The following is a 54952-nucleotide window of genomic DNA, read 5'->3' on the forward strand; positions in this document are numbered from 1 at the left end:
ACGTCGTCTATTGGCCGACGCCCGACGCGACGGCGACCCAGGGCTCGCGCGAGGCGATCCTTTCCGCCTATCGCGACGTGCGCGACCGGCTGACGACCCGGATCAAGGATTTGCTGGGGCAGGGGCCGGTGGCGGGCGCGTGAGCGATCACCGCGCTTTCATCTTCGCGCAGAAGCGGCGCGCGAAGGCGAGCAGCTTGCGGTCGCTTCCTCGCCGGCCGATGAAGGAGAGTCCGACCGGCGCGTCGCTGCTCGGCAGCGGCAGCGCGATCTGCGGCAGGCCGAAATAGCTCGCGATGAGAAAGAGCCGCATCATCTGATAGCGCTTGGCGTCTAGCTGCTCGTCGCTGTCCGCGAGCAGCGGCGCGCGAAATGGCGTCGTCGGCGAAACGATGAAACCATCGTCGCCGAGCATTGCGTCGACCTTCTTGCGCGCCTCGGCGCCGAAGGCTTCCGCCGCGCGCTTTTGTTCCAGCGTCACTTTGGAGGCGATGGCTAAGCGCTCCTCGACGCCCTTGCCGAAGGTCGGATGGTGTGCGGCAATCCAGCCGCCATGGGAGGTCCAAGCCTCATGCGCCTGCAGGTTGCGGAAATGCGCAAGCGCCGTCTTGAAGAATTCATCGTCCAGACGCCCCTCTCGCCAGGGCGCCGATTTCAACTGATCGATCGCCGGCGCCGCGGATGCGGCGAATTCCGTTTCGACGCCGTGGAAGGCGTCGCTCAGCAGAACCGCCTCCCTGAATTCGCCGTCGTCACTGTCCGCCGGGAGCAATACGTCGCCAACGTCGACCATTCGGTCGAGGTCGCGCGCGAACCAGCCGATGACGTCGAGCGAGGGCGCAAGCGGGATGACGCCGTCGATCGGTATTGCGCCATGCGACGAGCGGAAGCCGAAGATCCCGCAGAAAGCGGCAGGGGCGCGGCAGGAGCCGGCGGTGTCGGTGCCGAGCGCGAAACTAACGAGACCCGCCGCGACAGCGACCGCCGAGCCCGAAGACGAGCCGCCGGGATGCCGGTTTTGCGCGGCGGGATTGATCGGCGTTCCGAAATGCGGATTCGCCCCGAGAAGGCTGTAAGCCATCTCATCCATATGCGTCTTGCCGACGAGTCGCGCGCCCGCCGCGAGCAGCCTGTCCACGACCGGAGCGTTCGCATGCGCGGCGGCGTGCGTCGCCGCCCATTGCGGATGGCCGTTGGTCGAAACCTGGCCGGCGACGTCGATATTCTCTTTGACGGCGAAGGTAGCGCCCGTGAGCGGGCCCGAACCCTCCGACGCAATATTGAGGACGACCGACAGCGCGCCGAGATCGTCTTTCATCGTGGCTTCCCCCTAAGCCCCTCGCGCCAGGCTCAAAGAGCCTGACGCCCCGCGAGAATTCGCTCGTAAAGCGACGAATCCAAGGCAACATATATAGGGCTGTCGGGCGGCGCGAAAAAGACAGGGTCCTCGATCGCTCGGGGGTCGAAACCCTGCGCCGAGAGTTCACGCTTGCGGTGCTTGAATGTGTCGGTAATTTCAAGCTTCCGTGACAGGCGGATGAACAGCGGGCGCGCGTAAGGCGGAAGACTTGCGTCGAGATGCGCCCGTAGCGCTGCGCTGTCGAAGGAATCGTCGACGACGATCGCCGCCATGCCGGCGCGGCCGTCGCGACCGGGGACCTCGACGCCATAGATATTGACGTCGAGCACGCCGGGGCAGGCGGAGATGACCTGCGCCACTTCCGCCGTCGCGACGTTTTCGCCCTTCCAGCGAAATGTGTCGCCGACGCGATCGACGAAATAAATGAAACCGCGCCCGTCCTTGCGCATCAGATCGCCGCTGCGCATCCAGGCGTCGCCGTCTTGAAACACATTGCGCAATATCTTTTTCTCCGATGCGGCCGGGTCGAGATAGCCCTCGAAATCCTTCGAGATCCGCGCGATCGCCTCGCCGGCTTCATCGGGCGCGCAAAGCTGACAGAATCCGTCTTCGCCACGAAGCGGCGCGTCGGCGTCCATGTCGTATCGGATGATGCGCACGGCGTTGTGCGCGGCGAGAAAACCCGGGATACGGCCGATGGCGCCGGGCTCGCCCTCGACATTGTAGAGCGAGAAATTGCTTTCCGTCGCAGCATAAAACTCGATGATGCGCGGAATGGCGAAACGTTCGGCGAATGCCCGCCAGACCTCCGGCCGCAGACCATTGCCGACCACGAGCCGCAGCCGATGTTTTTTCTCCGCCTCGCAGGCGGGAGCGTGAGCAAGATAGCGGCAGAGCTCGCCGATATACTGGAATAATGTGCAATTGTGCGTGACGACGTCGCTCCAGAACGCGCTTGCCGAAAAGCGCTCACGCAACACGACCGACCCGCCGCCGAGAAGCGTCGCCCAGACCGCGACCACGCCGCCAACGGAATGATAGAGCGGCAGGCAATCATACATTCTGTCTTCAGGCGTTACGTCGAGCAGACCGCAAAACCACAGCGCCCAGTTCATGACGCGGCGATGCGAGACGATGGCGGCCTTTGGCAATCCCGTCGTGCCGGAGGTGTAAATATAAAGAGCGTGATCCGAAAGCGTCGGCTGTTCGCCTTCATCGAGGTTCGGAGGCGCGTCCGACTGCGCCGCCAGTTCATGGTTCAGTCTTTCATCCGCCACGACAAGTCGCGCGGAGGAGGCGCAATCGCGTAACGCCTCCTGGCAAGCGCCGGCATATCTCGACGAAGCGATGACGAGACGCGGTGACGCGATGTCGAGACAATGCGCCAGCGCGCCGCCCGTCAGATTCACATTGACGAGCGCCACGACGACGCCGATGCGCGTGAGCCCGAGCCAGATCGCGATATAATCAGCGCGACCCTCCATCATCAGGGCGACGACGTCGCCTTTCGAGAGTCCCTGCTTGCGCACCCAATGCGCGTAACGCGAAGATCTCCGCGCCAATTCCCGAAAGGTGAAATTCTCCCGTTCCGAAAAAAGGGCAGGGGCGTCACAGCGCGCCTCGGCAACCTCATCGAATGCAACTGCAAGTGTGCGGCGCTTGTCCTGTTCGATCGTCGCGGTGAGTTTAAGCGCGCGCAGCCAGTCCTTGTTAACGGATTGGGCGCCTTTGGCGGGCGGACGCGACGCCATGTCAAATGCTTTCATCGACAGGAACCCGATGGTTAACGCACGGCCGGCCCGCGTCCGTAATCCACTGAAGTAATTAGCCTTCCCCGACCGTAAAAGGAAGCCGCGCTTATTGTTAGGGTTACGCTGCGCTTTTGCTCGCCGCCACGGATGAAAGCCGCTTAAATGTTTAAATGAATTTTCCTCATCCGCGTCGATCAGGGTTCGAAACGCCGAAGAGGAGACGAACCGGCGCATGCCGCAGGGGTTCAAAAAGATGCGAAATGAAACGATCGCCGTTCACGGCGGCTACGACGGCGACCCGACCACCCGGGCCGTCGCGGTGCCGATCTATCAGACTGTCGCCTATGAATTCGACAGCGCAGATCACGCAGCGGCGCTTTTTGATCTCGAGGAGGAAGGCTTTCGCTACAGCCGCATCGCGAACCCGACGACCGCGGTTCTGGAGCGGCGGGTCGCAGAACTCGAAGGCGGCGTCGGCGCGCTCGCGACCGCGACGGGGCAGGCCGCTTTATATTACGCATTCGCCAACGTGGCCGACAGCGGCGGAAACATCGTCTCCGCCCCAACGCTTTATGGGACGACGCATACGCTCCTGCAGCACGTGATGGCGCGCCAGGGCGTGAGCGTGCGCTTCGCCGCAAGCGACTCGCCCGACGATATGGCGCGCGCTATCGACGCAGACACCAAGGCGCTATTTTGTGAAAGCGTCGGCAACCCTGCCGGCAATATATGCGACATGTCCGCGTTGGCCGATGTCGCACATGCGCATGGCGCGCCGCTTATCGTCGACAACACGGTGGCGACGCCGATCCTCATGCGTCCGATCGAACATGGCGCCGACATCATCGTTCATTCCATGACCAAATTCATGGGCGGACATGGCGCGACGCTCGGGGGGATCATCGTCGACAGCGGGCGCTTTCCTTGGAGCAAATATCCGCAACGTTTCTCGACCTTTTGTGAGCCGGACAAGTCATATCATGGCCTCGTCTATGTCGACCGCTTCGGACAAGGAGCCTATATCGCCCGCGCGCGCAGCGTCTATCAGCGCACGACCGGCGCGGTCCTCTCGCCGCTCAATGCATTCCTCTTGTTACAGGGGCTGGAAACCGTGGCGCTGCGCGTCGAGCGACATGTCGACAACGCGCGCAAGGTCGCGGAATTTCTCCGGGACGATCCGCGAGTCGCATGGGCGAATTACGCAGGCTTTCCAGATAGCGCCTATTTCGAACTCGCTCAAAAATATCTGAGGGGTCGCGTTCCTTCTCTTCTCACATTTGGTGTGAAGGGCGGACTGGAATCCGGGAAGCGTTTTTACGACCAGCTTCGACTCATAAAGCGTCTCGTCAATATCGGCGATGCAAAATCGCTCGCTTGCCATCCGGCGTCGACGACGCATCGACAAATGTCGCGTCAGGAACAGGCAAGCGCTGGCGTGACGCCGGAGATGTTGCGCCTCAGCATCGGCATCGAGCATATCGACGACATCATCGAGGACATCGACCGGGCGCTTGCGGCGGCGGCGAATTGCGGCGCCTCTTCGCACGAACTTATGGAGAACGCGGTATGACGTCGACTTGCCCCGAAAGCGACGACGTCATCGAAGTCGCTCTCGTCAACAACATGCCCGATCAGGCGCTGCCGGCGACGCAGAGGCAGTTTTCGAGTCTCGTACAATTGGGAGCCCGGGGTCGTCGCGTCCAATGGCGTTGCTATGCGTTGCCGGGAGTCGAAAGAAGTGAGACGGCAAGGCGATATCTCGAGCGCAGCCATGAAGACATCGGGGCGCTTTATCGGCGGGGCGCCCATGCATTGATCGTAACGGGCGCCGAGCCGCGAGCCGCGCGTCTTGACGAGGAGCCCTATTGGCCAGATTTGCAGTGTCTGGTCGACTGGGCGCGCGAGAATACCTTATCAACGATCTGGTCATGCCTCGCCGCTCATGCGGCAGTGTTGCATCTCGACGGAATAGAGCGCCGTCGCGCAAGCAAGAAGATCAGTGGGGTCTATACATTCAAAACAACCGCGCAGGATTGGATACATGATCCAGGCGCACCGGAAATCACGGTCGCTCACTCACGTTACAATGACGTCGTGCGTGAGGAGCTGGAGGATCGCGGATATCATATCGCGTCGCATTCAGAGGAGGTCGGCGTTGACGTCTTCTGGCGGCGCGAGCCGAGCTTGTTTTTGTTTCTTCAGGGACATCCGGAATATGACGCCGATACGCTGCTGAAGGAATATCGTCGCGATGTCCTGCGGTTCCTTTCCGGTCGGCGAGACGATTATCCTTGTGAGCCGGAAAATTTCTTCGCGCCAGAAACCTCCGAGAAACTCTCCGCATTGCGCGCGGCGGTTATGAACGGCCTCGAAGATGACGCGGAGAAGAGGCTTACGCAAATACTGTCGATGGAAAAATGTCGCGCGGCATGGTCGGATGATGCGACGCGACTCTACCGCAGATGGCTGAAAGCTGTTGCGCGGCAGATGGAAACAAGGCGCGAGATCGCATGAAGGCAGATCTGCACGGCTGAGACGCATCTGCGTCTCAGCCGAATTTTATTTCAGCCGCCTAGATCATGCACAAGCAATTCTATGCTTTCGATCGTCCTGAAATTGGCTGGCACGAGTTTTGAGCCTGGTATCGTCAGATCGAATTCGGCCTCTATCGACAGCATGAGATTGACCATGTCCATCGACGTCAGACCGAGAGACTGCAGATCCTGATCGCGTCGGATGACCCCAAAATCCTTAATGAATCCGCCCACGATCGCACTGATGCGATCGGTTTTTGTCTGGCTTGGGACGTCCAGCATTTTCTCATCCAATGTTGTTCGGCGCGAGCGCCTTCGGTGATTGTCAATTGGTAGAGATTGAGCTCGAAAACGTAAAGATCGGTTACGCAAATACATTACAATTGCCGAGGTTAACCTTTATGCGTTCAATTTGAGAAACAACGTGGATTATTCCGGATTGTGCGCCTAATCTGGAATGGTCACGTTGAAGGTTGTTTTAGGCGTGCGCGCACTGCGCGCTTATCGGATGAGGCGCATCATGTCCACGACAGGACTGTCTCTGGCGGTTGATGGGAAGCATGGATCGTCTGAACCGGCAGAGGAATTGAGGTCGCGGATCAACGCCGCTGTCGCAGTGGCGGAAAAATTTGCTGACATCGTCGACCGCGAAGCGCGCTTCCCGAAGGAAGCTTTCGATGAATTGCGCGCCCTGCGCCTGCTTGGAATTCTCCTGCCGCAAGCATGCGGAGGCGAAGAGCGCAGCGTCTCCGACGCAGCGCAGGTTTGTTATGCATTGGGCCGCGTCTGCTCATCGACGGCGATGATTTACGCCATGCATTCTGCAAACGTCGCTTGTGTGGTCAACCATGCCGATAGACATGAGCGCTTCGAATACTATCTGCGTCGCATCGGCGCTGAGCAAATGTTACTCGCTTCGTCGACCACGGAAGGGCAGAATGGCGCAAATGTGCGCTCCAGCGCTTCCGCGATCATTCGTGACGGCACCCGTGTTTCGTTGAATCGCGACGCCTCTGTCGTGTCATATGGTCTGGCCGCAGACGCGATCGTAACGACTGCGCGACGTTCCCAGGAATCGCTGCCGACCGATCAGGTTCTGGCTCTGTTTTTCAAGGACGATTATTCCCTGTCGCGGACGGTTCACTGGGATGTGATGGGGATGCGGGGCACATGCAGCGAGGGTTTTCAACTGGAGGCGGCCGGGGAAAGCGAGCAAGTTCTGAGCGAACCGTATGAGAGGATTCACCGTCGCACGATGATGCCGGTTACGCATCTTCTCTGGGCCGCATGTTGGTCTGGAATCGCGGCTGGAGCAGTTGCGCGCGCGCAGGGGTTCGTCCGAAAAGTCGCGCGCGCCGCCAAGGGAAATCTGCCGCCAGGCGCGCCGCTCGCAACGCAGGCGTCTTTATCATTGATGAATCTCATCGGCGTGGTTGAATCGGCGATCGCAGATTATTCGGCGCGAGCGAAAGATGACGCCGCGCTCGATGACATGGCGTTTCAAACATCTTTGAATCTTCTCAAGGTGAGTGCGTCGGAGTTGTCGATCTCGACCGTGATGCATGCGTTCAACGTCTGCGGGATCGCGGGGTTTCGTAATGACAGCGAATTCAGCATTGCGCGACCACTTCGGGACATTCTGTCTTCCTCGGTCATGATCAATAATCATCGGATTCTAGCGAATGTCGGCGCATCCTGCCTGGTCGGCGGAGTGCCGGAGACAATCTCGCGCGCAAGGTGAGCCAGATAACTGACTGAACGATCCGGACAAGAGGGGAACGAGGATGGATATCGACACGCACACGACCCGTTCGCCAGTAGATGACGAAGCATTACTCGATCGTTTGTTTCGTCCGATGGGAGTTGACGGCGTCTACGCCCGGACTCATCTGTATGAAAATGTAGTGGACGCATTGCAGAGGCTGATCTCACGCCATCGCCCGGATGACGCAGAAGTGTTCCGCTTTCCTCCGGTCATGAGTTTGCGTCAGGTTGAGAAGGCAGGCTATCTGAATAGCTTCCCGCAGCTTCTTGGCTGTGTTTGCTGCTTGCACGGAACGGAGGCGGATATTTCCGCTGCTGTCAATAAGGCCAAGCATGGCGCCGACTGGACATGCGAGACGACGACCGCGGATCTAGTGTTGAGCCCAGCCGCTTGTTATCCCGTCTATCCAATCGCGGCGCAGAACGGTCCGGTTTCGGCTCGCGGACTAATATTCGATGTTTCGGCGGATTGTTTCCGTCATGAGCCTTCGCGCGACGTCGATCGGTTACAGTCGTTCCGCATGCGCGAGTTCGTGCGGATCGGAGCGCCAGCCCAGATTGCCACATTTCGGGAACAATGGATGAGGAAGGCGGAGGCCATCGCAAGGGATTTGCGACTGCCCTATGCCTTCGATCGGGCCAGCGATCCTTTCTTTGGTCGCGTTGGTCAATTGATGGCGGCGAACCAGATTGAGCAGGCGCTGAAATTTGAACTGCTCATACCTGTGCGCGCCGGCGGCGCACCGACCGCCTGCATGAGCTTCAACTATCATCGAGAGCACTTTGGTAAGACATGGGGCATCCTCGACGATAGTGGCGTGCATGCGCACTCCGGCTGTGTCGCTTTCGGCATAGATCGGCTGGCGTTGGCGCTGTTTGCGACTCACGGTCTTCATCTGGAAGAGTGGCCGCGGCGAGTCGTCGATATCCTGCAGCTCGGTTGATGGTGATCGAATTGAAATGGCCCACTCAAACTTAGGCAAAATAGGTATGAGCACGACAAACAAGATCGTTTTCGACAGCGGTAGCGTCGAAATGCAACCATGCCCGATCAATCCGGCCTGGATAATCGAAGGCGCGCCGGTTGCTCGCAACTTCATTTTGTCACGAAGCGATGACGGCGGGGCGTGCACATTGATCTGGGATTGCACGGAAGGCGTATTCGATTGGTATTACGACATCGACGAGACCGTCTATGTGCTTGAGGGGTCGGTGATAGTGCGCGATGACGATCGTAATGAGCGACGCCTCGGTCCCGGTGATCATGCGTTTTTCCCCGCCGGCTCTCACGCTGTTTGGCGGGCCGAGTCTTACGTCAGGAAAGTAGCGTTTTGCCGTAATCCCGTTCCCAAACCGATCATGCTTGCGACGCGGATCGCGAAGAAGCTTGCCAAGCTGGCCGGCGGTGGAGGACGTGCGTTCGACGCGGCGACGATGTTCGGCGGCGCGCAATAGGATTGCCGGAGGTTGAGATGGCGTTGCCGGTCGAGTTACGTTCGGTGTCGCAGACATGGACATATTATCAGGGAGAATGGCGTGACGGGAACACGCCGATTCTCGGCCCGCGCACACATGGGGCCTGGCTTGGCTCGATGGTTTTTGACGGTGCGCGGGCGTTCGAGGGCGTAACGCCGGATCTCGACCTTCATCTTGCTCGCGTCAATCATTCCGCAGCCGTAATGTTGCTCGAACCTTCCGTTACAGGCGATAGATGGCGAGAGCTTGTTGCGGATGGCTTACGACGTTTCGCACGTGACGCGCAGCTTTACATCCGGCCCATGTATTGGGCGGAGGAGGGCATTGGTGGTGGCGTGCGGTTCGAGCCGTCGTCGACAAATTGGTGCCTCACGATCTATGAAGCGCCGATGCCTGCGCCGAGAGGGGGGGCGGTGACGCTGTCGCCTTTCCGGCGTCCAGGCGCGGAGGTTGCGCCGACAGGCGCCAAAGCGAGTTGTCATTATGCTAACGGGTCGCGTGCGTTGTTCGAAGCCGCGAAGCGGGGATTCGACAATTGCCTGATGTGCGACATGCTCGGCAATGTTGCCGAATTCGCAAACTCCAACGCATTTCTGGTGAAGGATGGCGTGGTCTTTACACCGGCGCCGAATGGTACGTTTTTGAATGGCGTAACGCGGCAACGGGTGATCGGGCTATTGAGGGCCGACGGTGTCGAGGTTGTGGAGACAACGCTCGCCTATGCTGACTTCCTCGGCGCGGATGAAATTTTCTCAACGGGCAATTTTCAAAAGGTGGCGCCGATATCGCGAATTGATGACCGTGAACTGAAAGCCGGCCCGATCTATAAGCGGGCGCGGTCATTGTATTGGGACTTCGCTCATTCGCGAACGCCGATGCGCGCGGCGTCCTGAGTCATGCCCTGTTCAAATTGTTGGCACGCAATTTCGATAGATTCAGCGTCGGCGTGATGCGATCGGGATCTATTTTGAGATGAATTATTGAAGGCATTCCCGATCGACGGGCCGCCTGGAATGCCGCAGCGAAATCGGCGGTGCGATCCACGGTTTTGCCGAAACCGCCAAAGGCTCGGGCATAGGCGGCGAAATCGGGGTTGCGCAGATCGGTGCCGATGACGCGGGCGGGATACTGACGTTCCTGATGCATCTTGATCGTGCCGTAACTGGCGTTGTCGCAAATGATGACGATGATTGGCAGATTATATTGGATCGCCGTTGCAAATTCCTGTCCATTCATGAGGAAGTCGCCATCGCCATTGAGGGACACGACCAGTCGCTCGGGATGCAGCCGCTGAATTGCCACGGCGGCGGGGACCCCATAGCCCATCGTAGCCGAGGTCGGGGCGACATGTGAGCCGAAACGCCGAAAGCGATAATAGCGATGTATCCAGGAAGCATAATTTCTAGCGCCGTTGCAGATGAATGCATCCGGCGGAAGATTCTCGCTCAGCCAGATCATTATCTCGGACAGGTCGACGTCCGCTGAGGGAATGAAACTCGAGGAGAAGGCGAGGTAATCCTCATGCGCCTCGCGCGTGACTTCACGCCAGGGGCGTGAGGCGGGCGGCGTCAGTTTGGATAATGCGGCGACGAAAGGTTTCGGCGACGCGTGGATGGCGAGCGTCGGGGCGTATACGCGTCCGAGTTCTTCAGCTTCGGGATAGACATGAACGAAACGGGTCTGAGGCGTCGGTATGTCGAACAGTTTATAACCTTGCGACGGAATTTCGCCGAGCCGTCCGCCTATCAAAACAACGAGGTCGCTATGCTGAATGCGCGAGACGAGTTTCGGATTGGCGTTTAGGCCGAGATCGCCGGCATAGCATTCATGCAAGGGATCGAACAGGGGCAGACGACGGTAGCTTGTCGCGACAGGAACATTGAATGCGGCGGCAAAGTCGATCATGCGGCGCGACGCCTCTTCATCCCAGCGCGTTCCGCCGATGATGAACATGGGGCGTTGTGCCACGGCGATCATATCCGCGAGAGATTCGAGTTGTTCTGACGCCGGCGCTGTCTCGATCGTTTCAGCCCGTGGACAGGCAGCAGACGCGATGCGTTCCTCCAGCATGTCTTTCGGGAGCGCGAGCGCGACGGGGCCGGGTCTTCCTGCGATCGCAACGCGAAAAGCCCGCGAGACATATTCGACAATGCGAGATCCGCTATCGATTTCGGCAACCCATTTTGTCTGGCCACCGAACATTGCGCGATAATCAACTTCCTGAAAGGCGCCGCGATCACGATTTACACGCTCCACCTGCCCGATGAAGAGGATCATCGGCGTCGAGTCATGGTGTGCGATGTGAACGCCGGCATAAGCATTCGCGGCGCCGGGGCCGCGCGTGACGAAACAGACGCCTGGCCGTCCCGTCGCCTTTCCGTATGCGTCGGCCATCATCGCGGCACCCGCCTCATTTCGGCAGACGGTCAATTCGACATTGCGTTCGTAACAAGCGTCTAGGACCGAGAGATAACTCTCGCCCGGCACGCAGAAGATGTGGTCAACGCCATTGACGATCAACTGATCGACGAGTGCTTGTGCGGCTGTGATTTCGATGGAGGATTTCACGCGATCTGGCTCACGGTCCAAACAAAACGCTTTCGGAAAAGGCGAGGTCGCCCAGACGTGGGCGTTCGGGGCCTTTGAAGTATTTTGGACCCCGGTTGTGCATATATTTGCCGACGACACCCGGCAATGGTTCGCTTGCGTCGATCAGGACGGTCGGGTGTCCATGTCGCATGAGTTCTCTGCCAAGCGGGCCGGCAAATCGCTGGAAGTCGGAAATGTCGCGACAGTAAATTAATTGCAAGGTAGGCAAGACATTTTTTAGGACTCGCCGGGGCAGAAACACAAAAGGATGCGCGTCGCGCCTTTCTCGCACGACGAGCGCGAGGCAGCCATGTTTCACGTGGCTCGAGAGGAGATCGCGCTCCTGTATGGAAAGGCTGTCGCCGTAATCGCGGCGGTTTTCGAATCTTCGCGCGCGCGCGTTCGGACGCCAAGGGCTCAGCGCGGGGATTGTGAGCATTTGCCCGTTACAGTAACGGCGAAAACCCTGGGCTTCGATGATGGGCCAGGTATGAACCGCGGGCGATGTGTTGATGTAGGTGACTTCCCTGTGCCGAACGGCGGCGGCGATGAGCAGGGAGGCGTAGCCGCGGTGCGCCTCTTCGACATACCAGCTCGATATATTGCACCTTATCGGTCCGGACCCGATTTTGGTGAAAATCATAAGAATGACGCCGACCGGGGAACCGTCGTGCTCCAAAAGATATCCGAAACGCGGGTAGCCATCAGGAGCGTCGCGGCGGGCGAGCGTGTCGAGGGCGCGCGCCCAATAGGCGATCGAGCGGTCGGGGAAGCCTCTCGACAAAAGCTCGGCCAAGCCCGGTGTGTCCGCCTCGGCGATCAGTCTGCAGCGGATGCGCATGGGCGGGGCCTGGCTCATCGGGGGTTGTCTTTGGCCATGGAAATTCACCATTCGCTACTGAAGAACTTGCGGCTGCAGGTGAGTTATAGCTACGGTTTAGTTATTCGAACATGAAGGGAATAACGCCGATGAGCGTACGGTTAACAGTGTTTTCCATCATGAAAGAGGTCGCCGCCGAGCAGGACAAGAAGCTGGCGCCCCTTGACGACGATCTCGTTCTGGCGAATTCGGGTCTGGATTCGCTCTGCTTCGCGATCATAGTCGCACGGTTGGAAGATGAACTTGGACTCGACCCCTTCACAGCGTCGGAGGAGGTGTATTTCCCTGTCACGCTCGGGGACTTCGTAGCGCTTTACGAACATGTCGACGCGTGACGTGGCTTCCCTGCGCGACATGGCGCGGGCCTCTGTTAGCGATGCGGAGGCCTGCATTCGCGCGCAGGGCGCCGTGGCGGCGTGGAGGACGGCGATCGACGGTTCGATTCTGAAAGGCGGCCATAATGAACTTGTCGGGAAATCCGTGCTCGTCGGCGTTAGATCGCAATTTTTCAGCGCTCTCGCGATGCTCGAGCTGGATGGCCTCGCGTCGCGCATGGTGATCGTCCCGCCGGATTTCACCGTCGAAAGCCTCGCCTCCGCCATCGAACAGGCGGGCGTCGAGGCGATCGTCTGTGACGACGGGGCGAGCGACTTTGGCGCGAATCTGCCGCGCATTATCGTTGGGCCGTTGGCGCCTTGCGACGAGCCGCGGATGGAGGCGATCGACACGGAATGGGTGATGCCGACATCCGGGACGACCGGTGCGCCGAAGCTTGTCGCGCATCGTCTTGCTGGACTACTGGGCGCGACGGCGCGGCCTTCATCCGAGACGGCGCCGGTATGGGGCACCTTCTATGATATCCGACGTTATGGCGGGATGCAGATTTTCCTGCGCGCCGCGACGTGCGGAGCGACTCTTGTTCTGAATGAAGCTGACGAGTCGCTTTCCGATCATGTGGCGCGCATGGCCGGCGTCGGCGTCACGCATATGTCCGGCACGCCATCGCATTGGAGACGGTTGCTGATGAGTCCCGATGCGTTGCGCATTTCACCGCGCTATGTGCGTCTTTCCGGCGAGATCGCCGATCGGGCGATACTCGACAGTTTGAAGGCGACTTATCGAGAGGCGCAGATTGTTCACGCCTATGCTTCAACGGAGGCCGGAGTAGGGTTCGAGGTGAAGGATGGACGGGAGGGATTTCCCGCTTCCTATCTCGATGGCGTAGGCGATGTCGAAATGCGCGTCGTCGACGGCTCTCTGCGCGTTCGGTCGCGACGAACGGCCAGGCGTTATGTCGGGCGCGATGATTTGTGCATCGCGGATTCCGATGGATTCATCGATACCGACGATCTCGTCGAGCTGCGGGGCGATCGATTTTATTTCAAAGGACGCCGCGCCGGCACCATCAATGTCGGCGGACTGAAGGTGCATCCGGAAGAAGTCGAGCAGGTAATCAACATGCACGAGGCCGTCTACATGTCGCTCGTCAAGGCTCGACGCAGTCCTATCACCGGCGATCTCATTGTCGCGCAAGTTATTTTGAAGGATGGCGAGCCGTCGCCCGAGCGTAAACGTGCGTTGCGCGAGGAAATTGCAGAGAGGTGTCGGGCGCAATTAGGAAGGCGCAAGACTCCGGCGACGATAGATTTCGTTCCGTCGCTCGCCATGTCTGCGGGCGGCAAGCTTCTGCGCGGGCGGTCATGATGCGCAATGTCATTGTCACTGGCGGGAGCCGCGGTCTCGGGCTGGCGATTTCGAGGAGGCTCGTCGACGATGGTTATCGCGTAATCGCAGTCGCGCGGCGGGAAAGCGATGAGCTACGCGCCGAAATCGTGCGGCGCGACGGCGCGCTTGCGTTTGCGGCGCTCGATCTTCAGGAAATAGGCGCGATCCCTGATTTTGTTCTGCGTTTGAAAACGGAATTTGGCGCGCCCTATGGGCTCGTCAACAACGCAGGCATCAGCTCGGAAGGTCTGCTTGCGACGATGCATAATTCGCAGATCGAACTGCTCACGCGCGTCAATGTCACCGCGCCGATCGTGCTTTCAAAATATGTCGTGCGCAACATGATGTCGGCGGGCGAAGGGCGCGTAATCAACATATCGTCGATCATCGCCTCGACGGGATATAGCGGACTTTCCGTGTATGGCGCGACGAAGGCGGCGCTCGAGGGTTTCACGAGATCGCTGGCGCGGGAGGTGGGACGCATGGGCATAACGGTCAACGCCATAGCGCCGGGCTTCATTGCGACTGAAATGACCGCGTCGCTCGACGGCGACGATCGCGCAAAAATTGCTGGCCGTGCGGCGTTGCGGCGACTGGCCGTCCCGGACGACGTTGCGAATGCGGTTTCGTTCCTGCTGGATGAAAAAGCCCGCAACGTGACGGGGACAGTGCTTACGGTCGACGCCGGCGCGACGGCGTAACGCTGGTCTTTCCGAGACCGACTCGCTCGATCGGGACGTTGATGACCAGACCGAGAGCGGTGACGAAAAAGCATAGGGCGACGAGTTTAGATACCACCTTTGCAATAATGAACGTAGCGCCTGTGGCGGCGATGACGATCATCGCGGCGCGCAGCGCGCGGCCGAGGTCGACTGGCGGCTGCGTGGACGGCGACAAGAAATCGCGCTTCGCCAATTGTTGTGCGACGCTGGCGAGGATCTGCCCTGTAGAGGGGTCGATGACGAGCCGGTAGAGGTCGATGGGCGGCTCTGAATAGGGAAAACCCGGTTCGGCAAGGTCGATCGGCCGTCGAAAGACGGCGGCCTCCCATTGCCGTGCGTTGATGCGCGTCAGAAAGATATCCAGAGGCGTTGTCTCGCCTTCATCGCCGTATGCGAGAAGGGGCGCGAAAAGCGAGAAACGTGATTCGGCCGCATTGCGGGAAGGCATGAGATTCGGCTTTATTGCTTCGGTGTCTGCTATCAGATGCATGATCGATATTTCGTGATCATTCGCCGCATTGCGCAACATTGCGGCGACCTCCAGCGCGATCGCGGTGGGCGGCAGACGGCCGCCGACGAGTTGCGCGACATTCGCAAGAGCAGATTCGCGCGCATATGTCGCGCCGAGCGGATGGGCTGGCGTTGGCTCGTCGTTTTGTTGAGCGTAGGCTGGCAATGGCAGACTTATGCTGTCGAAGAAATTAGCGGGCGTTCCCGCTTCGAAGGCGGGAAGCGAGCCGGCTGCGACTGACGTCGGATGCGGCGTGACGGGAATCGGGGCGCCCGGCCGCGCTGTGAGGGCGTCGACAGGCGAATGCGACAAGGGAGCAATTTTCTCGATGCTCATGAGCGAAGCCTCTCGGCCGAAGGCTAGTTCATGAAGCTTGCGCGAGGGCGTCGGCTTTCGTGTGGAGGTCGTCATATGAGAAGGTGAAAAGCACTATTGTCAGACTTGGCGAATTTTAATGAATGCGGTTCGGGTTCGGATTATTTCGGGCCGCAGTCAGTTCCGCGCGAGCGAGGTAAAAAAACGCCAAATTCACGGTCTCCAGCGATCTTTACGTTTTCTCGCGGATCATCAGGCGAAGGGATATTATTTGAGCGACTAACGCTGCGAAATGAGTCCACCAGTCGACAAAGACGCCGCAGGGTTCGTTTGGCTTGTCACAGCCGAATATCGCCTGCAGCGGACCGTTCGCCAATGCGCCAAAAGGCAGTCCGAGTGGGAAGGACACGACGCGCATCGCTTGTCGGGTGAAGCTTCCTATTGCGCGAAGACGATCCGTCAGCCCGTTGTCGTCATAGGCGTTGACATATATCGCGAGGACCGAGAGCGAAACAAGAATGGTCGCGGTCGCGTAGGCAACCCACATCTTGCGTGCGAGGGGGCTGCGCAAAGCCTTCGGAACGTGCATTGTTCCCTCCTCCTGAATATATTTGAGCGCGTCATCCGGGTCCCGCTCTCCAAATTACGACGCGGACCCGGCTACGGCCACCGGAAAAGCAGAACGTCGTGGCCTCGAGCGCGTAGCTCAATCAATCTGCAAGCCGTCATCGATCGACAAAATCCCGTCGATTATCGCGCCTTCTGCGTTATGGATTCGAGAATGCGGCGCAATAGGGTGAGGCGGTTCGAGAGCGACAAAGTGAGGATATCTTGACCGATCAGGCTCTACAGTGAGACAAAGTCAACGGCCGTGCATGTTGCAACCGCGGCGATCTTGTGACGCGCCGCACGGCGCGCTTGCTAAATTCGGGTGGAGGGATATCGTTGGAAGATAATGCGAATGTCCCAACAAACGCTCAAGGGGAACGCTCTTATTCAGACGGCCATCCGCTCGACGAAGTCCACTATATCGAGGCCAAAATTATCCTGAACGGGCTTCGTTTCACGTCCGTCCAGAGTTTCAGGGATTTTGCCAAGATTGTCCGCAAGGCGGCGAAACAGGCGCGCGTCGATTTCGAAACGGAGCCGACCGAGGGCCTTCGGCCGCAAATCCGGGAAGTGCTGTTTCTCGACACCAAGGATTTCAGGCTTTACAATAACGCTTTCATTTTGCGTCGCCGCATAGCCTATGAAGACGGTTTCCCCGCCGGCGAGCCGGAAATCGTGTTCAAGTTCCGCCATCCGGACCTGGAGACGGCGTCGCAACTGGACGTGCGGCCCAGTATTCGGGGAAATTACCGCATCAAGTTCAAGGAAGAATGGCTGCCGCGGAAGGATCGCATCGGCGGCGCCCGCTCGCTGTTTTCGCACAATGTCGAATTCAAGCTGCATCCTTTGAATTTGGGCGACGACCTGACGTCATCCGCAACGCTCGTGAAGGTTTTTCCCGCGCTTCAACCTTTGCTGGGGGGAAAGCGGGAGCATGTGCAACTCGTCAACCGCACGGCGGTCGAGGAAGTGCTGCAACAACTCGGCACGCTGGATTTCGGCAAAGGGTTCGAGGCGGCGAGTAATGTGGCGGTATGGCGCACGCGCGGCGATCAGCATCAGGTAGTGGGAGAATTCTCTTATCAGTGCAAGTTTCAGCGGCGCGAGGATTTGAGCGCCAAGGCGGTGGAAAGAAGCATCGAGTTTTTCAAGCTGCTTCAGCACGAGGCCCAGGACTGGATCAGTCTCGGCACGACAAAGACCGGCGCCGTCTACCGTCTCAAGGGCAACCCGCCGCAAAGCCATGAGTGACGCAAGCCCCGCCGGGCCGCAGGTTTCGGTTGCCAGAATTTTCCTTGCGTTCCTGATGATAGGCGCCACCAGCCTCGGCGGCGGCGTGGTCGGCTATCTGCGCTCCAGTCTCGTGGGTTCGCTGAAGTGGCTGGACGACGAGACTTTTGTCGAATTGCTGTCGATCTGTCAGTCCTTGCCAGGCCTCAACGCGTCCAACATGGCCATTCTCGTTGGCGACCGCCTGCGCGGGACGGCGGGGGCGATGGCGGCATTGGTGGGAATCTGTCTGCCCGGAGGACTCATCATGGTGGCGGCGGCCGCCGCCTACGGTTCCGCCCACAAAGGGCCGGGCGACGTCAATGCGATTCTCCATGGCGTTTCGGCGGCGGCGGTCGGCATGGTGCTCTATGTGACGGTCCAGCTCGGCATCAAGACTGTCAGAGGTCTCGGCGACGTCATCTTCGTCGTCGTGACGGTGTTCGCGGTCAGCTATCTGCACCAGCCGATTCTGCTCGTGCTGGCGGTCGTGGGGTTCATCGCGACATTCTGCTTTCGCCCGCGAGGCGGCGGGACGGGGGAGGGCGGCGAATGAAGCAGATGATCGCCCTTGTGGGCGTCTTCGCCTATCTGTCGCTCCTCACGGTGGGCGGCGGAATGGCGGCGTTCCCGGAGATGAAATACCTCACGGTGGATGTTTTCCACTGGCTGACGGAAGATCAGCTCGTCCATCTCTACAGCATCGGCCAAATGGCGCCCGGGCCGAACATGATGATGATCGCCGGCATCGGCCAATGGGTCGCCGGGCCGCTGGGGGCGCTGGCGGTGACCTTCGGCTTTTTCCTGCCGACAGGCCTGCTGACCTTGTGGGTGGGGCGAATCTGGGCGCATCTTTCCGATTGGCCCTGGCGCGCGTCGATCCAGCGGGCTCTCGGAACGGTTTCGATCGGCTTGCTTCTGGCGGGCGTCATCAGCATCGCCAAAGTGGCGGTTGTCGGCGCACACGGCGCGGCCGTCGCCGCTGCGGTGTTCATCATCCTGATGATCACCCACATGAATCCCCTGCCGCTGATGGCTCTGGCGGCGGTAGCGGGCGCTTATTTTTTCAAATAGGCCGTGCGGCATGAAGTGCCGTCGCAACGCATTCCGTCGGCGTCGCGCTGACTGCCCACAGGCGACGGGCCGTGGCCGATAAAATCCAGACATCGGCGGTTGGGCGTTCCGGTCGATCCGGCTCGTGCGCAAAGAGGCGACTCTCTGGCTTCCAAACGAAAAGGGTCGCTCATTCCAGCATTATTTGCAGGCGTGTGAGCCAGCGATCGAATGGCCGGGCGGGGAGGTAGCAGAAAGGGTTCGTCGCGACTGGCGACTCGCGGCACCGGCGATGGTCCGACGTCCAGTCATATCGATAGCGCTGCATGCAGGCGATGATGTTGTCGTTGATGATGGGACTGTCCTTGTGCCGCTCCGCCGGAAAATTCGTTTCCGCCTCCTGCCTGCACTGAAGAACGTCCGCCCTTTGACCATTGAAGAAGCGCAGACTGAGCCCGCTGAAGGCGATAGCGATCTCGGCGGCGACGAGAAGACCGAGGCCAAGCGCGAGAGCGACGCGCTCGCGCCACACATTGGCGAGGAAATGCGCGCCAAGCAGCGACAGCAGGCCGATCGCCAGCAGCGCCGCGCCGATCAGCAGCGCGAAGGGCGCGAAGAATGCAGCGAAATCTTGTCCCATTTTCCGTGCTGACCACTTCCCCGTGGCGCAGTTCTTTCTTCAGGCGGCTTGCGCGTCAAACCAGCCTGATGACTGCGCTTCACGACAAAAATGTCAGGGCTTTCATAAATCCGTCGGCCGCGAAATCCTGTTCAATTCATTTTAAATGTAATCAAGGCGCGCCGCGACAAATCGCCGAAGTGCTTCATCGCATCAGGCGTGTTGACAAGCCGCCCCCTCTCGGCGGTCAGCCTTTTGTGGGGTCGCGTTCTTAATCGTCACCGCGTTCCAGCGCCTTGCCCCGCTCCCGCCGCGCCGCGGCAAGGTCCTGAAGTGTTTCGTCCAAGTGTTTTTGCACGTTTTCTAAGTCGTCCCGGACGATCGTGAAATTATAAAGCGCTTCAGAACGTTCTTCCCTTGCATAATCCCGTTCGCGTTTCACTCGCGCGAGATCCCGCTCCAGTTCCTCTATACGTGCGTTCGCCGCGGCTAGACGGCGGCCGTATTCCATCGCCTTTTTATCACGGCTATCGGTATTTAAGAGATGAGCGTTTTTCATGTTTTTTACCCTTCGGCCGGGACGAAATGGCCTCGCTGCCTCCATCCCCGGGCATGGAATGTCCGTATGTTCAGCCTTCCATATATAACATAAATGATGTTTCGTATATTGTCTCCAACACTCGCTTGCTGGCGAGGAGGAAAGTTGCGTGGCTTTCGCTATCTGCAAGCGCGGTTGGATATCGCGAGATCAGCGATGGCGCGGTCCCCGTCTCGGGGAGGGGGAAATTTTCCGGCCCGGGTTTCCGCCCTTGTCCAGCGGGGCTGCGGACCGCTTTTTGACAGGGAGAGTTGGTTGAAATGCCGGGGGTGAGGGCGGAACGCGCGCTTCGCCCACGCTCGCGACGAGAGCCACCCGAGTAGCGGGCGCATCGTAGCCTGTCTCGATATAGGCTGGCGGTGGTAGCTGATCCTAACCCTCTACCCGCTGTAACCGAGCGCTCGATGCGCAAGGATCGGCCGTTTGCGGCGCGGCGTGGCGAAAGTTCCTGTCGTGGAACCACCGGCGGGAGGTTTGCTCGACTGAGCTAAGTTATGGTCGGAGTGAGAGGATTCGAACCTCCGACCCCCTCGTCCCGAACGAGGTGCGCTACCAGGCTGCGCTACACTCCGATCCAGCGGCGCAACGGCCGCTTTCGAGGGGCCTTATAGCCACAGGAGGCCGTTCCCGCAACTGGTCTTTGCGCATTTATTCGGCGCTTCGTTCACTCCGTCGGCGAAGTGTCACGTAATGAAAGTCCGCCTCGTCCTTTGGCCCGCGCTGCGGGGCTTCGCGGGCGCTTTCCTCCCACTCGGCGGGATCGAGCGCGGGGAAATGCGCGTCGCCGATGGTTTCCAGCGCGACCTCGGTCAGCTCGATCACGTCGGTCTGGTCGAGATAGGCGCGAAAGACGTCGCCGCCGCCGGCGATGATGATCTCCTGCGCCCCCACCAGCGCGGCGAGTCGGCGGGCGGTGGCGAGCGCCTCGGCCGGGCTGGTGGCGACATGCGCGCCTTCGGCCCGAAAACCGGGGTCACGGGTGAGGACGACGATCTCGCGGCCCGGCAGGGGGCGGCCGATGGAATCCCATGTGCGCCGGCCCATGATCATGGGCTTGCCCATGGTCAGCGCCTTGAAGCGCTTGAGATCGCTCGACAGCCGCCAGGGCAGGTCGTTGTTGGCGCCGATCACACCGTTCTTCGCGCGCGCGACGACGGCGACAAGCTTTGGCTGCATGGATGCCTCTCAAACGGCGATGGGCGCGGCGAGCGCCGGCCATGATTCGTAGCCCTCGATCGCGATGTCCTCATATTTGAAGTCGAACAGCGACGTTATCGAGGGGTTGAGCCGCAGGCGGGGCAGGGGCTTCGGCTCGCGAGCGAGTTGCGTGCGCGCCTGTTCCAGATGGTTCAGGTAAAGATGCGCGTCGCCGAAGCTGTGCACGAAATCGCCGGGAACGCAGCCCGTGACCTGAGCGACCATTTGGGTGAGCAGCGCATAGCTCGCGACATTGAAGGGCACGCCCAGAAAGACATCCGCCGATCGCTGGTAGAGCTGGCAGGAGAGGCGCTTTTGCCCGTCGATCTCCGCCACATGGAACTGGAACAGGCAGTGGCAGGGCGCGAGCGCCATCCTGTCGATCTCGGCCACGTTCCAGGCGGAGACGATGAGGCGGCGCGAGAAAGGACTCTTCTTTATCTCTTCCACGAGCCAGGAGATCTGGTCGATCGTCTCGCCGCCCGGCGTTGGCCAGGCGCGCCATTGCCGGCCATAGACCGGGCCGAGGTCGCCAGATTCGTCGGCCCATTCGTCCCAGATGGTGACGCCGTTTTCGCGCAGATAGGCGATATTCGTGTCGCCCCTCAGGAACCAGAGCAGCTCGTGGATGATGGACTTGAGGTGCACCCGCTTCGTCGTGACCAGCGGGAAGCCCTGCGCCAGATCGAATCGCATCTGATGGCCGAAGATCGACAGCGTGCCGGTGCCGGTGCGGTCCTCCTTGCGGACGCCTTCGCGAAGGATTTTATCGAGCAGGTCGAGATATTGGCGCATGGGCGGGGTTTAGCGCGTTATGCGCCTGCGGGAAACTCGCGCCTGCGCTGGCGTCACTCCGCTCTCGATTCCCTCGGTCTCGCTCTTTGCAGTCGGCCCGGGCGCTCCCTATATTCTTTCGGCAAGGGGAGCCTCGCTCCCAGCGAAAGGGGAAAAATCACTATGACGCGGTTTTTTGCGCTCAAGCGCGGATCGCTGATTTCACTGGCTCTTGCCGCCCTTCTGGCGCTCGCGCCCGCGATTGCGGAGGCGCGCATGGGCGGCGGCGGCAGTTTTGGCAGCAGGGGCTCGCGCAGCTGGTCGGCGCCGCCGTCGACGCGGACGGCGCCCGGCATGGCGTCGCCGTTCGAGCGCTCGATCACGCCGCGCCCGGGACCGGGCATGAGCCAGCCGGGCTATAATCCCGCCTTCGGGGGCTCGTCCTTCGGCCGCGGACTGCTCGGCGGTCTCGCGGGCGGCCTGCTCGGCGCGGGTTTGTTCGGCCTGCTGACCGGCAATGGCTTCTTCGGCGGCATCGGCGGCTTCATGTCGATCATCGGCTTCCTGATGCAGATTGCGCTGGTCGTGTTCCTCGCCCGCATGGCCTTCATGTGGTGGGCGAACCGCAACGCTCCGGCGGGCGCGGGCTCGCGCCCCGGTGCGCCCTTCGGCTCGATGTTCACGGGCGGCGCGCCGTTCGGCGCCAAGGGGCCGGGAGCTGGCGGGTTTCGCGCTGCGGGCTTCGGCTCCGGCGCCGCGCCGCAGGGCGCGCGCGCCACGCCGCTGAAGGTGCAGGCGGAGGACTTCAACGCCTTCGAGCGCCTGCTCGGCGAGACGCAGGCCGCCTACAGCCGCGAGGACCTCGGCGCGCTGCGCATGATGTCCACGCCGGAAATGGCGTCCTACTTCGACGACGAGCTGGACGAGAATCGTCGCAAGGGCGTGGTCAACCGCGTCTCGGACGTGAAGCTCCTGCAGGGCGACCTGTCGGAAGCCTGGCGCGAGGGATCGGATGAATACGCCACCGTCGCCATGCGCTTCTCGCTCAACGACGTGATGGAGGACCGCGCCACCGGCAAGCCGACGCCCGGCTCTCCGGGCAAGTCCGAGGCTGTAGAGGTCTGGACCTTCCGCCGCCCGGCCGGCGCCGGGCCGCAGGAATGGAAGCTCTCGGCGATCCAGCAGGCGGCGTAAGACGAAGCCTGATATTGAGGGCGCTCCCTCCACCCGGAGGGAGCGCCCTTTTTTGTTGATCGAGCCCGAATTGACCCGCCTGACGGACGCACTCCCCATCGACGCCGTGTTGCCGCAGATCGAGGCCGCGCTGGCGTCCGCGCCAAATCTCGTCATCGTCGCGCCGCCCGGCGCCGGCAAGACGACGCGCGTTCCGCTCGCCCTCCTCGACGCGGAATGGGCTACGGGCCGCAAGCTGATCCTGCTGGAGCCTCGCCGCCTCGCCGCGCGCGCCGCTGCGAACCGCATGGCCTCGACGCTGGGCGAAAGCGTCGGCGAGACGGTCGGCCTGCGCATGCGTCTCGAGTCGAAAGTCTCCCCGAAGACGCGAATCGAGGTGGTCACGGAAGGCGTCTTTGCGCGCATGATCCTCGACGATCCGGCGCTCGAAGGCGTGGCGGCCGTGCTCTTCGACGAATATCACGAGCGCTCGCTCGACGCCGACCTCGGTCTCGCGCTGGCGCTGGATGCGCAGGGCGGGCTGCGCGACGACCTGCGCCTCGTCGCCATGTCCGCGACTCTCGACGGCGCCCGCGTCGCCGCGCTGATGGGCGAAGCGCGGACGGTCGCAAGCGAGGGCCGCGCCTTCGACGTCGAGACGCGCTATCTCGGCCGTGACGCCAATGAGCGCATCGAGGACGCGATGACCCGCGCCATTCTGCGCGCCTTGCGCGAGGAGCGCGGTTCGGCGCTGGCCTTTCTGCCGGGACAGGGCGAGATCATGCGCGTCGCCTCGCGGCTCGCCGAGGCGCGGCTGGAGGGCGTCGACATCGCCCCGCTATACGGCGCGCTGGATCGCGCCGAGCAGGACCGCGCCATTTCTCCCTCCCCGCCGGGGCGTCGAAAGGTGGTGCTCGCGACCTCCATTGCGGAAACCTCGCTGACCATCGAGGGGGTTCGCGTCGTCATCGACTGCGGCCTGTCGCGGGTGCAGCTTTACGAACCGGACCTCGGGCTCTCGCGGCTGGAAACGGTTCGGGCCGCGCGCGCGAGCGTCGATCAGCGCCGCGGCCGCGCGGGGCGCACGGAGCCCGGCGTCTGTTACCGCCTGTGGGACGAGCCGCAGACCGCGTCGCTGCCCGCCTTTGCGAGTCCCGAAATTCTCGCGGCCGATCTCTCCAGCCTCGCGCTCGATCTCGCCGCCTGGGGCGTGAATGATCCGGGCCAGCTCGCGTGGCTCGATCCGCCGCCGGCTCCGGCGTGGAAAGAGGCGGTGGCGCTCGATCGGGAGCTGGGCGCGCTCGACGCCGACGGGCGGCTGACGGAAGAGGGCAGGGCGCTGCGCGCGCTCCCCCTGCCGCCGCGTCTCGCGCGGATGGTGCTGGAAGCCGCGCGCCACGGCGAGGCCGAGCGGGCCGCCGACCTTGCGATGCTGCTTTCCGAGCGCGGGCTCGGCGGAAACGACGCGGACCTCTCCCACCGCGCGGACCGGTTTCAGGGCGACGGCTCGAAGCGCGCGCGCGACGCGAGGCGCCTTGCGGCGAACTGGGCGCGGCAGGCGAAAGCGGCGGCGCCTGCGAACAAGCGCGCGCAGCTTTCCGACGGCGCGCTGGTCGCGCTCGCTTTTCCCGACCGCCTCGCCAAATCGCGCGGCGCGCGCGGGGAGTTCCTGATGGCCAACGGCCGCGCCGCGAGCCTTTCCGTCGAAGACCCGCTGTCGCGGGCGCCCTCTCTGGCCGTGGCGGAAATCACCGGACGCGCGGCGCAGGCGCGCATTCTCGCCGCCTGCGCATTGAGCGCCGAGGAGATCGAGGCGATCGCGGGCGACCGCATCGAGACGCGCGACGAGACTGTATTCGACGCATCCAGCGCCAGTCTGCGCCGGCGCCGTTTCCGCCGCCTCGGCGCAATCCGGCTCAGCGAACAGAACCTTTCCGTCGAGGCGACCGAGGAAAGCGCGCAGGCGCTGGCGAAGGGCGCCGCCACGCTGGGTCTTTCACGATTGCCATGGACGAAGGGGCAGGCGCAGTTGCGCGACCGCGTCGCGTTCCTGCGGCGCGCGGAGGGCGAGGAGTGGCCGGACCTGAGCGACGCCGCGCTTGCCGAGAGCGTTGCGGAATGGCTCGCGCCCTGCATCATCGGCCGCGCGTCGCTCGCCGACATCACGCCCGGCGACCTCGACGCGGCGCTCGCCTATCTTCTGCCCTACGAATTGTCGCGTCGTCTCGATTCCGAGGCGCCGGCCTATTTCGAGACGCCGGCCGGCTCGCGCCACGCGCTCGACTACGCCGCGCCCAACGGGCCGCTTCTCTCCGTGCGCGTGCAGGAGCTTTACGGGCTGTCGAGCCATCCGACGCTCGCGCGCGGCCGCGCGCCGCTGACGCTCGAACTGCTGTCGCCGGCGCATCGCCCGATCCAGACGACGCGCGATCTGCCGAACTTCTGGGCGGGTTCGTGGAATGACGTGAAGAAGGAGATGAGAGGCCGTTATCCGCGTCATTTGTGGCCCGACGATCCCGCCAGCGCCGCGCCGACGACGCGCGCGAAGCCGCGCGGCTAGCAGGGCGAGAAGACGTCAAGCCTCGAACCGCGTCTTTGGGAGATCGCCTTAAGGGCGAGGCAAGCATTTCCTCATAGTGTGGCTCCAGCACTTCCGCCGGCCGGTTTCCGATCCGTCGGCGCCGCTTCAATTCGCAGTCGCGGGAAAGGCGCCATGCTGGGCAAGCAGCTTCAAATCTCGGTGATCGCCATTTTCGTCGCGCTTGTGATGGCCAACATGCTGAGCCATTTCGCCGCGGGAAAACATCCGCCGGCCGCCGCGCGCCCTGCGTCGCAGAAAGGCGCCGCCGCGCCCGCAGCCCCGAACCGGGTCGCATTGGCGGCCGCACGCAACGAATATCGCATCGCCGCCGACGCCATGGGACAATATTCCACCGATGCGGAGATCAACGGCGCGCGGATCTCGAACATGCTCGTAGACACGGGCGCCACCACGGTCGCGCTCTCATATGAGGACGCCTCGGCAATCGGCGTCTTTCCGGCGCCGGCCGACTATAAATATTCCGCCAATACGGCGAATGGCGTCGCCCATGTCGCGCGCGTGAAACTTCACGACGTGCGCGTTGGCAACCTCGTCGTCTACGACGTCGACGCCCTGGTCGGCGAGCGCGGCGCGCTGAATTCCAGCCTCCTCGGCATGACCTTCCTCTCGAAACTGTCACGTTTCGAGGTGGCCTCCGGGGCGCTGGTGTTGCGGCAGTAGGCCCTCAGGGGCGGCGCGCCCCGGGACTGTCCGCTGCCATACCCTGCGTCGCGTTGTCTCCCGCTTGCCTCGCGCATTCGCCGCGACGCAATCACGCGCTATATGCCTTTTGCCGCCGGGAAGATTTGTCCCCGGCCTTTTCGCTGTCCGGCCACGCGCTGATTTTGCAGGCGCGGCGCGACAGTGTAAACGGTGCGTCAACCCCAGACGCCGACATATCAAGGATCCAAAATGTTCCCGACGCCTGTCCAGAATTTGGCGCCCAACACATTTGAATATGAACAGAAGCCGCTCGTGAAGCCGACCGGCTTTCGCGAATATGACGCGCGCTGGCTGTTTGGACCGGACCTCAATCTGATGGGCGTGCAGGCGCTGGGGCTCGGGCTCGGCGCGCTGCTGCGCGAGATGGGCGTTGCGCCGGAGATCGTCGTCGGACACGACTACCGCAGCTATTCCGCCTCGATCAAACTGGCGCTGGTGAGCGGGCTGATGGCGGCGGGCGTGCGTGTGCGCGACATCGGGCTCGCGCTGTCGCCCATGGCCTATTTCGCGCAATTCGAACTCGATGCGCCGGCCGTCGCAATGGTGACCGCCTCGCACAACGACAACGGCTGGACGGGCGTGAAAATGGGCGCGCAGCGGCCCGTGACCTTCGGTCCCGAGGAGATGAGCCGGCTGAAGGAAATCGTGCTTTCCGGCAAGTTTCGCGAGGCGGGCGGAGGCTCCTATCATTACGTCGAGAATTTCGGCGCGCGCTATCTCGACGATCTCACGCGCCGTCCCGAGTTCTCACGTAAGATGAAGGTCGTGGCCGCCTGCGGCAACGGCACGGCAGGCGCCTTCGCGCCGCAGATGCTGGAGCGGCTGGGCTGCGAGGTGATCCCGCTCGACATCGAGCCGGATTACACTTTCCCGCGTTACAATCCCAATCCCGAAGACATGGAGATGCTGCACGCCATCGCCGACAAGGTGCGCGAGACGGGCGCAGACGTCGGGCTGGGCTTCGACGGCGACGGCGACCGTTGCGGCGTCGTGGATAATAACGGCGAGGAGATATTCGCCGACAAGATCGGCGTGATGCTCGCGCGCGATCTCTCCAGAGTCTATCCGGGCGCGAAATTCGTCGTCGACGTGAAATCCACGGGCCTCTTCGCGACCGATCCCGAACTCGTCGCGCGCAACGTGCACACCGAATATTGGAAGACGGGTCACTCCTACATCAAGCGCCGCGTGAGCGAGATGAATGCGCTCGCGGGTTTCGAGAAATCCGGCCATTTCTTCTTCAATGCGCCGATCGGCCGTGGTTACGACGACGGCCTTCTCACCGCGGTGCATGTGCTGGAAATGCTGGACCGCAATCCGACGAAGTCCATGGCGGATCTCTACAATGATCTTCCCAAGACATGGGGATCGCCGACAATGTCGCCGCATTGCGACGACGAAAAGAAATACGACGTGGTGAAAAAAGTGACGGCTCGCATCGAGGGCATGCGCGCGCGCGGCGAGCAACTGATCGGCCAGCCGATCCGCGACGTTGTCACCGTCAATGGCGTTCGCGTCACGGTCGCGGACGGCACATGGGGTCTCGTGCGCGCGTCGTCGAACAAACCGGAACTGGTGGTCGTCGTGGAAAGCCCGGCGTCCGAAGCGCGCATGCGCGAGATGTTCGCCGCAATCGACGCCGTGCTGCGGGAAAACCCCGAGGTCGGCGCCTATAATCAGACGATCTGATTGCGGAGCCGGCGCCTCAGGGCGTCGGCGCCTGGCAATTCACGCCCGACGTCATGAAATACTGGATATGGCTCGGGACGTAGGTGTTGCGCACCGGCGCATAGCTCGTGCGCTGCATGGTCCAGGTCGGCGGCGAACCCCATTTGAAGATCTCGAAGTGGACGCCCGGCGAATAGTTGTAGACCACATCGGCGACGATGACCGGCCCCACCGTCGGATTTACGCCGTTCGTAACCGTGGTGTAGCTGGTGGGCATGCTCGTGAAGGAGACTGGCGTCGCGTCCTGCGCCGTCAGGATCTGGCAGGGGCGGGCGGTCGCGCTGTTTCTCGTCACGGTCCATGTCGTTTTCGCCTGCCATACGCCGGCGGAAGGCGACGTGATGGCGACCTCGGAGATCGTCATCTTGAGATTGGCCGTCGGCAGCGGCGACATGATCGTGGTCGCCGCCGAGAACACAGCGGTGATGTCCGCCTCGGTCAGGCCGGCCTGACCGGTGTTCGATCCGCCGGTGAGTTGCTGCGCCGTCAGATCGGCGAGCGTATGAGCGACGAGATCGAGTTTCTGCGCCGCGCGCATGCCGCGCGAGAGCTCCACGAGGCCGAGATAGATCATCAGCATCAGCGGGAGAACCAGCGCGAATTCAACGGCGGCGATGCCGCGATCATCCTGCGCGAGCGTGATTTTGCGAGAGGCGGGCGCCATCGTCACGGCTCCACCCGGAAGGCCGCGATTCCCATCAGCATGTTGGTCCATGCGCTGTTGTATTGCACCTGTCCGGTGCGAATCTGGCCATAGCTCTGACCCTTGAAGACGCCGCCGCCGAGAATGCCGGAGATCACCGTCATCGGATAGGCGATACGGACGATTGCGATCTGACCCGGCGCCGGCATCGCGATGACGCTGCCGCCGGCGTTGGGCGAATTGTAGAAATTGTTTCCGGTGTCGGCCGCGCCCCAGTTCGCGGGACTGCGAACGTCCACCATGATCTTGTCGCAGTCGAACATCGTCGATAGCGTGCCCGGCTTCACGACGCCCTGCGTTTTCCAGGTGCAGATGTTGTTGTCGACGAACTGCTTGTAGGTTAGGCCCGCGGCGGTGCTGTGCGTGAGCACCGCGCGGCTCGCGGTTTCGGTCGCCATCTGCAATTGCGCGGTTCTGAAGTAGATCGTGCCGGTCTCGAAGATGGCGCCGATCAAGCCCAGGAAGGGAACGGCGATCATCGCGAATTCCACCGCCGTCGTGCCCTCGCGATCGGCGATGAATCCATTACGGGGGAGAAGGGCGTCGATCTTTTGGAATAGCCGGGATTTCAATCGGCCAGCAAATCTCATGGTCATGTCCCGCACAGCGAATGAATGGAGCGAGGCTCCACCTTGGCTATTGCAGACAAACTGCAGGCGATTGGTTGATGGCTCGTTACCGAAAGCTTCGATATCGCGCTGTCAGGCTTCGCACGGCGACTCTTGGTTACTGACGGGAAATGCTCCTTACCGGCGCGTTGACGTCGCGGCGCCGTCATGCGCCTTCACCGCGTCGATGGTCTGGCTCATGTATTGGGAATCATCGGCGAGATCGACGGCCTTCGCGCATCTTGGATTGCAGGAGTAGGACTCCCGATGCATGCCGCGCTGCACGACGAGCTTGTCTTCCGCTGGCGCCACAGTGACGATGGACTCGCCGACTTGCGCCCCAGTGCGGTCGAGCACGATCAGATTGGTCGTGCCGAAGCTCTTTCCAGTAATCACCATCAGCTGACTGTTGCGCAGCATGGTCACGTCGGCGACGAGCGGGTTTCCGATGACGAGCGTCTGCGCGCCGGGAGGAATCCTGACGATCCGCGCATAATCGAGTTCGACGCGAATCGGACGCTCCTTTGCGCTCGCGTCCGTCGCCATGGATTCGAGGCCGAAAACGCCGAAGGCCAGAAGCAGGGCCCCGCGAAAGAAAGACGGAACGAGTGTCATGCGGTTCACCGTGCGGCGCTGTCGCGTGGCGCCGACGGCGCTTTTCGCGAGCTCGTAATTGGTCACGCGCCCTTCGACGGACTGACGATCGGGCGGCCGCCTGATGCGCAACTGAAGCGTTGCCGTGCGGCGTGAGCGAATAAAGCAGCTAATGGTGAATGAATACTGAAAGGACCACGAGGGTGGCGCGGGCCCCGCCGTCCGTCGACGGCGGACAGCTGCAGAAGGTCGAACGTATACAAGTATTTCTTTTATATAAGAACGTCCTCGCACGATCGATGACATGCCGTCGGCGCGACGGATTCATGCCTTGCCCGGCACAACTTTCCGTATATTGGCGCGAGGGGATTCGTCAGCCTTTTGTTTCGTTACCGACATTGCCCTCGTCCGATCAACCAGTTTGAAAGGTTCAAAGGCTAAGTTCACGTTGTTCGGGCGGCGCCGTAATGTTTCAAGGGCGCGGTTCGATGGAGTGAAATTGAATCTCGGAGCAGCAAAATGAACAAGATTTTCTCGCGTTTCGTGAAGGACGAGTCCGGCGCCACCGCGATTGAATACGGCCTGATCGCCTCTCTGATCGGCGTTGCGATCATCGCTGGCGTCCGCGCTCTCGGCACCAACCTGTCGGGCACCTTCGCCAAGGTTTCGGGCAACCTCGCCTGATCCCGACGACGCGAATATTATAGCCGCGGCGGCCCCGGAAACGGGGCCGCTGACTTTTTTCAACGCCTTCGCTGGCAGACGAAAGCTTAACCGTAGTTCAATCATTCGAACGTAATTTTCTCATGGGACGCAGCGAAGCCTCGCGACGTCCGTTTCGATGTCGAACAGGATCGCCCCATGATCGAGGCTCTGGCGCTTATCGTCTTTCCGACCATGATGGTCTTCGCCGCCTTCTCCGATCTTTTCACGATGACGATACCCAATCGGGTCTCCGCCCTTCTGGTGCTCGTCTATTTGGCGCTGGCGGTCTATCTGCCCATTCCCTTGCAGACCTTCGGGTTGCATGTTTCCTCCGGGCTCGCGATGCTGGCGCTCACATTCGTCCTGTTCCAGTTCGGCTGGGTCGGCGGCGGTGACGCGAAGCTCGCCTCGGCGACCGCGCTCTGGCTCGGCTGGGAGCATCTTCTCGATTACGGTCTCGTGGCGTCGATCGCGGGCGGGGTGCTGACGGTCATCATCATAGAACTGCGCCGGCATGATCTGCCGCGCAGGGTTCTGTCCGTCGCGTTCATCGCGCGCCTGGCCGAGAAGACCAATGGCGTGCCCTATGGCATCGCGCTCGCCGTCGCGGGGCTCCTCGTCTACCCGCAGACCGGCCTTTTCCTGAAGCTCGGCGGCCTCTGATAGCCGGCCGGTCGGGCGCGAGAGACCTTGATGATCGCGCCCCGCAGGCGACGGCAAATTGACGGAAAGAGCCGCGCCGATACGCCCGTTTTTGCGGGGAGGGGCATCCATGCGCCCCCGAAGGCTTTAAATATCAACGTTCTTGAATAAAAGTACACATTCGTGAAATGTCGACGTTTTGTAACATCTGATTAACCCTAATTTGACGTTTATCCGGTTCAATCGTGCCAACCTAGAACTTGGCGGTTGGAAGATTCACGATGAACAAGGCACAGATCGCAGTCCTGGCAGTCGCCGTCGCCGCGGGCGGCGGCGCGTTCATGATGATGAACAGCTCCAGCCCGCCGCCGCAGGCGCCTGTCGTGGTCGCGCCGCCGCCGATGAACACCGAGCAGGTTCTGGTCGCGACGCGTGATCTGACCTACGGCACGGAAATCGTCGATCAGGACATGGCCTGGGTCGAGTGGCCCAAGACGTCGGTTCCCGTGGGATCGCTGACGAAGACCGAGTCCCCGAATGCGCAGGAGGAAGTCAAATCCTCCTACGTGCGCATCCCCATCGCCGGCGGCGAGCCGATTCGCAAGGATCGTCTGATCAAGGGCGTCACCGCCGGCCTCATGTCGACGATGCTGTCGCCCGGCAAGCGCGCCATCGCCATCGACGTCACGCTGAACAATACGGCCGGCGGCTTCATCCTGCCCAATGACCGCGTCGACGTGCTGCGAACCTATCGCGACACGGAAGCGACGAAGGATCTCGGGCACGAAGTCTACAACTCGGAGGTCGTGCTTTCGAACGTGCGCGTTCTCGCGATGGGTCAGACCATCGAGAAAAAGGGCGCCGAGCCCGTCGTGACCGGCTCCACCGCGACGCTCGAACTCGATCCGCGCCAGGCCGAACTCGTCGTCCTCGCGCAGCGCACCGGGCAGCTGGTGCTGTCGCTCCGCCCGATCACCGACGCCATCAACAAGGACGCTGCCGCCGAGGCGCCGGCTGATCCCGGTAGCGACGACAGTCTCACGGTCGTGCGGCACGGCGTCGCCGCGAATCTGCGCACGAAATGATCGCCGTCATGAACTCCCTACTTCCTGAAACCACGAAATTGCGAGGAGCGTCGCGCATGAGCCGCTTGATGCAGAATGTGATCGGCGCCGTCTGGGCTACGGTGGCGGTCGCGACCGCGACCGGGATCGCGCCGGCCCATGCGCAGGGCCCCGGCGTGGGCGTCGAGTCGGGCGACAATGCGATGCTGGCGCGTCGCATCTCGATGGGCGTTGGCAAGTCGATCATCGTCGATCTGCCGCGCGACGCAACGGAAGTCGTCGTCGGCAATCCGAAAGTCGCCGACGCGATCGTGCGCTCTGCGCGCAAGCTTTACATCATGGGCATGGACGCCGGGCAGACGACGATCTTCGCCGTCGACTCGAGCGGACGCCAGGTCGCCAATCTGGAAATCAGCATCGGCCGCGACGTCGGCGAACTGGCCCCGCTGCTGAAAGCGGCGCTGCCGAAGTCGAATATCACCGCGCGCACCGTGAACGACATCATCATCCTTACCGGCACGGTCTCGTCCGCCGGCGAGGCGTTGCGCGCGGTGGACATCGCAAAGGGCTTCGCCTCGCGCGCCATGGGAGGCGGCGCGGGCGGCGGCGGAGGAGTCGCAGGACAGGCCTCGAATTCGCAGGTCGGCGGCGTCGGCGGCTCGGCCGATGGCAACGTCATCAATGCGCTGACCATCCGCGGCGAAGAGCAGGTGATGCTGAAGGTCACCGTCGCCGAAGTCGAACGCAAGGTCATCAAGCAACTCGGCTTCTCCGCGCAGGCGGGCGGCGAGACGATCTTGAACGGCTCATGGGGAAAACTCGTCCAGGAGAACCCATTCGCGATCAACCCGACGATGTCGAACAGCGCGTTGATCATCAATGGGCCGAACAACACCAACGCCACTCTCAAGGCGTTCGAGCGCTACGGCGTTTCGCGCATCCTCGCCGAGCCGACGGTGACGGCTGTCTCCGGGGAGGCCGCAAAGATGCTCGTCGGCGGCGAAATCGCCGTTCCGGGCTCCGGCTCCTGTACTTTCTTCACCAATGGCGGCGGCCAGCCGATCTGTTCGCCGGGCATCACCTTTAAATCCTATGGCGTGTCGCTGAATTTCGTTCCGATCGTCCTCTCCGAAGGCCGCATTCATCTGCATCTCGCGGCGGAAGTGACCGAGGTCGATCTGCAAAACACATTCACTTACGCCAACGTCGCCGTTCCTGGCTTCAAGACCCGCAAGAACGAAACCTCGGTGGAGTTGCCGTCGGGCGGCTCGATCGCCACGGCGGGTTTGCTGACGCAAAAATCCTCGCAGGCGATTTCCGGTCTGCCGGGCCTGCTCAATCTGCCGATCCTCGGCGCGCTGTTCCGCTCGCGCGACTATCTGCGCAACGAGACCGAGCTGCTCGTCATCGTCACGCCCTACATCGTGCGGCCGCTGAGCGCGCAGGACGTATCGCGTCCGGATGACGGCTTCGCCGATGCGAGCGATCCGCAAGGCTGGCTGCTGGGCCGCGTCAACCGCATCTATTCGACGCGCAACAATCCGCAGCTCATGCAGAACTTCAAGGGCCGTATCGGCTTCATTCACGACTAGGCTCCACGGCCGCGAGGGATGACGAATATGTCGACCAATTTGGAAATCGCGAAGACGCAAGCCGGCGGCTTTGCAAGATCAGCGAAGACGCTACGGGCATTGCGCGCCGGCAAAGTTCTGGCGTTGCTGCTGACGGCGCCGCTCGGCGCCTGCGGCGTCAACCGCGTATTGCCGCCGCCGGTGGCGCCTTATGATTATCATGACCGCCATCCTGTCGTTCTGGCCGAGGCGCCGCATGTGATCGATCTCTTCCCGTCGGTCGTTCACGGCGGAGTCGATTACACGACTGAAGGGCGTATCAAGGAATTCGTCGAGCACTATCGCGAGTTCGGCCACGGTCAGGTCACGCTGCTGACGCCAGTCGGCGCGCCCTATTCGGCGGCGGGCGTCTCTGCGGTTCGGCGCGCTTTGGCCGCGGCCGGACTGAGAGGCAATATTCTCGTCGGAACCTATTCGGTGACGGACCCGCGTCTTGCCGCGCCGATCCGGCTGTCGTTCCAGTCGCTCAAGGCGAAAGTCTCGGGCCGCTGCGGCGAGTGGCCGACGGATCTCGCCTCCGGCACGTCGCTGCAGGGATGGGAAAACCAAAGTTACTGGAATTTCGGCTGCGCCTCGCAACAGACGCTCTCGGCGCAGGTCGCCGATCCCCGCGATCTCGCCGTGCCGCGCGGAGAGACCGCCAGCGACATCGAAATGCGCATGCGCGCCATCAACCGCGTGCGTCGAGGCGAGGATCCGACGACGCAGTGGAGACTCAAGCCGTCCTCTATCAGCAATGTGGGAGGCCAGTAATGGTCGATACGTCAGTCGAGCGCCAGGTGACGCCCAGCGAAAGCGCGACGCAGATTGCGCCGGTTCCGAGGATCTCGATCCAGGCGTTCTGCGAGTCTCAGGACGTCGCGAAGGTCATCGAGAATGCGGCCCAGGATCGCCGCATGAGCAAGGCGCATGTGAAGGTGCACATGGGCGGCGTGCTCGCGGCCGTCGAGGCCTATCGCTCGGCGCCCACGCCCAATCTCATCGTTCTCGAGACGTTTTCCGATCGGATCACGCTCATCGAGCAACTCGAATCTCTCGCGGAGTTTTGCGACGCCGGCACGAAAGTGATGGTCGTCGGCCATGAGAACGACATTGCGCTTTACCGTGAGCTGACGTCGCGCGGCGTAAGCGACTATGTCGTCGCTCCTTTCGATATTCTCAGCTTCATCGGTCAGGTGTCGCTTCTCTACAATGGCTCCAGCTCGGAAGCGCTCGGCCGCATGATTGCGGTCGTCGGCGCCAAGGGCGGCGTAGGCGCCTCGACCATCGCGCATAATCTCGCATGGTCTGTCTCGCGCCTGCTCGAATATCAGACAGTGATCGTCGATCTCGATCTTCCCTTCGGAACGGCGGGCCTCGACTTCAATCAGGATCCCCCGCAAGGCGTCGCCGACGCCGTGTTTTCGCCGGAGCGGCTGGATTCGAATTTCGTCGACAGGCTGCTGTCGAAATGCAGCGACACGCTGAGCCTCCTCGCTGCGCCTGCGACGGTCGATCGTCTCTACGACCTTCCCGAACAGGCGTTCGATGCGACGCTCGACATTCTGCGCTCGACGACGCCGGCCATCATTCTCGACGTGCCACATCAGTGGAGCGCCTGGACGCGACGCGTTCTCGTGGCCGCCGACGAAGTGGTCGTCGTGGCGTCGCCCGACCTCGCAAATCTTCGCAATACGAGAACCGTCGTGGATGTGCTGCGTTCCGCGCGCGTCAACGATCGCCCGCCGCGCGTCATCCTCAACAATGTCGGCGTCCCCCGTCGCCCGGAGATTTCGCTTACCGAATTCACAAAGGCGATCGAGATCGATCCGGTCGCCATCGTTCCCTTCGAGCCCAAGCTTTTCGGCACGGCTGCGAACAATGGGCAGATGCTGGCGGAGGTGGAGGCCGGCTCCAAAATCGTCGAGATGCTCGACGACGTCGCCCGTTCATTGATGGGCAAGGCGGCCGGCCGCCGCGCGAAGAAGACGCTGTTGTCGCCGTTGCTGCAACGCCTGTCGCGCAAGAAGGCGAGCTGACGCGAGCGGCTATCGATGGAATGACGCAAGGATAATCGGCAATGTTCGGAAAGCGTACGAATGTCGGCGAAGCGGCGGCGAAGCCGCGAGGGCCAACCGCTCCGACGACGACGTCGGTGAAGCCTCAATTGCCGCTGGTCTCCGGGCCGGCGGCGATCGAACCCGCATCGACATCGGCGCCGCCCGCACCGGAACAGAAGAAGTCCGAAGAATATTACGTCACGAAAAGCGTCATCTTCGGCGCATTGATCGAGGCCATCGACCTCGCGCAGCTCTCCAAGCTCGATCCGGAGAACGCGCGCGAGGAAATCCGCGACATCGTCAACGAGATCATCGCGATCAAGAATGTCGTGATGTCGATCGCCGAGCAGGAGGAGCTGCTCGACGACATCTGCAACGACGTGCTCGGCTATGGACCGCTCGAGCCGCTGCTTGCGCGCGACGACATTGCGGACATCATGGTGAATGGCGCCTTCAAGACCTATATCGAAGTCGGCGGCAAGATTCAGCTGACGAATATTCGTTTCCGAGACAATTCGCAGTTGATGAACATTTGTCAGCGCATCGTCTCGCAAGTCGGCCGCCGCGTCGACGAATCCTCGCCGATCTGCGACGCGCGTCTGCTCGACGGCTCCCGCGTCAACGTCATCGCGCCGCCGCTGGCCATCGACGGGCCCGCGCTAACAATTCGTAAATTCAAGAAGGACAAGCTGACGCTCGACCAGCTGATGCGTTTCGGGGCCATTTCGCCGGAAGGCGGCGAGGTGCTGAAGATCATCGGCCGCGTGCGCTGCAACGTCCTGATCTCTGGCGGCACAGGTTCGGGCAAGACGACTCTGCTAAACTGTCTGACGAACTATATCGAGGGCGACGAGCGCGTGATCACCTGCGAGGACGCCGCCGAGCTGCAACTCCAGCAGCCGCATGTGGTGCGCCTCGAAACGCGCCCGCCGAACCTCGAAGGGCACGGGGCCGTCACCATGCGCGATCTCGTCAAGAACTGTCTGCGCATGCGTCCTGAACGCATCATCGTCGGCGAGGTTCGCGGACCGGAAGCCTTCGACCTTCTGCAAGCGATGAACACGGGTCACGACGGGTCGATGGGCACGCTGCACGCCAACTCGCCGCGCGAGGCGCTCGGTCGTCTCGAGTCCATGATTACCATGGGCGGTTTCTCGCTTCCCGCCAAAACCATTCGTGACATGATCGTCTCGTCTATCGACGTCATCATTCAGGCGGCGCGTTTGCGCGATGGCTCCCGCCGCATCACCCATATCACCGAGGTCATGGGTCTCGAAGGCGACGTCGTCACCATGCAGGATCTCTTCGTGTACGAAATCCTCGGCGAAGACGCCAATGGCAAGATCATTGGCCGGCATCGTTCGACCGGAATCGGCCGTCCCAGATTTTGGGAGCGCGCGCGTTACTATGGTGAAGACGAACGCCTTGCCGCAGCGCTCGACGCTTCGGAAGTGCGTGACGAGAACTAAACTCACGAGGGGATCGCCATGGAGCGGCAGATTGCGGTTGTCGTCCTGATTGTGCTCGCCGTCGCGGGTGTGATGTACGCCTTCGTCTACCCCTATCTTTCGGGCGAGATAAAAGCGCAAAAACGTACGGCCGCGCTGACCTCTGGCAGAAGCGAGCGCGGCGCCGTCGCGGGGAGGGGAACAGTCGATCCCGCGAAGCGCCGCAAGATGATTGCCGAAAGCCTGAAGGAGGTTGAGAACCAGAACAAGAAGAAAAAGCTTACGCTCGAACAGCGCATCATGCAGGCGGGCCTCACCTGGACGCCGCAGGTTTTTCTCATCGGTTCTGTCGCTTTCGGTCTGTTGGTCGCCTTTTTCCTGCTCGTGGTGAATGGCGACATCATGGTGGTGATTGGCGGGGCCGCGGTTGGGATCTTCGGCCTGCCCAACTGGCTGCTGTCATTTCTGCGCAAGCGCCGCATCTCGAAATTCATCGAGGAGTTTCCTGGCTCCATCGATGTAATCATTCGCGGCGTGAAGGCGGGCTTGCCGGTGGCGGATTGCTTTCGCGTGATCGCGAGCGAAGGGCAGGAGCCGGTTCGCGGCGAGTTCCGACGTATCATCGAGTCCCAGGCGATCGGACTTTCTGTCGGCGAGGCGGTGGAGCGTTTCGCCGAGCGCGTGCCGGTGCCGGAAGCCTCCTTTTTCTCCATCGTGATCAATATTCAGCAGAAGTCGGGCGGCAATCTGTCGGAAGCGCTCGGCAATCTTTCGCGCGTGCTGCGTGATCGCAAGAAAATGAAGGGGAAGGTGAAGGCGATGTCGTCCGAGGCCAAGGCGTCAGCGGGCATTATCGGCAGTCTGCCGTTCCTTGTCGGCGGGGCCGTCTATCTCACGACGCCTTCGTACATGATGGTTCTCTTCACCACCAACATCGGAAAAATCATCATCGCCTGCGGATTGCTGTGGATGGCGATCGGCGTCTTCATCATGCGCAAGATGATCAACTTCGATATCTGACGCGGAGCAGATCGGCACAATCGCGAGAGCGGGCGGCGAGGGGCGAGACGGATGAATGAGATTATCGAAAAATTGGCCGACGGTCGATTCATCGTCAGCATACTGACGGCGATCGCGGTTATTGCGACGATCCTGACGATCGCCATGCCGCTGCTCAACACGGACACTCTGTCGCGGCGAATGAAAAGTGTTTCGAGCGAGCGCGAGCGCATTCGTCAGCGCGAACGCGCGCTGGCGAAAACGCAGGGCAAGGCGCTTCGTCAGGAGCCGAAATTCTATATGAAGAATGTCGTCGACAGGTTCTCCCTGTCGAAATGGCTCAATACTGATGACGCGAAGCTGAAGCTTGCGTCCGCCGGCTTTCGCGGGCCGCAGGCGGAAGTGGCCTTTCTGTTCTTTCGTCTCGTGACGCCGATCGCCTTTCTGTTTTTTGCGCTTTTCTACCTTTACTTCCTCGACGATTCCGACATGAGCAGCCTGCTCAAGACGATGATAGTCATCGGCGCCACCTATCTCGGCGTGAAGGCTCCGGAGCTGTTCATCAGCAACACCATCACAAACAGGCAGACGTCGATGCGCCGCGCTTTTCCGGACGCGCTCGATCTGATGCTGATTTGCGTCGAATCCGGCATGTCGATCGAGCATGCCTTCCGCAAGGTCGGTTCTGAAATCGGCGTGCAGTCGATTCCGCTGGCCGAGGAATTTGCGCTCGCCACGGCCGAACTCTCCTATCTTCCCGACCGGCGCACGGCCTATCTCAATCTCGCCGCGCGCACGGGCCTCGAGTCGGTGAAGCAGATTTCGACCGTGCTCATTCAGGCGGAAAAATACGGCACGCCGCTCGGTCAGGCGTTGCGCATCACCGCGCAGGAAAGCCGCGACATGCGCATGATGGAAGCGGAGAAGAAAGCCGCGGCCCTGCCGCCGAAGCTGACGGTTCCGATGATCGTCTTCTTCCTGCCGGTGCTGATGGTCGTCGTGCTGTCGCCGGCGGCGATCCAGGTGATGCAGTCGGCGTCCTGATTGTGATCGCGGGGGCGCTCGACAAGTCGGGCGCCTTCGGTCATGAGAAGGCATGATGCAGAGGATCATCCAGGATGTTCGCGCGTGCCTGCAATTTTATTCGCGCCTGCCGGTCGCGGGTGCGAATGACGCGCATAACGCGCCCGATTTTTCGCGCGTCGGCTGGGCGGCGCCGATCGGCGGCGCAATCATCGGCGGCATTGGCGGCGCGGTAATTCTCGTTGCGCAACCGTTGCATCTCCCGACTACCGTTACAGCGGCCTGCGCTGTGGCAGCCCTCGCATTCACGACCGGCGCGTTGCACGAGGATGGCCTCGCCGATCTCGCGGATGGCTTCGGCGGCGGCAAGGATCGCGAAGCGAAGCTCGCCATCATGCGCGACAGCCGGCTCGGCTCCTATGGGGGTCTTGCGCTGTGTCTTTCGACGATGCTGCGGGTTTTTGCGCTGGCGGCGATCATCGAACGCGGCGCGATGCTCGCATTCTTTGCGGTCCTGGCCGCTGGCGCGTTTTCGCGCGCGGCGGGATTGGCGCCGATGCTTGTCGCGACGCCCGCACGCGCAGACGGGGCGGGGGCGTCTTCAGCGCCTCCGTCATCCGATATGATACGGCGTGCCTTCGTCGTCGCTGCAGCGCTGGCGCTATGCCCTCTGGTTGCGGGCGCGTCTGTCGCGCAAATCGTCGCCTCTCAACTAGCTGCGATTATTGTCACGGTCGCGCTCACGAAATTGGCGCAGCGTCAGATCGGCGGTTATACGGGAGACGTGCTCGGCGCCGCGCAACAGGCGTCAGAAATTGCAATTTTGGTCGCTTTATCCGCGCGCTGACGCCCGCGCGTCACGACGCCGGCGCGGGCTCGCTCATACGCGCCATTGCGGCGCGCACCTCGCCGACCGCGTCGAGCAGAACCTCGACGCCCGCGCCGGGCCTGACCGCTTCCAGCGCGAGGCGCCTGCGATAGGACCGGGCGCCCGGCAACCCCGCGAACAGCCCGAGCAAATGCCGCGTGATGGACGACAGTCTTTCGCCCTTGCTCAGTTCACGCTCGATGTAGGGGAGGAACGCCTCCACCGCCTGGAAGCAATCTGCGAGCGGCGAGGGCGCATCGAACAGCTCGGCATCGACTTGCAGCAGCAGCGCGGGGTCATGGTAGGCGGCGCGGCCAACCATCACGCCATCGACTTCCGTTAGTTGCTCGCGCATTTGGGCGAGGGTCGCGATGCCGCCGTTGATGGCGATGGGCGTCGCGGGCAGCGCGCGCTTGAGGCGGTGCACGAGCGCATAGTCGAGGGGCGGAATGTCGCGGTTCTCCTTCGGCGACAGGCCCTGCAGCCACGCCTTGCGCGCATGGACGATCAACGCATCCACGCCAGCCTCGACGCATCGCTCCGCAATGTCGAACAGGGCGCGTTCGGGCTCCTGATCGTCGACGCCGATGCGGCATTTCACGGTGACGGGCAGGGCGACGGCGTCCTTCATCGCCTTCACGCAGTCGGCGACGAGCGCCGGACACTGCATGAGGCATGCGCCGAAAGCGCCGTTCTGCACGCGGTCGGACGGGCAGCCGACATTGAGATTGACCTCGGCATAGCCGAATTCCTCGACGATCCGCGCAGCGCGGCCGAGATCGGCGGGCTCGGACCCGCCAAGCTGAAAGGCCACCGGCTGTTCGAAGGCGTCGAAACCCATCAGACGCAGGCGGTCGCCGTGGATGACGGCGCCGGTGGTGAGCATCTCTGTGTAAAGCCGCGCGCGCCGCGACAGCAGACGATGGAAATAGCGGCAATGCCGATCGGTCCAATCCATCATAGGCGCAACGGCGAATCTAATGTCTTGATTTGTCAGCATTTTCTGTTTAGTCTCAATGGCGTAGGTCGCGTCGTGTGCACTCCATTCTACGCCTCGATACGACACTTTTCGCTACCTTTCGATCTTTCAGTGCACACAGAGCGCACACGAAATGGCGACGTTCACGAAGCTCAAATCGGGATCTTGGCGCGTCCAGGTTCGGCGCAAAGGAAAATATGTCAACGAGTCATTCCTCCGTCGTCGCGATGCGGAGGAATGGGCCCTGGACATCGAACGGCGGATTGATCGCGGGGAGTCTCCGACAAAGCGCGTGCGAAGGGACGCCAAGACGTTCGGCGATCTGGTTCGTCTCCATCGAGATGACCTTCGCGATGTGGGACGGCAGATCGGCCGTTCGAAGTCCGCCAGCCTGGTTTTTCTAGAGCGAAGACTTGGGACTTGTAAGCTTGGTGGGCTGGATCGTGAGCGCCTCATCCAATTCGGCCGAGATCGGGCGAAAGAAGGGGCGGGCCCGGTTACGCTCGGGATCGACCTTGGTTACATCAAGACGATATTGTCGCATGCGGCCGCGGTGCATGGCGTTCAGGTATCCATGGAACCAATCGATCTTGCGCGCATTGCGCTAGGTCGACTTGGATTGGTGGGGAAGGGGACCGAACGAGACCGTCGGCCGACGCAGGATGAAATCGATCGTATCATCGCTTCGTTTGACAATAATCCGAGACAACATATTCCGGTCGGTCGGATAGTTCGGTTCGCGATTGCAACTGCTATGCGGCAGGATGAAATTAGCAGAATACGATGGGAAGATTTTGATCCGGCTGAAAAGATGTTACTCATTCGAGATCGCAAGGATCCTCGAAAGAAGAGCGGAAATAACCAGAGGATCCCGCTGCTCACTATCCGTGATTACGACCCATGCGCGATTATCGAAGAACAGCGCTCCATCTCCAGGACGAGCGAGGGACGGATTTTTCCCTATAATGGAAAGTCTGTCGGAACTGCCTTTCGAAGGCAATGCCGCGAATTAAAGATAGAGGATTTGCATTTTCATGACCTGCGACACGAAGGCACGAGCCGTCTTTTCGAAGCAGGGTTCTCGATAGAGCAGGTCGCTTTAGTTACGGGTCATAAGGACTGGAAAATGCTGCGGCGGTACACCCATTTGAGGCCCGAGGCGCTTCACGGGATCAGTGTAATTCGCGCAGCCTAGAATTCCGCAATTCAAAGTTCTCTTTGGAGAGGCATGCTGGGATTCGTCACTGCTCTCGGCCTTTACTCACGACGACGCGCCTTTCCAAAACCCCGGTCGCTGGCGATAAATCTCTCCAGCATCGGCGCGATGAGCTTTTCCGGCTCGATCGCCTTCCCAGAGTCGCGCGCGAGGATTTCGGCATAGGCGACCAAATTCCGATGCAGGGCCGCCGACAGCGTGACGATCACTTTCACTGGCTTTTCGTCTTCCACCCCGGAGAGTTTCAGCTTGGTCATGGCTCGCCTCCAGTCGCGATGACGTCGCCGGGCTCCAGATAAGGCGCGAGGACAAGATCGCGGGTGACGATCACCCGCACCGGAAACCCTGGTCGAATGGTGAGCGTCGGCTGGATATTGAGATTACGCCCGACCACCTGCTGGCCGGTCTGATTGAGGCTTTGCGCGCCGCCGCGGCGCAGAGCCTGGATGAGGGCGCTTTCGTCGCCAGTTGTGCCAAGCTGCGTCCCGACGCCGAGGATGGTCGAAAGAGCGGCGGCGCTGGCGAGACGAAGCCAGTGATGGTCGACCTCGTCCTCCAGCCCGGAATAGCCGGCGGCGTCGGCGCCGGGCTGGCGTTCGAGGACGATGGAGCGCCCGTCGGGGAGAATGAGACGGCTCCAGACGAGCAACACGCGGGATTGCCCGAAGGCGATCTGGGAGTCGTAGACGCCGATGAGTTTCGAGCCTTGCGGGATAAGCAAAAAGCGCCCGGTCGGGCTGTCATAGACATTTTCGGTGACCTGCGCGGTGATCTGACCAGGAAGATCGGAGCGGATGCCGGTGATGAGCGCGGCGGGAATGGCGGCGCCCGCCTGCAAGACATAGCGCGAGGCGGGCGCGGCGAGACGGTCGGGGCTGACCGTGCGGCGATCGGCGGGCGCGTTCACGAACGCGAGCTTGCGATCCTGCATGTTCTGGACGTCGCCGGGATCGATTGGGGCCGGCTCGTTTGGAAGCGCCTTTACGTGGACGCTCGTATCAACCGTCGATCTTTGAGCGCTCTCGGCATTGCTCGACGGCCGTTCGCGCGGATTCGTCGTCGCAAAAAGTTTCGCCGTCCGCGCCGCCTCGCGCTCCTGGCCGATGCGCTGCTGTTCGGGATCGGGGCCGGTCGGCGGCAATTGTCCCTGGGCCGCGAGGATCGGACGGCCGAGATCGCCCGGGAGCGGCGGCCCCAACTTGGGGACGTTCTTGGGCAGGCCCGCATAGTCGCGCGGCAGGGACGCAAGGCCGTCGGGCGTCGCCTTCGCTTCCGTATTGATGAGTTCCGGCGCGGGGCCGGAGCGGGAGCGCCCCTGCAGCGCCCAGATGGTCAGGCCGAGAAGGGTGGCCGAAGAGACGCCCGCAAGAGCGATCAGCACACGGCGCGAAAGGCGCGTCACTGGCGGCCGCTCGGGTCGCAGCCGCAGTTCCTCCGCAAGCTTCTTCTCGTGTTCCGGCCCGCTCATATGGCGGACCTTCCATCGCTGCGCACTATGCGGACGATCTTCTGGTCGTCCGAACCGAAGCGCAGTTCCGCGGCGGCGAAGAGCCGGTCGACAATCATGTGATTGCCCCGCACGCGGTAATTGACGAGCTGGCTGTCGCCCGAGGCGCCGGTGACGAAGAGCGGCGGCATCTCGCCCTGAGAGACGCCGCGCGGGAATTCGATATAGACCTTGCGGCCATCGTCGAAGGCGCGCAGCGGCCGCCAGGGCGCGGCGTCGCCCTCGATGGCGTAGCGGAAATTGAGCCGGGCGAGATCGAGGCCGACATCGACCGGCGCGGCGGCCTCGGCGGCGACGTTCTGGCGGCGCAGCGCGATGAGCTCGTCCTGCGGATATTGCCAGGAGACCGAAGCCATATAGGTCTTCTCGGTCGAACGCAGCTCGAGATGATAGGTGCGGCGGTCGGTGTTGATGACGAGATTGGTCATCAGATCGGCGCGCGTCGGCTTGACCATGATGTGCGTCTTGCGGGCGGCGCCGGCTCCGCTCTCCGTATCGCCGATGATCCAGCGCACCGTATCGCCGGCGGCGACGGGGCCGGAGCCCACGAGTTGCTCACCGTCTTGAAGCGCGATGTCGGTGATCTCACCCGGCGCGGCATAGACCTGATAGAGCGCGCCTTCGGTGAAGGGATAGATCTGGACGGCGTTGATGTAGCCGGCGCGGCGCGGCTCCATGCGCGCGGCGGCGTTGGCCTGTTCGATCCGCGCTTTCGGATCGATCGGCTCAGGCCGCTCTCCCTTGCCCCGCGCAAGGGATTTGAGCTGGCCCGGCAGCGGCAGGATCTTCGGGATTTCGACGATTTTGACCGGGCCGGGCGGATCGCTCTGCAGGCTCGCCGGAACCGGCAAATCATCATAGGCGATCTCCGGCGGCTTGAAGCTCGAGCAGGCGCTGAGCAGAGACGACGAGAGAGTGAGGCTCAAGAAAGCCCGAAGCGACAATTGAGTCATTGGCCAAGCTCCTTCGACCAATTGATGGCGTGAATGAAGAGACCGAGCGGGTTCTTGCGCAGGCGCTCGGCGTCACGGGGCGGCTGAATGATGATCGTGAGAATGGCGGTCCAGCGTTCGGTGGAGGCGAGGCTGGCGTTCTCATAGCGGCGCTCGGTCCAGGCGACGCGGAACGAATCGTCGGAGGCGCGAATGACGCTGGCGACATCGACGGCGATCTGGACCTGCCCGACCTTGCCGAAGGGATCGTTGGCGCGGGCGTAGTCGTTCAACGCCAGCGCGCCTTTCTCGGTGACGAAGTCGTAGGCCTTGAGCCAGTTTTGCCGCACGACGATCGGATCGGCCGGGATTGATCGGACGTGCTCGACAAAGCGGGCGAGATGCCAGGCGATCTGAGGATCGGTTGGCTTGTAGTCCGCAACAGCGGGCGCGACGGCCTGCGATTCGCCGAATCTATCGATCTGCACGACCCAGGGCACGACCGAGCCACGCGCACTCTGCCAGACGAGGGCGATCGCGAGACCGCCCGCGAGGAAGAGATTGCCAAAGGCGATCAGTCGCCAGTTCTTGGCTTGTACGCGCGCCGAGCCGATGCGCTCGTCCCAGACCTGCGCGGCTTTCTGATAGGGCGTTTCGGGTTCGGGCGTGCGTCCGTAGCGGACGGAAGATCGTTTGAACATTAGCGGGCCTCGGACAGATTGACGGAGGCGCCGCCGCCATGGGCGTCGCCGGAGCGGAGAGCATGGGCGGCGATCGAGACGCCGTGCGAGACGGATTGCGAGCGCTTCAGGCGTTTGGCCCACGCGGGTTCGCCGGATGGCGCTGGATTGACGCCAACGCCTGCGGAGGCGCCGCCATCAGGCGGAGGGGCCGACGCGGCACCCGCTGAAGCGAATGGTCGCGCAGCCGAACCTCCCGGCCCGCCACTAGAACCGCCAGGGGGCGCGGAAGGCGGCGCGCTGCCAGCGGGCGGCTGCGGGCCCCGCGAGGGCGGCAATGTCGTCGCGGCCTGCGTCTCGTTCCTTCCGGCGAGGCCCGAGAGCGTCCCGCCCGCAAGACGCAGGGCGCCATAGCCAGCGGCCCCCGCGCCGCCCGCGACAAGCCCGGTCCCGACGACGGCGCCGGCGCCAAGCTGCGGGCCGCCCGAGACGATCCCATTGGCGATGCCGGGGCCGAAGATTCCGAGGCCGAGTAGGGAGAGCGCCGCGAGAACCAGCGCCATGGCGTCGTCGACGGTGGGCTGGCTTGCAAAGCCTTGCGTGAATTGCGCGAAGAGCGTCGAGCCGATGCCGACGATGACGGCGAGCACCAGCACCTTGACGCCGGAGGAGACGACATTGCCGAGTACGCGTTCGGCGAGAAAGGCGGTCTTGCCGAAGAGGCCGAAGGGAATGAGGACGAAGCCGGCGAGCGTCGTCAGCTTGAACTCGATCAGCGTGACGAAGAGCTGGATCGCCAGAATGAAAAAGCTCAGGAGAACGATGAGCCAGGCGATGAGTAGAATGGCGATCTGGACGACGTTTTCGAAGAAGGAGACATAGCCCAGAAGCTGCGAGAGGGAATCGAGCAGGGGGCGTCCGGCGTCGATCCCGACCTGGGCGACGCGGCCGGGCCGCAGGAAGTCGGCGGTGGAGAGCCCCGCCCCAGCAGCCTTGAGGCCGAGCCCCGAAAAGCTTTCGAAGACGATGCGGGCGAGATTGTTCCAATTGCCGATGAGCCAGGCGAAGACGCCAACGAACAGGGTCTTCTTCACCAAGCGGGCGATGATGTCTTCGCCAGGGCCCATGCTCCAGAACAGCGCGGCGAGGGTGACGTCGATGACGACCAGCGTCGTCGCCAGAAACCCCACCTCGCCGCCGAGCAGGCCGAAGCCGGAGTCGATATAGCGGGTGAAGGTCTCGAGGAAGCGATCGATGACGCCGGTTCCGCCCATGGCGCTACTCGCTCTCGCGCGCGGGCTTCGGCGAGGCGCCGTCGGCGGGCGAGCGATGTGACGGGAACATATCGATCAGATGTTCGGCCGGCTCCGTCGTCGACTTGCGGTCCCCAAGAAAGCGCCTGCGTTCCTTTGCCCAGAGCGCCTTGCAGGCGGGATCGTCCGCCTCTTCAATGGGAAGCTGGGCGCAGCGCAATAGCTCGGGATCGATGGTAGGCTCTCTCGATGGCGCGCCGCTCGGCAAGAGCGACGCCGGTTTCGTTCGCGCCGCGACATCGGCGTCGCAGGCGGATTCGACGCCAATGAGCGCGATCGCGCCGATGACGATCCCAACGGCGACAAAGCCAATATTCTCGGGCGCGAGCCATTCTCTCCAGTTCATGACATCGCCCTCACTCAATGAAACATGGCGACATTGCCGGGCTGATAGGCTTGCCCGGGCGCAACGAAGCGACGCATCTGCTCGCGCGCCTGTTCCTGGGCTTCGGCGTTGCGCGCGAGTTCGAGGGACTGGGCGCGGCCTTGCGAGGCGAGGAGCGCCGTCACATCGGCGAGTTGTTTGCTCTGAAGCGCCAGGAGCTGATTGCCAGCCTGCGACGCCTGAAGGGCGCCGAGCGCGGACTGGCTCGACGAGATGAGTGCGCCGGCCTCTGAGCGGGCTGTGTCGATGGATTGCACGATGCCGGCCTGAAGGCGCATCGCGTCCTGCAAGGCGGACAGAGAGTTTTGCCAGCGCTGCCTAGCGCCGTCGACAAGGCTCGCCGAACTCACCGAAGCATCGACGGGGCCGTACTGCGTCGAGAAAGCCTGGTCGATCTGCTGCACGTCATAGGCGATGCGCTGGGCCTCGCGGAGCAGCTGTTGCGTTTGTGAGATCGACTGCTGGATCGTTTGCAGCGAGGAATAGGGGAGGTTCGCAAGGTTCCTCCCCTGATTGATCAGCATCCGCGCCTCATTCTGTAGGCTCGTGACCTGATTGTTGATCTGCTGCAGCGTGTTCGCCGCGGTCAGGACGTTCTGGGCGTAATTGGTCGGATCGAACACAACGAATTGCCCCGAGGCGGGCGCGCTGAAGAAAGCAAGCGACAAAGCGAAAGCGCTCGCGGCTGCGAGGCGACGAATGCGGGTCATGACGATGTCTCCAGATCGGTCGAGGCGGGGAGAAGATCGGCGGCCCAATCGAGGCCGCGCGCGGACAGCCAGGCGCGCGCGAAGCCCTCGCGTCCTGCGGCCGCCGAAATCTCGGCGATGCGTTTTTGGTCGCTTTTCGAAGACGCGGCGCAAAGGGCCAGCGCTACGGGACCGAGGCCCAATTCGAAGAGGCGATTGCCGCGCCGCGACTGGCAGTAATAGTCGCGCTTGGGCGTTGCCCGCGCGATGATCTCGATCTGCCGGTCGTTGAGGCCAAAGCGACGATAGATGGAGAGGATCTGCGGCTCGATCGCGCGCTCGTTGGGCAGGAAAATCCGGGTTGGGCAGCTCTCGACGATCGCGGGCGCGATCGGGCTCGTCTCGATATCGGCGAGCGACTGGGTGGCGAAGACGACGGAAGCGTTTTTCTTGCGCAGCGTCTTGAGCCATTCGCGCAATTGAGCGGCGAAACCGGGATCGTCGAGGGCGAGCCAGCCTTCGTCGATGACGAGGAGCGCGGGCGCGCCGTCGAGCCGGCCTTCGAGGCGGTGGAAGAGGTAGGAAAGGACGGCGGGCGCGGCCGCGGAGCCGATCAGCCCTTCGGTCTCGAAACATTGGACGTCGGCGGCGCCGAGAAGCTCCGTCTCGGAATCTAGAAGCCGTCCATGCGGCCCGCCCAGGCAAAACGGCTTGAGCGCGCGCTTGAGCGGATTGGATTGGAGGAGCACCGAGAGGCCGGTGAGAGTGCGCTCTTCAATCGGCGCGGAGGCGAGAGACGAGAGCGCCGACCAAAGATGCTCCTTCACCTCCGGGGTGACGGCGACATTTTCGCGGGCGAGGATGGAGGCGATCCAATCGGCGGCCCAGGCGCACCCGGCGGGATCGTCCGCCGCGGCGAGAGGCTGCAAGGCGACGGGATCGAGACTTTCCGCGGAAAGTGCACCGCCGAGATCGTGCCAGCTGCCGCCCATGGCGAGCGTCGCCGCCCGCGCCGATCCCCCGAAATCGAAGACAAAGATTTTCGAACGCTCGTAGCGGCGGAACTGAAGCGCCATCAAAGCGAGCAGAACGCTCTTGCCCGCGCCGGTTGGCCCGATAACGAGCGTGTGGCCGACATCGCCGACATGGAGCGAGAAGCGAAACGGCGTCGAACCTTCGGTGCGACTAAAGAAGAGCGGCGGCGCATTGAGATGCGCGTCCGTCAACGTGCCCGCCCAGACCGCCGAAAGCGGGATCATATGGGCGAGATTGATGGTCGAAATCGGCGGCTGACGGACATTGGCGTAGACATGACCCGGAAGCGAGCCGAGCCAGGCTTCGATGGCGTTGACTGTCTCGACCATCGACGTGAAGTCGCGGCCCTGGATGACTTTTTCCGCAAGACGCAGCTTCTCGTCGGCGAGACGGGCATCCTCGTCCCAGACGGTGATCGTCGCCGTCACATAGGCTTCACCGATCAAATCGGAGCCCAGATCCTGCAGCGCGGCGTCGGCGTCGAGCGCCTTGTTATGGGCGTCGGTGTCGAGAAGGACGGAGGACTCATTGGTCATCACCTCCTTCAGGATCGCCAGGATCGATTTGCGCTTGGCGAACCATTGCCGGCGGATGCGGGTGACGACCTTCGTAGCGTCCGTCTTGTCGAGCGTGATTGCCCTTGTCGACCAGCGATAGGGAAAGGCGAGGCGATTGAGCTCGTCGAGGATTCCGGGATGGGTCGACGAGGGGAAGCCCATGATAGTGAGAATGCGCAGATGCGCGCGTCCGAGTCGTGGCTCGAGGCCGCCGGTCAGCGGCTCGTCGGCGAGGATCGCGTCGAGATGCATGGGCGTCTCGGGAACGCGGATCTTGTGGCGTTTGGTCGAGACGCAGGAATGGAGATAGGTCAGGGTCTCGCCGTCGGAGAGCCATTCGGCTTCCGGCGCGAAGCCGTCGATGAGCTGCAAGAGCCGGTCGGTGCGGTCGATGAAGCCAGCGAGAACGGCGCTTGGCGCGCCTTCCTGCGAACGGCCCTCATAGAGCCAGCTCTCGGCGCCTGCCGCCTCGTCCTCGGGCGGCAGATAAGCGAGGGTGAGAAAATACCCGCTCTCGAAATGCGTCCCTTCCTCTTCGAACTGGGCGCGCCGCTCCTCGTCGACGAGTGCGGAGACCAGATCGGGGAAGGAGCTCGCCGGATAGTCTTGCGCGGGATTGCGCTGCGCTTCGAAGAAGATCGCCCAGCCGGACCCCAGGCGCCGCAGCGCATTGTTGAGCCGCGCCGTGACGCCGACGAGTTCGGCTTGCGTGGCGCTTTCGAGATCGGGGCCACGAAAGCGCGCCGTTCGCTGAAGCGAGCCGTCCTTGTTCAGCACGACGCCCGGCGCGACGAGCGCGGCCCAGGGCAGGAAGTCGGCGAGGCTCTGCGGCTTCCTGCGATATTCGGCGAGGTTGAGCATTTTCGCTTCTCCTCACACCCCGAAATGCGCCGGGTAGCGCAAATGCCGGCGAACGACTTCGACGAAATCGGGATCGCGCTTTGCCGCCCAGACGGCGGCGAACTGCGCCACAACCCAGAAGGCGAGGCCGGCGAGCCAGAGCCGGAGACCGAGGCCAAGCGCCGCGGCGAGCGTGCCGTTCAGAATGGCGATCGAGCGCGGCGCGCCGCCGAGGAAGATCGGTTCGGTCAGCGCCCGGCGGACGGGAACGCGGAAGCCCGCGACGCCGCCGTCGACGAGAAGGTTCTCGTTCTCCATCAGATCAGCGCTCCGCCGCCGAAGGAGAAGAAGGACAGAAAAAAGCTCGAGGCTGCGAAGGCGATCGACAGGCCGAAGACGATCTGCACCAGCCGCCGGAAGCCGCCCGAGGTGTCGCCGAAGGCCAGCGTCAGGCCGGTCGTGATGATGATGATGACCGCGATGATCTTGGCGACCGGCCCTTCTATCGACTGCAGGATCTGCTGGAGTGGCTGCTCCCAGGGCATGTTGGAGCCGGCGGCGAAGGCCGGCGTGGAAAGCGCGGTGGCCGAGATCAGGAAGGAAAGCTCAAGATTAATGCGAGCGCGCAATCGATTGCGGATCGGAAACCTTTTCATGGGTGTCTCCAAAGGTGACGGAGGTGAGGTCGGTGAGCGCGTAGTCGCCGTAGGCGTCGAGGCCCTGAACGGCGGCGAGTTCGATCAGCCGCCGTTCCGTTCCTCGGCCGGCGAGAACCGCGATGATCTGGATCGTCTCGGCGATCAGCGCGCGCGGGACGGTGACGACCGCTTCCTGGATGAGCTGTTCGAGACGGTGTAGCGCTCCCAGCGCTGACCCAGCGTGAATGGTGCCGACCCCGCCCGGATGTCCCGTGCCCCAGGCTTTGAGCAAATCGAGCGCCTCGGCGCCACGCACCTCCCCGATGGGGATGCGATCGGGTCGAAGCCGGAGCGAAGAGCGAACCAGATCGGACAGCGAGGCGACGCCGTCCTTGGTGCGCAACGACACGAGATTGGGCGCGGCGCATTGCAGCTCGCGCGTGTCTTCGATCAGCACGACGCGGTCGGAGGCCTTGGCGATCTCGGCGAGCAGGGCGTTGGAGAGCGTCGTCTTGCCGGTGGACGTCCCGCCAGCGACGAGGATGTTCCTGCGTTCAGCGACCGAGGCGCGAAGAATAGCCGCCTGATCTTTCGTCATGACGCCAGCCGCGACGTAATCGTTGATCGAGAACACCGCGACCGCGGGCTTGCGGATGGCGAAGGCTGGAGCATAAACGACCGGCGGCAGGACCCCTTCAAAGCGCTCGCCGGTTTCCGGCAGCTCCGCCGAGACGCGCGGCGCGCCGGCATGCACCTCGGCGCCGACATGATGCGCGACGAGCCGGATGATCCTCTCGCCGTCTTCCGCCGAAAGTCGCACGCCCGTATCCTCGAGCCCGCTCGTCAGACGATCGAGCCAAAGCCGTCCGTCGGGATTGAGCATGATCTCGACGACGCTCGCATCGTCGAGCCAGCCCGCAATCTCTGTGCCGAGCGCCGTGCGCAACATGCGGGCGCTGCGCGAGAGCGCTTCAGCGTTGTCGTTTTGAGAGCGCACTTTGATCCCCGGTTGTCGCGGAACTGCAAGGTGGCGGTTCCAAGCCGGGGTCGATTAAGAAAGGCGCGACCGGATGGAATGCAACAAGTCAGCAGGGGGCGTAGCGCTGTGGCGTGCAATGACAGGGGATTGGCAGGGCGCGCCTCCAGCTAGGTCTGTCGCAAAAAGGCGGCGAAACACGCTACCACGCGTTACTTTGGAGACGGTTTCAAGTCCCCTTTGCGCCGATCGTTTTGAAAAACTCGCGTCAAAGGCTTTCTACAGCAGCATCGGGCGCCCCTCGGTTGATCCGGAGCTGATGGTTCGCATGCTTCTGGTCGGCTATTGCTTGGGCATTCGCTCGGAACGTCGCCTATGCGAGGAAGTGCATCTCAATCTCACCTATCGGCGGTTCTGCCGCTTGGACCTGGAGGGCAAGGTCGCAGAACATTCGACGTTTTCCAAGAACCGGCATGGCCGCTTTCGGAAGAGCGACATTTTCCGCCAAAAGCGGACTGTTCAAAATACCTTGGATTTTCAGACAGCCGAAAAAGGAACCACCGGCAGCAGGTCGCCGGTGGCTTTATCTCTCGTTGGTGATGGAAGATGTTGTTCCGTCAGGATGACGACCTATCCGAGGTCGTAGAAAAAATCGCAAATCAGCCCCGCAACTTTAGCGGCTTCCATATCTGTCATGTGCGCGGCGGTCTCAACGGCGACCTCTTCCAGGTCGTCTTGATCGACGGCCAAATAGTCAAGTATTCTTGCAAATTTGATCTTTAGCTCTTTTTCTTCCTCGAATTCATCAATTGTGACAAGGAGAATGAATTCATTGGCCCGGATCAATCGCAATTGAATACTGTCAGCGGATGCTGCGAGCGCCCTTATAGCTAAAAAGAACTGCTCGTGCGCATTTGCGTGTTTTTCGTCCATATGCATACCTTTTCTTTCTCAAGCAAAGCCTTGGACGTGAGGCTCGAAAGCGACATACGCTTTTGCGGTGACAGCGGTGCGCCACCCATCATTGCTTTTTCTTGTTTTTACACTGCGCCACGTGTCGCGCCTGGCTCGTCGCTGGACGCGAGGTCAGCCTGCCAGCAAGGTGTCAGCCAAGGCAATGGCAGCGACAAGTGCCGCTTCGATCATTGCCAGTGGCTTGCGCGTCGCCGCATCCGTGACAGCCCGGCACGCCTCGACGAAGGCATCTGGAACATTGTCTGACAGCGCCTCGAAGGCGCCAATGCGGTGATCGAGTTGATGGAATAGGTTGAATATGGGGTCTTGGGCTGCATCAGTCATGTAGAAATATCATAAACCACCAGTGTCCGCGCTAGGTGCAAATAAAAAAGTCTCAGACTGCTGTCTGAGACTTGTTCTGGGTTCTAGAAGTGAATCTGGCCATTACATCCGTGGTCCACATCCCTTCCGAGAACCGATAGATCAGGCCGCCTGGAGCTTTCCAGCCGAGGCCTTGCCGCTGCGGCGATCATCAATGATGTCGTAGCTGAGCTTCTGCCCCTCACTGAGGTCACGCATACCAGCCTGCTCGACGGCAGAGATGTGGACGAAAACGTCCTTGCCGCCATCGTCAGGCTGAATGAAACCGAAGCCCTTTTGGGAGTTAAACCACTTTACCGTTCCATAAAACATGAGAGTTCTCACAAGTGCATAGCAAGATCGTTTGCATGCGCGAAAGCGCATGCAAAGGTTAAGTCGAATTTTAAGGGGAGATTTCGTCAGTGGGGCCGCGAAGGGCTCAACCAAGTGTTCGTCTAGAATTCGATATGGAGGTCAATATACGAAAACCACACGAGATACAAGCTGCTTCTGTTTGTAGATGCCAGTGCGTCAGTTATTGACGCTCCCAGGTGGTGATGGCGAGTCGTCCGTTCGGGCGGACCATGCGCCAAAGCTCCTTTGTGAACGCAACCATGTCGGGGACAAAGAAAATCCCGAAGATGCAGGCCACCACGTCGAAGCTCGCGTCGGGATAATCGAGCGCCAGCATGTCGCCGATCCTGAATTCGAGATTGCCGAGCCCCTTCTCGCGCGCCTGTGCCTCTCCCAAGCTGACGAGCCGCTCAGCGAGATCGACCGCGACGACATTGCCCTTTCGCCCGACAGCTTCAGCGGCGGGCAGCGCGGAGCCGCCGCTCCCGCAGCACACATCGAGAATCCTCTCACCCTCGCTCAAGCCGAGGCGCTCAACGGTCTGCCGTCCGAAACGATGCCAGAAGGAGCTGACAGGATGGTCAAAATAATCCGCCGCGGCGTTGTATGCGGCGGCGGATTTGGCGTTCGCCACTTCCAGGGCGCCCATTGAAACTAACCAATGCCCTCGATGATCCGGCCTGTTCCGTCGCAGCGTTCGCAGGGCTCTTCCGTGGGTTGGCCTGTCTTCTTGTCCACCTGCTTGCCGGTTCCTTTGCAATCGGGGCAAATGTCCTCGCCAGTGCCGGGTGTTCCCGCCTCTGGATCGTCGTCAGGGGTGTGATGGCGAAGTGGATTTTTTGACATGAAACTGCCCCGTCAGAGCTACGAAATTAAGCCGCGCTCCTTTCATACCATCCGCGCGAGCGCCGGACGATATGAACGACGGAGAGCATGACCGGCACTTCCACGAGGACGCCGACGACCGTCGCCAGCGCCGCACCTGACTGGAAACCGAAGAGCGCAATGGCTGTGGCCACCGCCAGCTCGAAAAAGTTGCTCGCGCCAATAAGCGCTGAAGGGCCCGCGACGCACCACTCCACGCCGAGCGCGCGGTTCATCAGATAGGCAAGACCAGCGTTGAAATAGACCTGGATCAAGATCGGCACAGCCAGCAGGCCGATGACGAGCGGCTGCGCGATGATCTGCTCGCCTTGCAGGCCAAAGAGCAGGACGAGCGTCAGCAGCAATGCCGAAAGCGACAGCGGGCCGAGCCGCGCG

General features: G+C 62.0%; 60 protein-coding genes, 1 tRNA gene and 1 pseudogene (2 of these 62 only partly in view). 29 read left to right on the forward strand and 33 right to left on the reverse strand.

Translation table 11 applies throughout. The annotated features are described in order from the left end of the window. Positions 1–143: the end of a low molecular weight phosphatase family protein gene (locus MET49242_RS02615; protein ID WP_036280451.1), read on the forward strand. 298 nt of this gene lie to the left of the window's left edge; the window shows 143 of its 441 coding nt (coding positions 299–441); its start codon lies beyond the left edge, outside the window; the stop codon is at positions 141–143. A gap of 4 nt (positions 144–147) precedes the next feature. Here MET49242_RS02615 and MET49242_RS02620 read toward each other — a convergent pair whose 3' ends face one another. Beyond that, positions 148–1317: an amidase gene (locus MET49242_RS02620; protein ID WP_036280453.1), complete on the reverse strand. Its 1170-nt coding sequence runs from the start codon at positions 1315–1317 to the stop codon at positions 148–150. Positions 1318–1349: 32 nt separating this feature from the next. After that, a complete protein-coding gene (locus MET49242_RS02625) occupies positions 1350–3110 on the reverse strand; it encodes a long-chain-acyl-CoA synthetase (RefSeq protein WP_036280455.1) in 1761 nt (586 codons plus the stop codon). 253 nt (positions 3111–3363) lie between these two features. Between MET49242_RS02625 and MET49242_RS02630 the strand changes: the two genes are divergently transcribed. Then, complete coding sequence (locus MET49242_RS02630) at positions 3364–4680, forward strand: O-acetylhomoserine aminocarboxypropyltransferase/cysteine synthase family protein (protein WP_036286617.1); 1317 nt, start codon at positions 3364–3366, stop codon at positions 4678–4680. After that, positions 4677–5624 carry a homoserine O-succinyltransferase gene (locus MET49242_RS02635; RefSeq protein ID WP_051133953.1) on the forward strand — a complete coding sequence of 316 codons (948 nt, stop codon included), beginning with the start codon at positions 4677–4679 and terminating at the stop codon, positions 5622–5624. The genes MET49242_RS02630 and MET49242_RS02635 overlap by 4 nt, the downstream gene beginning before the upstream one ends. Before the next feature lie 50 nt (positions 5625–5674). On the opposite strand, the gene MET49242_RS02640 is transcribed toward MET49242_RS02635, so the two are convergent. Then, on the reverse strand, positions 5675–5926 hold the full coding sequence (locus tag MET49242_RS02640) for a phosphopantetheine-binding protein (RefSeq protein ID WP_036286623.1): 252 nt from the start codon (positions 5924–5926) through the stop codon (positions 5675–5677). A gap of 334 nt (positions 5927–6260) precedes the next feature. Here MET49242_RS02640 and MET49242_RS02645 point away from each other — a divergent pair, with 334 nt between their 5' ends. From MET49242_RS02645 to MET49242_RS02660, 4 genes are read left to right on the forward strand one after another with little or no spacing between them, the layout of a single operon-like run. Further along, entirely contained in the window at positions 6261–7385 is a 1125-nt protein-coding gene (locus tag MET49242_RS02645) for an acyl-CoA dehydrogenase family protein (protein ID WP_244430881.1), read from the forward strand. 43 nt (positions 7386–7428) lie between these two features. Beyond that, a complete protein-coding gene (locus tag MET49242_RS02650; RefSeq protein ID WP_036280456.1) occupies positions 7429–8352 on the forward strand; it encodes an amino acid--[acyl-carrier-protein] ligase in 924 nt (307 codons plus the stop codon). A 46-nt stretch (positions 8353–8398) separates the two neighbouring features. Further along, complete coding sequence (locus tag MET49242_RS02655) at positions 8399–8863, forward strand: cupin domain-containing protein (RefSeq protein ID WP_036280457.1); 465 nt, start codon at positions 8399–8401, stop codon at positions 8861–8863. Positions 8864–8880: 17 nt separating this feature from the next. After that, complete coding sequence (locus MET49242_RS02660) at positions 8881–9777, forward strand: branched-chain amino acid aminotransferase (RefSeq protein WP_036280459.1); 897 nt, start codon at positions 8881–8883, stop codon at positions 9775–9777. Position 9778: 1 nt separating this feature from the next. On the opposite strand, the gene MET49242_RS02665 is transcribed toward MET49242_RS02660, so the two are convergent. Then, the gene (locus MET49242_RS02665; protein WP_036286635.1) at positions 9779–11452 is read right to left on the reverse strand and encodes a thiamine pyrophosphate-binding protein; all 1674 of its coding nucleotides are present in this window, start codon (positions 11450–11452) and stop codon (positions 9779–9781) included. Positions 11453–11462: 10 nt separating this feature from the next. After that, positions 11463–12332: a GNAT family N-acetyltransferase gene (locus MET49242_RS02670; RefSeq protein ID WP_227968076.1), complete on the reverse strand. Its 870-nt coding sequence runs from the start codon at positions 12330–12332 to the stop codon at positions 11463–11465. A gap of 110 nt (positions 12333–12442) precedes the next feature. Here MET49242_RS02670 and MET49242_RS02675 point away from each other — a divergent pair, with 110 nt between their 5' ends. From MET49242_RS02675 to MET49242_RS02685, 3 genes are read left to right on the forward strand one after another with little or no spacing between them, the layout of a single operon-like run. Beyond that, entirely contained in the window at positions 12443–12688 is a 246-nt protein-coding gene (locus tag MET49242_RS02675; protein ID WP_144259440.1) for a phosphopantetheine-binding protein, read from the forward strand. Then, a complete protein-coding gene (locus MET49242_RS02680; protein WP_036280462.1) occupies positions 12675–14057 on the forward strand; it encodes a class I adenylate-forming enzyme family protein in 1383 nt (460 codons plus the stop codon). The genes MET49242_RS02675 and MET49242_RS02680 overlap by 14 nt, the downstream gene beginning before the upstream one ends. Beyond that, positions 14057–14779: an SDR family NAD(P)-dependent oxidoreductase gene (locus tag MET49242_RS02685; protein ID WP_036286640.1), complete on the forward strand. Its 723-nt coding sequence runs from the start codon at positions 14057–14059 to the stop codon at positions 14777–14779. The genes MET49242_RS02680 and MET49242_RS02685 overlap by 1 nt, the downstream gene beginning before the upstream one ends. On the opposite strand, the gene MET49242_RS02690 is transcribed toward MET49242_RS02685, so the two are convergent. Then, a complete protein-coding gene (locus MET49242_RS02690; protein ID WP_144259441.1) occupies positions 14751–15647 on the reverse strand; it encodes a hypothetical protein in 897 nt (298 codons plus the stop codon). The two genes, MET49242_RS02685 and MET49242_RS02690, sit on opposite strands and share 29 nt — an antisense overlap. Before the next feature lie 211 nt (positions 15648–15858). Continuing rightward, positions 15859–16215: a hypothetical protein gene (locus MET49242_RS02695; protein WP_144259442.1), complete on the reverse strand. Its 357-nt coding sequence runs from the start codon at positions 16213–16215 to the stop codon at positions 15859–15861. A 356-nt stretch (positions 16216–16571) separates the two neighbouring features. On the opposite strand from MET49242_RS02695, the gene MET49242_RS02700 reads away from it, so the two are divergent. From MET49242_RS02700 to MET49242_RS02710, 3 genes are read left to right on the forward strand one after another with little or no spacing between them, the layout of a single operon-like run. Beyond that, complete coding sequence (locus MET49242_RS02700; protein WP_051133956.1) at positions 16572–17486, forward strand: hypothetical protein; 915 nt, start codon at positions 16572–16574, stop codon at positions 17484–17486. Then, a complete protein-coding gene (locus MET49242_RS02705) occupies positions 17479–18060 on the forward strand; it encodes a chromate transporter (protein ID WP_036280470.1) in 582 nt (193 codons plus the stop codon). Before MET49242_RS02700 ends, MET49242_RS02705 begins: the two co-directional genes overlap by 8 nt. Next, positions 18057–18578, forward strand: a complete 522-nt coding sequence (locus MET49242_RS02710) for a chromate transporter (protein WP_036280473.1) — start codon at positions 18057–18059, stop codon at positions 18576–18578. The genes MET49242_RS02705 and MET49242_RS02710 overlap by 4 nt, the downstream gene beginning before the upstream one ends. 169 nt (positions 18579–18747) lie before the next feature. Here MET49242_RS02710 and MET49242_RS02715 read toward each other — a convergent pair whose 3' ends face one another. The 5 genes from MET49242_RS02715 to MET49242_RS02735 form a co-directional block, all read right to left on the reverse strand. Further along, positions 18748–19197 carry a hypothetical protein gene (locus tag MET49242_RS02715; protein WP_036280474.1) on the reverse strand — a complete coding sequence of 150 codons (450 nt, stop codon included), beginning with the start codon at positions 19195–19197 and terminating at the stop codon, positions 18748–18750. 250 nt (positions 19198–19447) lie between these two features. Beyond that, the gene (locus MET49242_RS02720) at positions 19448–19735 is read right to left on the reverse strand and encodes a hypothetical protein (RefSeq protein WP_036280476.1); all 288 of its coding nucleotides are present in this window, start codon (positions 19733–19735) and stop codon (positions 19448–19450) included. A 534-nt stretch (positions 19736–20269) separates the two neighbouring features. Beyond that, a tRNA-Pro gene (locus MET49242_RS02725) sits at positions 20270–20346 on the reverse strand. Positions 20347–20422: 76 nt separating this feature from the next. Continuing rightward, entirely contained in the window at positions 20423–20950 is a 528-nt protein-coding gene (locus MET49242_RS02730) for a dihydrofolate reductase (RefSeq protein WP_036280479.1), read from the reverse strand. A gap of 9 nt (positions 20951–20959) precedes the next feature. Next, on the reverse strand, positions 20960–21766 hold the full coding sequence (locus MET49242_RS02735) for a thymidylate synthase (protein ID WP_036280482.1): 807 nt from the start codon (positions 21764–21766) through the stop codon (positions 20960–20962). A 162-nt stretch (positions 21767–21928) separates the two neighbouring features. Between MET49242_RS02735 and MET49242_RS02740 the strand changes: the two genes are divergently transcribed. From MET49242_RS02740 to MET49242_RS02755, 4 genes are all read left to right on the forward strand, one after another. Then, the gene (locus MET49242_RS02740; RefSeq protein ID WP_036280484.1) at positions 21929–22939 is read left to right on the forward strand and encodes a TIM44-like domain-containing protein; all 1011 of its coding nucleotides are present in this window, start codon (positions 21929–21931) and stop codon (positions 22937–22939) included. Positions 22940–23009: 70 nt separating this feature from the next. After that, positions 23010–25478 carry an ATP-dependent helicase HrpB gene (gene hrpB, locus MET49242_RS02745; RefSeq protein WP_036286646.1) on the forward strand — a complete coding sequence of 823 codons (2469 nt, stop codon included), beginning with the start codon at positions 23010–23012 and terminating at the stop codon, positions 25476–25478. A 153-nt stretch (positions 25479–25631) separates the two neighbouring features. Continuing rightward, a complete protein-coding gene (locus tag MET49242_RS02750; protein WP_036280487.1) occupies positions 25632–26180 on the forward strand; it encodes a TIGR02281 family clan AA aspartic protease in 549 nt (182 codons plus the stop codon). Positions 26181–26411: 231 nt separating this feature from the next. Further along, complete coding sequence (locus MET49242_RS02755; protein ID WP_036286649.1) at positions 26412–27911, forward strand: phosphomannomutase/phosphoglucomutase; 1500 nt, start codon at positions 26412–26414, stop codon at positions 27909–27911. A gap of 16 nt (positions 27912–27927) precedes the next feature. Here MET49242_RS02755 and MET49242_RS02760 read toward each other — a convergent pair whose 3' ends face one another. The 3 genes from MET49242_RS02760 to MET49242_RS24680 all read right to left on the reverse strand — a co-directional run bounded on the left by MET49242_RS02760 (position 27928) and on the right by MET49242_RS24680 (position 29942). Next, complete coding sequence (locus MET49242_RS02760) at positions 27928–28614, reverse strand: TadE/TadG family type IV pilus assembly protein (RefSeq protein ID WP_244430665.1); 687 nt, start codon at positions 28612–28614, stop codon at positions 27928–27930. 2 nt (positions 28615–28616) lie between these two features. Continuing rightward, positions 28617–29243, reverse strand: a complete 627-nt coding sequence (locus tag MET49242_RS02765) for a TadE/TadG family type IV pilus assembly protein (RefSeq protein WP_036280492.1) — start codon at positions 29241–29243, stop codon at positions 28617–28619. A 156-nt stretch (positions 29244–29399) separates the two neighbouring features. Next, positions 29400–29942 (reverse strand): pilus assembly protein N-terminal domain-containing protein, encoded by a 543-nt coding sequence (locus MET49242_RS24680; RefSeq protein ID WP_158497239.1) that lies wholly within the window; start codon positions 29940–29942, stop codon positions 29400–29402. A 432-nt stretch (positions 29943–30374) separates the two neighbouring features. Here MET49242_RS24680 and MET49242_RS02775 point away from each other — a divergent pair, with 432 nt between their 5' ends. From MET49242_RS02775 to cobS, 10 genes are all read left to right on the forward strand, one after another. Continuing rightward, positions 30375–30539: a Flp family type IVb pilin gene (locus MET49242_RS02775; RefSeq protein WP_036280494.1), complete on the forward strand. Its 165-nt coding sequence runs from the start codon at positions 30375–30377 to the stop codon at positions 30537–30539. Positions 30540–30716: 177 nt separating this feature from the next. Next, positions 30717–31223 carry a prepilin peptidase gene (locus MET49242_RS02780; protein ID WP_036280497.1) on the forward strand — a complete coding sequence of 169 codons (507 nt, stop codon included), beginning with the start codon at positions 30717–30719 and terminating at the stop codon, positions 31221–31223. Between the two features lie 260 nt (positions 31224–31483). Beyond that, a complete protein-coding gene (cpaB, locus tag MET49242_RS02785; RefSeq protein WP_036280498.1) occupies positions 31484–32287 on the forward strand; it encodes a Flp pilus assembly protein CpaB in 804 nt (267 codons plus the stop codon). A gap of 56 nt (positions 32288–32343) precedes the next feature. Then, a complete protein-coding gene (locus MET49242_RS02790) occupies positions 32344–33858 on the forward strand; it encodes a type II and III secretion system protein family protein (protein WP_036280500.1) in 1515 nt (504 codons plus the stop codon). A 27-nt stretch (positions 33859–33885) separates the two neighbouring features. Next, positions 33886–34650, forward strand: coding sequence for a CpaD family pilus assembly protein (locus MET49242_RS02795; RefSeq protein ID WP_036286653.1), 765 nt, complete (start codon positions 33886–33888; stop codon positions 34648–34650). Beyond that, on the forward strand, positions 34650–35915 hold the full coding sequence (locus tag MET49242_RS02800; protein WP_036280503.1) for an AAA family ATPase: 1266 nt from the start codon (positions 34650–34652) through the stop codon (positions 35913–35915). The genes MET49242_RS02795 and MET49242_RS02800 overlap by 1 nt, the downstream gene beginning before the upstream one ends. A gap of 41 nt (positions 35916–35956) precedes the next feature. Beyond that, on the forward strand, positions 35957–37405 hold the full coding sequence (locus tag MET49242_RS02805) for a CpaF family protein (protein ID WP_036280505.1): 1449 nt from the start codon (positions 35957–35959) through the stop codon (positions 37403–37405). Between the two features lie 18 nt (positions 37406–37423). After that, positions 37424–38404, forward strand: a complete 981-nt coding sequence (locus MET49242_RS02810; RefSeq protein ID WP_036280507.1) for a type II secretion system F family protein — start codon at positions 37424–37426, stop codon at positions 38402–38404. 51 nt (positions 38405–38455) lie between these two features. After that, positions 38456–39427, forward strand: coding sequence for a type II secretion system F family protein (locus tag MET49242_RS02815; protein ID WP_036280510.1), 972 nt, complete (start codon positions 38456–38458; stop codon positions 39425–39427). A 52-nt stretch (positions 39428–39479) separates the two neighbouring features. Next, positions 39480–40253: an adenosylcobinamide-GDP ribazoletransferase gene (gene cobS / locus MET49242_RS02820; RefSeq protein ID WP_036280512.1), complete on the forward strand. Its 774-nt coding sequence runs from the start codon at positions 39480–39482 to the stop codon at positions 40251–40253. A 10-nt stretch (positions 40254–40263) separates the two neighbouring features. Here the strand turns inward: cobS and dusA are convergent, their stop codons facing one another. Beyond that, entirely contained in the window at positions 40264–41274 is a 1011-nt protein-coding gene (dusA, locus tag MET49242_RS02825; protein ID WP_036280514.1) for a tRNA dihydrouridine(20/20a) synthase DusA, read from the reverse strand. 112 nt (positions 41275–41386) lie between these two features. Here dusA and MET49242_RS02830 point away from each other — a divergent pair, with 112 nt between their 5' ends. After that, positions 41387–42448 (forward strand): site-specific integrase, encoded by a 1062-nt coding sequence (locus tag MET49242_RS02830; RefSeq protein WP_036280517.1) that lies wholly within the window; start codon positions 41387–41389, stop codon positions 42446–42448. 62 nt (positions 42449–42510) lie between these two features. Here MET49242_RS02830 and MET49242_RS02835 read toward each other — a convergent pair whose 3' ends face one another. From MET49242_RS02835 to trbB, 11 genes are read right to left on the reverse strand one after another with little or no spacing between them, the layout of a single operon-like run. Continuing rightward, positions 42511–42726 carry a DUF2274 domain-containing protein gene (locus MET49242_RS02835; protein ID WP_036280520.1) on the reverse strand — a complete coding sequence of 72 codons (216 nt, stop codon included), beginning with the start codon at positions 42724–42726 and terminating at the stop codon, positions 42511–42513. Next, positions 42723–43937: a TrbI/VirB10 family protein gene (locus tag MET49242_RS02840; RefSeq protein WP_036280522.1), complete on the reverse strand. Its 1215-nt coding sequence runs from the start codon at positions 43935–43937 to the stop codon at positions 42723–42725. Before MET49242_RS02840 ends, MET49242_RS02835 begins: the two co-directional genes overlap by 4 nt. Beyond that, on the reverse strand, positions 43934–44929 hold the full coding sequence (gene trbG, locus MET49242_RS02845; RefSeq protein WP_036280524.1) for a P-type conjugative transfer protein TrbG: 996 nt from the start codon (positions 44927–44929) through the stop codon (positions 43934–43936). Before trbG ends, MET49242_RS02840 begins: the two co-directional genes overlap by 4 nt. Further along, positions 44926–45609, reverse strand: coding sequence for a conjugal transfer protein TrbF (trbF, locus tag MET49242_RS02850; RefSeq protein ID WP_036280526.1), 684 nt, complete (start codon positions 45607–45609; stop codon positions 44926–44928). Before trbF ends, trbG begins: the two co-directional genes overlap by 4 nt. Beyond that, on the reverse strand, positions 45609–46862 hold the full coding sequence (gene trbL / locus MET49242_RS02855; RefSeq protein ID WP_036280528.1) for a P-type conjugative transfer protein TrbL: 1254 nt from the start codon (positions 46860–46862) through the stop codon (positions 45609–45611). Before trbL ends, trbF begins: the two co-directional genes overlap by 1 nt. A 4-nt stretch (positions 46863–46866) precedes the next feature. Then, positions 46867–47247: a putative entry exclusion protein TrbK-alt gene (trbK-alt, locus tag MET49242_RS02860; RefSeq protein WP_036280530.1), complete on the reverse strand. Its 381-nt coding sequence runs from the start codon at positions 47245–47247 to the stop codon at positions 46867–46869. 14 nt (positions 47248–47261) lie between these two features. After that, positions 47262–47996 (reverse strand): P-type conjugative transfer protein TrbJ, encoded by a 735-nt coding sequence (gene trbJ / locus MET49242_RS02865; RefSeq protein ID WP_036280531.1) that lies wholly within the window; start codon positions 47994–47996, stop codon positions 47262–47264. Further along, positions 47993–50428 carry a conjugal transfer protein TrbE gene (trbE, locus tag MET49242_RS02870; protein ID WP_036280533.1) on the reverse strand — a complete coding sequence of 812 codons (2436 nt, stop codon included), beginning with the start codon at positions 50426–50428 and terminating at the stop codon, positions 47993–47995. Before trbE ends, trbJ begins: the two co-directional genes overlap by 4 nt. A 12-nt stretch (positions 50429–50440) precedes the next feature. Further along, positions 50441–50725, reverse strand: a complete 285-nt coding sequence (locus tag MET49242_RS02875) for a VirB3 family type IV secretion system protein (RefSeq protein ID WP_036280535.1) — start codon at positions 50723–50725, stop codon at positions 50441–50443. Beyond that, positions 50725–51063: a TrbC/VirB2 family protein gene (locus tag MET49242_RS02880; RefSeq protein WP_036280537.1), complete on the reverse strand. Its 339-nt coding sequence runs from the start codon at positions 51061–51063 to the stop codon at positions 50725–50727. Before MET49242_RS02880 ends, MET49242_RS02875 begins: the two co-directional genes overlap by 1 nt. Next, a complete protein-coding gene (gene trbB / locus MET49242_RS02885) occupies positions 51020–51994 on the reverse strand; it encodes a P-type conjugative transfer ATPase TrbB (RefSeq protein ID WP_051134439.1) in 975 nt (324 codons plus the stop codon). The genes MET49242_RS02880 and trbB overlap by 44 nt, the downstream gene beginning before the upstream one ends. Positions 51995–52298: 304 nt before the next feature. Here trbB and MET49242_RS02890 point away from each other — a divergent pair. Next, positions 52299–52526, forward strand: a pseudogene (locus MET49242_RS02890) (transposase); the annotation flags it as partial. A 125-nt stretch (positions 52527–52651) separates the two neighbouring features. Here the strand turns inward: MET49242_RS02890 and MET49242_RS02895 are convergent. From MET49242_RS02895 to arsB, 6 genes are all read right to left on the reverse strand, one after another. Then, a complete protein-coding gene (locus MET49242_RS02895) occupies positions 52652–52954 on the reverse strand; it encodes a hypothetical protein (RefSeq protein ID WP_036286659.1) in 303 nt (100 codons plus the stop codon). A 153-nt stretch (positions 52955–53107) separates the two neighbouring features. Then, positions 53108–53320 carry a hypothetical protein gene (locus MET49242_RS02900; protein WP_036280538.1) on the reverse strand — a complete coding sequence of 71 codons (213 nt, stop codon included), beginning with the start codon at positions 53318–53320 and terminating at the stop codon, positions 53108–53110. Between the two features lie 141 nt (positions 53321–53461). Continuing rightward, positions 53462–53671, reverse strand: coding sequence for a cold-shock protein (locus MET49242_RS02905; protein ID WP_036280539.1), 210 nt, complete (start codon positions 53669–53671; stop codon positions 53462–53464). A 202-nt stretch (positions 53672–53873) separates the two neighbouring features. Beyond that, complete coding sequence (locus MET49242_RS02910) at positions 53874–54341, reverse strand: class I SAM-dependent methyltransferase (protein WP_084678847.1); 468 nt, start codon at positions 54339–54341, stop codon at positions 53874–53876. A gap of 5 nt (positions 54342–54346) precedes the next feature. Further along, positions 54347–54538, reverse strand: a complete 192-nt coding sequence (locus MET49242_RS23845; RefSeq protein WP_084678848.1) for a hypothetical protein — start codon at positions 54536–54538, stop codon at positions 54347–54349. Between the two features lie 26 nt (positions 54539–54564). Continuing rightward, positions 54565–54952: the 3' end of an ACR3 family arsenite efflux transporter gene (gene arsB / locus MET49242_RS02915; protein WP_036280540.1), read on the reverse strand. 641 nt of this gene lie beyond the right edge of the window; the window shows 388 of its 1029 coding nt (coding positions 642–1029); the start codon falls outside the window, past its right edge — the gene reads right to left on this strand; the stop codon is at positions 54565–54567.

The sequence above is a fragment of the Methylocystis sp. ATCC 49242 genome (assembly GCF_000188155.2).
GTDB lineage: Bacteria > Pseudomonadota > Alphaproteobacteria > Rhizobiales > Beijerinckiaceae > Methylocystis.

Coding starts and splice junctions, on each gene's coding strand:
- MET49242_RS02775 (WP_036280494.1), top strand. CDS start 30,375: ATGAACAAGATTTTCTCGCGTTTCGTGAAGGACGAGTCCGGCGCCACC.
- MET49242_RS02760 (WP_244430665.1), bottom strand. CDS start 28,614: ATGGCGCCCGCCTCTCGCAAAATCACGCTCGCGCAGGATGATCGCGGC.
- MET49242_RS02830 (WP_036280517.1), top strand. CDS start 41,387: ATGGCGACGTTCACGAAGCTCAAATCGGGATCTTGGCGCGTCCAGGTT.
- MET49242_RS02730 (WP_036280479.1), bottom strand. CDS start 20,950: ATGCAGCCAAAGCTTGTCGCCGTCGTCGCGCGCGCGAAGAACGGTGTG.
- trbG (WP_036280524.1), bottom strand. CDS start 44,929: ATGACTCAATTGTCGCTTCGGGCTTTCTTGAGCCTCACTCTCTCGTCG.
- MET49242_RS02640 (WP_036286623.1), bottom strand. CDS start 5,926: ATGCTGGACGTCCCAAGCCAGACAAAAACCGATCGCATCAGTGCGATC.
- trbL (WP_036280528.1), bottom strand. CDS start 46,862: ATGGGCGGAACCGGCGTCATCGATCGCTTCCTCGAGACCTTCACCCGC.
- MET49242_RS02655 (WP_036280457.1), top strand. CDS start 8,399: ATGAGCACGACAAACAAGATCGTTTTCGACAGCGGTAGCGTCGAAATG.
- MET49242_RS02735 (WP_036280482.1), bottom strand. CDS start 21,766: ATGCGCCAATATCTCGACCTGCTCGATAAAATCCTTCGCGAAGGCGTC.
- MET49242_RS02705 (WP_036280470.1), top strand. CDS start 17,479: ATGAGTGACGCAAGCCCCGCCGGGCCGCAGGTTTCGGTTGCCAGAATT.
- trbE (WP_036280533.1), bottom strand. CDS start 50,428: ATGCTCAACCTCGCCGAATATCGCAGGAAGCCGCAGAGCCTCGCCGAC.
- trbF (WP_036280526.1), bottom strand. CDS start 45,609: ATGTTCAAACGATCTTCCGTCCGCTACGGACGCACGCCCGAACCCGAA.
- MET49242_RS02880 (WP_036280537.1), bottom strand. CDS start 51,063: ATGAAAAGGTTTCCGATCCGCAATCGATTGCGCGCTCGCATTAATCTT.
- MET49242_RS02805 (WP_036280505.1), top strand. CDS start 35,957: ATGTTCGGAAAGCGTACGAATGTCGGCGAAGCGGCGGCGAAGCCGCGA.
- MET49242_RS02685 (WP_036286640.1), top strand. CDS start 14,057: ATGCGCAATGTCATTGTCACTGGCGGGAGCCGCGGTCTCGGGCTGGCG.
- trbJ (WP_036280531.1), bottom strand. CDS start 47,996: ATGACCCGCATTCGTCGCCTCGCAGCCGCGAGCGCTTTCGCTTTGTCG.
- MET49242_RS02625 (WP_036280455.1), bottom strand. CDS start 3,110: ATGGCGTCGCGTCCGCCCGCCAAAGGCGCCCAATCCGTTAACAAGGAC.
- MET49242_RS02695 (WP_144259442.1), bottom strand. CDS start 16,215: ATGCACGTTCCGAAGGCTTTGCGCAGCCCCCTCGCACGCAAGATGTGG.
- trbB (WP_051134439.1), bottom strand. CDS start 51,994: ATGTTGCGCACGGCGCTCGGCACAGAGATTGCGGGCTGGCTCGACGAT.
- MET49242_RS02875 (WP_036280535.1), bottom strand. CDS start 50,725: ATGGAGAACGAGAACCTTCTCGTCGACGGCGGCGTCGCGGGCTTCCGC.
- MET49242_RS02740 (WP_036280484.1), top strand. CDS start 21,929: ATGACGCGGTTTTTTGCGCTCAAGCGCGGATCGCTGATTTCACTGGCT.
- MET49242_RS02750 (WP_036280487.1), top strand. CDS start 25,632: ATGCTGGGCAAGCAGCTTCAAATCTCGGTGATCGCCATTTTCGTCGCG.
- MET49242_RS02900 (WP_036280538.1), bottom strand. CDS start 53,320: ATGACTGATGCAGCCCAAGACCCCATATTCAACCTATTCCATCAACTC.
- MET49242_RS02800 (WP_036280503.1), top strand. CDS start 34,650: ATGGTCGATACGTCAGTCGAGCGCCAGGTGACGCCCAGCGAAAGCGCG.
- MET49242_RS02620 (WP_036280453.1), bottom strand. CDS start 1,317: ATGAAAGACGATCTCGGCGCGCTGTCGGTCGTCCTCAATATTGCGTCG.
- MET49242_RS02690 (WP_144259441.1), bottom strand. CDS start 15,647: ATGAGCATCGAGAAAATTGCTCCCTTGTCGCATTCGCCTGTCGACGCC.
- trbK-alt (WP_036280530.1), bottom strand. CDS start 47,247: ATGAACTGGAGAGAATGGCTCGCGCCCGAGAATATTGGCTTTGTCGCC.
- MET49242_RS23845 (WP_084678848.1), bottom strand. CDS start 54,538: ATGTCAAAAAATCCACTTCGCCATCACACCCCTGACGACGATCCAGAG.
- cobS (WP_036280512.1), top strand. CDS start 39,480: ATGATGCAGAGGATCATCCAGGATGTTCGCGCGTGCCTGCAATTTTAT.
- MET49242_RS02840 (WP_036280522.1), bottom strand. CDS start 43,937: ATGAGCGGGCCGGAACACGAGAAGAAGCTTGCGGAGGAACTGCGGCTG.
- MET49242_RS02910 (WP_084678847.1), bottom strand. CDS start 54,341: ATGGGCGCCCTGGAAGTGGCGAACGCCAAATCCGCCGCCGCATACAAC.
- MET49242_RS02810 (WP_036280507.1), top strand. CDS start 37,424: ATGGAGCGGCAGATTGCGGTTGTCGTCCTGATTGTGCTCGCCGTCGCG.
- MET49242_RS02660 (WP_036280459.1), top strand. CDS start 8,881: ATGGCGTTGCCGGTCGAGTTACGTTCGGTGTCGCAGACATGGACATAT.
- MET49242_RS02780 (WP_036280497.1), top strand. CDS start 30,717: ATGATCGAGGCTCTGGCGCTTATCGTCTTTCCGACCATGATGGTCTTC.
- MET49242_RS02650 (WP_036280456.1), top strand. CDS start 7,429: ATGGATATCGACACGCACACGACCCGTTCGCCAGTAGATGACGAAGCA.
- MET49242_RS02715 (WP_036280474.1), bottom strand. CDS start 19,197: ATGGGACAAGATTTCGCTGCATTCTTCGCGCCCTTCGCGCTGCTGATC.
- MET49242_RS02790 (WP_036280500.1), top strand. CDS start 32,344: ATGAGCCGCTTGATGCAGAATGTGATCGGCGCCGTCTGGGCTACGGTG.
- MET49242_RS02815 (WP_036280510.1), top strand. CDS start 38,456: ATGAATGAGATTATCGAAAAATTGGCCGACGGTCGATTCATCGTCAGC.
- MET49242_RS02895 (WP_036286659.1), bottom strand. CDS start 52,954: ATGGACGAAAAACACGCAAATGCGCACGAGCAGTTCTTTTTAGCTATA.
- MET49242_RS02720 (WP_036280476.1), bottom strand. CDS start 19,735: ATGAAAAACGCTCATCTCTTAAATACCGATAGCCGTGATAAAAAGGCG.
- MET49242_RS02710 (WP_036280473.1), top strand. CDS start 18,057: ATGAAGCAGATGATCGCCCTTGTGGGCGTCTTCGCCTATCTGTCGCTC.
- MET49242_RS02635 (WP_051133953.1), top strand. CDS start 4,677: ATGACGTCGACTTGCCCCGAAAGCGACGACGTCATCGAAGTCGCTCTC.
- dusA (WP_036280514.1), bottom strand. CDS start 41,274: ATGCTGACAAATCAAGACATTAGATTCGCCGTTGCGCCTATGATGGAT.
- MET49242_RS02670 (WP_227968076.1), bottom strand. CDS start 12,332: ATGAGCCAGGCCCCGCCCATGCGCATCCGCTGCAGACTGATCGCCGAG.
- MET49242_RS02905 (WP_036280539.1), bottom strand. CDS start 53,671: ATGTTTTATGGAACGGTAAAGTGGTTTAACTCCCAAAAGGGCTTCGGT.
- cpaB (WP_036280498.1), top strand. CDS start 31,484: ATGAACAAGGCACAGATCGCAGTCCTGGCAGTCGCCGTCGCCGCGGGC.
- MET49242_RS02755 (WP_036286649.1), top strand. CDS start 26,412: ATGTTCCCGACGCCTGTCCAGAATTTGGCGCCCAACACATTTGAATAT.
- MET49242_RS02835 (WP_036280520.1), bottom strand. CDS start 42,726: ATGACCAAGCTGAAACTCTCCGGGGTGGAAGACGAAAAGCCAGTGAAA.
- MET49242_RS02765 (WP_036280492.1), bottom strand. CDS start 29,243: ATGAGATTTGCTGGCCGATTGAAATCCCGGCTATTCCAAAAGATCGAC.
- MET49242_RS02675 (WP_144259440.1), top strand. CDS start 12,443: ATGAGCGTACGGTTAACAGTGTTTTCCATCATGAAAGAGGTCGCCGCC.
- MET49242_RS02795 (WP_036286653.1), top strand. CDS start 33,886: ATGTCGACCAATTTGGAAATCGCGAAGACGCAAGCCGGCGGCTTTGCA.
- MET49242_RS02630 (WP_036286617.1), top strand. CDS start 3,364: ATGCGAAATGAAACGATCGCCGTTCACGGCGGCTACGACGGCGACCCG.
- MET49242_RS02680 (WP_036280462.1), top strand. CDS start 12,675: ATGTCGACGCGTGACGTGGCTTCCCTGCGCGACATGGCGCGGGCCTCT.